This window comes from Pectobacterium hainanensis (assembly GCF_046237015.1).
Classification (GTDB): domain Bacteria; phylum Pseudomonadota; class Gammaproteobacteria; order Enterobacterales; family Enterobacteriaceae; genus JBJYIN01.
In genome coordinates this window covers 1-53,837 of record NZ_JBJYIN010000001.1, presented here as the reverse complement: position 1 = coordinate 53,837, position 53,837 = coordinate 1, and the positions used below count along the sequence as shown (strand labels likewise).

Annotated in this window: 69 protein-coding genes and 1 pseudogene (1 of these 70 running past the window's edge); 31 read left to right on the top strand and 39 right to left on the bottom strand. The window is 48.7% G+C overall.

What is annotated here, in order from left to right; genetic code table 11:
• On the bottom strand, positions 1-381 hold the 5' portion of the coding sequence (locus tag ACKPVM_RS00350; RefSeq protein ID WP_409306171.1) for a phage major tail tube protein. Its footprint begins 141 nt before the window's first position; 381 of the gene's 522 nt are visible here — the first part of the coding sequence; its start codon is at positions 379-381; its stop codon lies beyond the left edge, outside the window.
• Positions 382-395: 14 nt separating this feature from the next.
• Entirely contained in the window at positions 396-1,565 is a 1,170-nt protein-coding gene (locus ACKPVM_RS00345) for a phage tail sheath protein (RefSeq protein WP_409306170.1), read from the bottom strand.
• 151 nt (positions 1,566-1,716) lie between these two features.
• Between ACKPVM_RS00345 and ACKPVM_RS00340 the strand changes: the two genes are divergently transcribed.
• The 3 genes from ACKPVM_RS00340 (at position 1,717) to ACKPVM_RS00330 (ending at position 3,279) form a co-directional block, all read left to right on the top strand.
• Complete coding sequence (locus ACKPVM_RS00340; protein WP_239784014.1) at positions 1,717-1,899, top strand: type II toxin-antitoxin system HicA family toxin; 183 nt, start codon at positions 1,717-1,719, stop codon at positions 1,897-1,899.
• 24 nt (positions 1,900-1,923) lie between these two features.
• Positions 1,924-2,355, top strand: a complete 432-nt coding sequence (locus tag ACKPVM_RS00335) for a type II toxin-antitoxin system HicB family antitoxin (protein WP_409306169.1) — start codon at positions 1,924-1,926, stop codon at positions 2,353-2,355.
• 396 nt (positions 2,356-2,751) lie between these two features.
• Complete coding sequence (locus ACKPVM_RS00330) at positions 2,752-3,279, top strand: DapH/DapD/GlmU-related protein (RefSeq protein WP_409306168.1); 528 nt, start codon at positions 2,752-2,754, stop codon at positions 3,277-3,279.
• Positions 3,280-3,449: 170 nt separating this feature from the next.
• Here the strand turns inward: ACKPVM_RS00330 and ACKPVM_RS00325 are convergent, their stop codons facing one another.
• The 6 genes from ACKPVM_RS00325 to ACKPVM_RS00300 form a co-directional block, all read right to left on the bottom strand.
• On the bottom strand, positions 3,450-5,156 hold the full coding sequence (locus ACKPVM_RS00325) for a phage tail protein (RefSeq protein ID WP_409306167.1): 1,707 nt from the start codon (positions 5,154-5,156) through the stop codon (positions 3,450-3,452).
• Entirely contained in the window at positions 5,153-5,764 is a 612-nt protein-coding gene (locus ACKPVM_RS00320; protein ID WP_409306166.1) for a phage tail protein I, read from the bottom strand. Before ACKPVM_RS00320 ends, ACKPVM_RS00325 begins: the two co-directional genes overlap by 4 nt.
• Positions 5,757-6,665, bottom strand: coding sequence for a baseplate assembly protein (locus ACKPVM_RS00315; RefSeq protein ID WP_409306165.1), 909 nt, complete (start codon positions 6,663-6,665; stop codon positions 5,757-5,759). The genes ACKPVM_RS00320 and ACKPVM_RS00315 overlap by 8 nt, the downstream gene beginning before the upstream one ends.
• Before the next feature lie 4 nt (positions 6,666-6,669).
• Positions 6,670-7,014 (bottom strand): GPW/gp25 family protein, encoded by a 345-nt coding sequence (locus ACKPVM_RS00310; RefSeq protein WP_409306164.1) that lies wholly within the window; start codon positions 7,012-7,014, stop codon positions 6,670-6,672.
• A complete protein-coding gene (locus ACKPVM_RS00305; RefSeq protein ID WP_409306163.1) occupies positions 7,011-7,646 on the bottom strand; it encodes a phage baseplate assembly protein V in 636 nt (211 codons plus the stop codon). The genes ACKPVM_RS00310 and ACKPVM_RS00305 overlap by 4 nt, the downstream gene beginning before the upstream one ends.
• 71 nt (positions 7,647-7,717) lie before the next feature.
• Positions 7,718-8,383, bottom strand: a complete 666-nt coding sequence (locus ACKPVM_RS00300; protein WP_409306162.1) for an ORF6N domain-containing protein — start codon at positions 8,381-8,383, stop codon at positions 7,718-7,720.
• 341 nt (positions 8,384-8,724) lie between these two features.
• Between ACKPVM_RS00300 and ACKPVM_RS00295 the strand changes: the two genes are divergently transcribed.
• Complete coding sequence (locus ACKPVM_RS00295) at positions 8,725-9,039, top strand: type II toxin-antitoxin system RelE/ParE family toxin (RefSeq protein WP_103161045.1); 315 nt, start codon at positions 8,725-8,727, stop codon at positions 9,037-9,039.
• A 46-nt stretch (positions 9,040-9,085) separates the two neighbouring features.
• Positions 9,086-9,427, top strand: coding sequence for a HigA family addiction module antitoxin (locus ACKPVM_RS00290; RefSeq protein ID WP_103161044.1), 342 nt, complete (start codon positions 9,086-9,088; stop codon positions 9,425-9,427).
• Between the two features lie 28 nt (positions 9,428-9,455).
• Here ACKPVM_RS00290 and ACKPVM_RS00285 read toward each other — a convergent pair whose 3' ends face one another.
• The 11 genes from ACKPVM_RS00285 to ACKPVM_RS00235 form a co-directional block, all read right to left on the bottom strand.
• Complete coding sequence (locus tag ACKPVM_RS00285; RefSeq protein ID WP_409306161.1) at positions 9,456-10,085, bottom strand: phage virion morphogenesis protein; 630 nt, start codon at positions 10,083-10,085, stop codon at positions 9,456-9,458.
• Positions 10,078-10,533: a phage tail protein gene (locus ACKPVM_RS00280; RefSeq protein WP_409306160.1), complete on the bottom strand. Its 456-nt coding sequence runs from the start codon at positions 10,531-10,533 to the stop codon at positions 10,078-10,080. The genes ACKPVM_RS00285 and ACKPVM_RS00280 overlap by 8 nt, the downstream gene beginning before the upstream one ends.
• Positions 10,496-10,738, bottom strand: coding sequence for an Rz1-like lysis system protein LysC (lysC, locus tag ACKPVM_RS00275; RefSeq protein ID WP_409306486.1), 243 nt, complete (start codon positions 10,736-10,738; stop codon positions 10,496-10,498). Before lysC ends, ACKPVM_RS00280 begins: the two co-directional genes overlap by 38 nt.
• The gene (gene lysB / locus ACKPVM_RS00270) at positions 10,623-11,069 is read right to left on the bottom strand and encodes an Rz-like lysis system protein LysB (RefSeq protein WP_409306159.1); all 447 of its coding nucleotides are present in this window, start codon (positions 11,067-11,069) and stop codon (positions 10,623-10,625) included. Before lysB ends, lysC begins: the two co-directional genes overlap by 116 nt.
• On the bottom strand, positions 11,066-11,575 hold the full coding sequence (locus ACKPVM_RS00265; RefSeq protein ID WP_409306158.1) for a lysozyme: 510 nt from the start codon (positions 11,573-11,575) through the stop codon (positions 11,066-11,068). Before ACKPVM_RS00265 ends, lysB begins: the two co-directional genes overlap by 4 nt.
• Positions 11,559-11,780 carry an HP1 family phage holin gene (locus tag ACKPVM_RS00260; RefSeq protein ID WP_409306157.1) on the bottom strand — a complete coding sequence of 74 codons (222 nt, stop codon included), beginning with the start codon at positions 11,778-11,780 and terminating at the stop codon, positions 11,559-11,561. Before ACKPVM_RS00260 ends, ACKPVM_RS00265 begins: the two co-directional genes overlap by 17 nt.
• Entirely contained in the window at positions 11,771-11,974 is a 204-nt protein-coding gene (locus tag ACKPVM_RS00255; protein WP_409306156.1) for a tail protein X, read from the bottom strand. Before ACKPVM_RS00255 ends, ACKPVM_RS00260 begins: the two co-directional genes overlap by 10 nt.
• Positions 11,974-12,477 carry a head completion/stabilization protein gene (locus tag ACKPVM_RS00250; protein WP_409306155.1) on the bottom strand — a complete coding sequence of 168 codons (504 nt, stop codon included), beginning with the start codon at positions 12,475-12,477 and terminating at the stop codon, positions 11,974-11,976. The genes ACKPVM_RS00255 and ACKPVM_RS00250 overlap by 1 nt, the downstream gene beginning before the upstream one ends.
• Positions 12,478-12,568: 91 nt before the next feature.
• Positions 12,569-13,228 (bottom strand): phage terminase small subunit, encoded by a 660-nt coding sequence (locus tag ACKPVM_RS00245; protein ID WP_409306154.1) that lies wholly within the window; start codon positions 13,226-13,228, stop codon positions 12,569-12,571.
• A 3-nt stretch (positions 13,229-13,231) separates the two neighbouring features.
• Positions 13,232-14,329: a phage major capsid protein, P2 family gene (locus ACKPVM_RS00240; RefSeq protein ID WP_409306153.1), complete on the bottom strand. Its 1,098-nt coding sequence runs from the start codon at positions 14,327-14,329 to the stop codon at positions 13,232-13,234.
• A 48-nt stretch (positions 14,330-14,377) separates the two neighbouring features.
• Positions 14,378-15,232, bottom strand: a complete 855-nt coding sequence (locus ACKPVM_RS00235; protein WP_409306485.1) for a GPO family capsid scaffolding protein — start codon at positions 15,230-15,232, stop codon at positions 14,378-14,380.
• A 139-nt stretch (positions 15,233-15,371) separates the two neighbouring features.
• Between ACKPVM_RS00235 and ACKPVM_RS00230 the strand changes: the two genes are divergently transcribed.
• Both ACKPVM_RS00230 and ACKPVM_RS00225 read left to right on the top strand, forming a co-directional pair.
• Entirely contained in the window at positions 15,372-17,141 is a 1,770-nt protein-coding gene (locus ACKPVM_RS00230) for a terminase ATPase subunit family protein (RefSeq protein WP_409306152.1), read from the top strand.
• Positions 17,138-18,166 carry a phage portal protein gene (locus ACKPVM_RS00225; protein WP_409306151.1) on the top strand — a complete coding sequence of 343 codons (1,029 nt, stop codon included), beginning with the start codon at positions 17,138-17,140 and terminating at the stop codon, positions 18,164-18,166. Before ACKPVM_RS00230 ends, ACKPVM_RS00225 begins: the two co-directional genes overlap by 4 nt.
• 32 nt (positions 18,167-18,198) lie before the next feature.
• Here the strand turns inward: ACKPVM_RS00225 and ACKPVM_RS00220 are convergent, their stop codons facing one another.
• The 10 genes from ACKPVM_RS00220 to ACKPVM_RS00175 form a co-directional block, all read right to left on the bottom strand.
• On the bottom strand, positions 18,199-18,939 hold the full coding sequence (locus ACKPVM_RS00220; RefSeq protein ID WP_409306150.1) for an HIRAN domain-containing protein: 741 nt from the start codon (positions 18,937-18,939) through the stop codon (positions 18,199-18,201).
• Complete coding sequence (locus ACKPVM_RS00215; protein ID WP_409306149.1) at positions 18,936-19,850, bottom strand: HipA domain-containing protein; 915 nt, start codon at positions 19,848-19,850, stop codon at positions 18,936-18,938. Before ACKPVM_RS00215 ends, ACKPVM_RS00220 begins: the two co-directional genes overlap by 4 nt.
• A 483-nt stretch (positions 19,851-20,333) precedes the next feature.
• Complete coding sequence (locus ACKPVM_RS00210; protein WP_039512501.1) at positions 20,334-20,522, bottom strand: hypothetical protein; 189 nt, start codon at positions 20,520-20,522, stop codon at positions 20,334-20,336.
• Positions 20,523-20,670: 148 nt separating this feature from the next.
• A complete protein-coding gene (locus ACKPVM_RS00205) occupies positions 20,671-22,971 on the bottom strand; it encodes a replication endonuclease (RefSeq protein ID WP_409306148.1) in 2,301 nt (766 codons plus the stop codon).
• Between the two features lie 187 nt (positions 22,972-23,158).
• Positions 23,159-23,383, bottom strand: a complete 225-nt coding sequence (locus ACKPVM_RS00200) for a TraR/DksA family transcriptional regulator (protein ID WP_409306147.1) — start codon at positions 23,381-23,383, stop codon at positions 23,159-23,161.
• A 3-nt stretch (positions 23,384-23,386) separates the two neighbouring features.
• Entirely contained in the window at positions 23,387-23,689 is a 303-nt protein-coding gene (locus ACKPVM_RS00195; RefSeq protein ID WP_409306146.1) for a DUF5405 family protein, read from the bottom strand.
• Positions 23,689-23,931, bottom strand: coding sequence for a DUF2732 family protein (locus tag ACKPVM_RS00190; RefSeq protein WP_409306145.1), 243 nt, complete (start codon positions 23,929-23,931; stop codon positions 23,689-23,691). The genes ACKPVM_RS00195 and ACKPVM_RS00190 overlap by 1 nt, the downstream gene beginning before the upstream one ends.
• Before the next feature lie 68 nt (positions 23,932-23,999).
• Entirely contained in the window at positions 24,000-24,500 is a 501-nt protein-coding gene (gene repB, locus ACKPVM_RS00185) for a phage replication protein B (RefSeq protein ID WP_409306144.1), read from the bottom strand.
• Complete coding sequence (locus tag ACKPVM_RS00180; RefSeq protein ID WP_409306143.1) at positions 24,497-24,673, bottom strand: hypothetical protein; 177 nt, start codon at positions 24,671-24,673, stop codon at positions 24,497-24,499. The genes repB and ACKPVM_RS00180 overlap by 4 nt, the downstream gene beginning before the upstream one ends.
• Positions 24,674-24,709: 36 nt before the next feature.
• Positions 24,710-24,928, bottom strand: coding sequence for a hypothetical protein (locus tag ACKPVM_RS00175; protein WP_409306142.1), 219 nt, complete (start codon positions 24,926-24,928; stop codon positions 24,710-24,712).
• Between ACKPVM_RS00175 and ACKPVM_RS00170 the strand changes: the two genes are divergently transcribed.
• Positions 24,927-25,370 (top strand): hypothetical protein, encoded by a 444-nt coding sequence (locus ACKPVM_RS00170; protein ID WP_409306141.1) that lies wholly within the window; start codon positions 24,927-24,929, stop codon positions 25,368-25,370. The two genes, ACKPVM_RS00175 and ACKPVM_RS00170, sit on opposite strands and share 2 nt — an antisense overlap.
• Before the next feature lie 12 nt (positions 25,371-25,382).
• On the opposite strand, the gene ACKPVM_RS00165 is transcribed toward ACKPVM_RS00170, so the two are convergent.
• The gene (locus tag ACKPVM_RS00165; protein WP_409306140.1) at positions 25,383-25,511 is read right to left on the bottom strand and encodes a hypothetical protein; all 129 of its coding nucleotides are present in this window, start codon (positions 25,509-25,511) and stop codon (positions 25,383-25,385) included.
• 427 nt (positions 25,512-25,938) lie between these two features.
• On the opposite strand from ACKPVM_RS00165, the gene ACKPVM_RS00160 reads away from it, so the two are divergent.
• Complete coding sequence (locus tag ACKPVM_RS00160) at positions 25,939-26,121, top strand: hypothetical protein (RefSeq protein ID WP_409306139.1); 183 nt, start codon at positions 25,939-25,941, stop codon at positions 26,119-26,121.
• Positions 26,122-26,170: 49 nt separating this feature from the next.
• Here ACKPVM_RS00160 and ACKPVM_RS00155 read toward each other — a convergent pair whose 3' ends face one another.
• Together ACKPVM_RS00155 and ACKPVM_RS00150 are read right to left on the bottom strand one after the other, a co-directional pair.
• Positions 26,171-26,680 (bottom strand): phage regulatory CII family protein, encoded by a 510-nt coding sequence (locus ACKPVM_RS00155; RefSeq protein ID WP_256711946.1) that lies wholly within the window; start codon positions 26,678-26,680, stop codon positions 26,171-26,173.
• Between the two features lie 45 nt (positions 26,681-26,725).
• Positions 26,726-26,938 carry a DNA-binding protein gene (locus ACKPVM_RS00150; protein WP_409306138.1) on the bottom strand — a complete coding sequence of 71 codons (213 nt, stop codon included), beginning with the start codon at positions 26,936-26,938 and terminating at the stop codon, positions 26,726-26,728.
• A 116-nt stretch (positions 26,939-27,054) separates the two neighbouring features.
• On the opposite strand from ACKPVM_RS00150, the gene ACKPVM_RS00145 reads away from it, so the two are divergent.
• The 8 genes and pseudogenes from ACKPVM_RS00145 to ACKPVM_RS00110 form a co-directional block, all read left to right on the top strand.
• The gene (locus ACKPVM_RS00145; RefSeq protein ID WP_409306137.1) at positions 27,055-27,642 is read left to right on the top strand and encodes a phage repressor protein CI; all 588 of its coding nucleotides are present in this window, start codon (positions 27,055-27,057) and stop codon (positions 27,640-27,642) included.
• 34 nt (positions 27,643-27,676) lie between these two features.
• Positions 27,677-29,164 (top strand): hypothetical protein, encoded by a 1,488-nt coding sequence (locus ACKPVM_RS00140; RefSeq protein WP_409306136.1) that lies wholly within the window; start codon positions 27,677-27,679, stop codon positions 29,162-29,164.
• Positions 29,165-29,209: 45 nt separating this feature from the next.
• Entirely contained in the window at positions 29,210-30,097 is an 888-nt protein-coding gene (locus ACKPVM_RS00135; protein ID WP_409306135.1) for a DNA adenine methylase, read from the top strand.
• A 94-nt stretch (positions 30,098-30,191) separates the two neighbouring features.
• A complete protein-coding gene (locus ACKPVM_RS00130) occupies positions 30,192-31,202 on the top strand; it encodes a phage integrase (protein WP_409306134.1) in 1,011 nt (336 codons plus the stop codon).
• A gap of 1 nt (position 31,203) precedes the next feature.
• Entirely contained in the window at positions 31,204-31,893 is a 690-nt protein-coding gene (locus ACKPVM_RS00125) for an HNH endonuclease (protein WP_409306133.1), read from the top strand.
• A 377-nt stretch (positions 31,894-32,270) separates the two neighbouring features.
• On the top strand, positions 32,271-33,530 hold the full coding sequence (locus ACKPVM_RS00120) for a tyrosine-type recombinase/integrase (RefSeq protein WP_409306132.1): 1,260 nt from the start codon (positions 32,271-32,273) through the stop codon (positions 33,528-33,530).
• A 357-nt stretch (positions 33,531-33,887) separates the two neighbouring features.
• A complete protein-coding gene (locus tag ACKPVM_RS00115; protein ID WP_409306131.1) occupies positions 33,888-35,396 on the top strand; it encodes a type I restriction-modification system subunit M in 1,509 nt (502 codons plus the stop codon).
• Positions 35,341-35,817, top strand: a pseudogene (locus ACKPVM_RS00110) (restriction endonuclease subunit S domain-containing protein); the annotation flags it as partial. The gene ACKPVM_RS00115 and the pseudogene ACKPVM_RS00110, both read left to right, overlap by 56 nt.
• A gap of 56 nt (positions 35,818-35,873) precedes the next feature.
• Here ACKPVM_RS00110 and ACKPVM_RS00105 read toward each other — a convergent pair.
• On the bottom strand, positions 35,874-36,563 hold the full coding sequence (locus ACKPVM_RS00105) for a restriction endonuclease subunit S (RefSeq protein ID WP_409306503.1): 690 nt from the start codon (positions 36,561-36,563) through the stop codon (positions 35,874-35,876).
• Positions 36,564-36,586: 23 nt separating this feature from the next.
• On the opposite strand from ACKPVM_RS00105, the gene xerA reads away from it, so the two are divergent.
• The 3 genes from xerA to ACKPVM_RS00090 all read left to right on the top strand — a co-directional run bounded on the left by xerA (position 36,587) and on the right by ACKPVM_RS00090 (position 41,947).
• Positions 36,587-37,582 (top strand): site-specific tyrosine recombinase/integron integrase, encoded by a 996-nt coding sequence (gene xerA, locus ACKPVM_RS00100; RefSeq protein ID WP_498044264.1) that lies wholly within the window; start codon positions 36,587-36,589, stop codon positions 37,580-37,582.
• Positions 37,575-38,744 (top strand): restriction endonuclease subunit S, encoded by a 1,170-nt coding sequence (locus ACKPVM_RS00095; protein WP_409306130.1) that lies wholly within the window; start codon positions 37,575-37,577, stop codon positions 38,742-38,744. Before xerA ends, ACKPVM_RS00095 begins: the two co-directional genes overlap by 8 nt.
• A 110-nt stretch (positions 38,745-38,854) precedes the next feature.
• Positions 38,855-41,947, top strand: a complete 3,093-nt coding sequence (locus ACKPVM_RS00090; protein WP_409306129.1) for a type I restriction endonuclease subunit R — start codon at positions 38,855-38,857, stop codon at positions 41,945-41,947.
• A 167-nt stretch (positions 41,948-42,114) separates the two neighbouring features.
• Here ACKPVM_RS00090 and ACKPVM_RS00085 read toward each other — a convergent pair whose 3' ends face one another.
• From ACKPVM_RS00085 to ACKPVM_RS00060, 6 genes are all read right to left on the bottom strand, one after another.
• Positions 42,115-42,660 carry a helix-turn-helix transcriptional regulator gene (locus tag ACKPVM_RS00085; RefSeq protein ID WP_227526952.1) on the bottom strand — a complete coding sequence of 182 codons (546 nt, stop codon included), beginning with the start codon at positions 42,658-42,660 and terminating at the stop codon, positions 42,115-42,117.
• 49 nt (positions 42,661-42,709) lie between these two features.
• Complete coding sequence (locus tag ACKPVM_RS00080; RefSeq protein ID WP_409306128.1) at positions 42,710-44,164, bottom strand: flagellin N-terminal helical domain-containing protein; 1,455 nt, start codon at positions 44,162-44,164, stop codon at positions 42,710-42,712.
• A gap of 262 nt (positions 44,165-44,426) precedes the next feature.
• On the bottom strand, positions 44,427-45,008 hold the full coding sequence (locus ACKPVM_RS00075; RefSeq protein WP_409306127.1) for a hypothetical protein: 582 nt from the start codon (positions 45,006-45,008) through the stop codon (positions 44,427-44,429).
• Between the two features lie 153 nt (positions 45,009-45,161).
• On the bottom strand, positions 45,162-45,587 hold the full coding sequence (locus ACKPVM_RS00070; protein ID WP_341613317.1) for a putative zinc ribbon protein: 426 nt from the start codon (positions 45,585-45,587) through the stop codon (positions 45,162-45,164).
• Between the two features lie 92 nt (positions 45,588-45,679).
• Complete coding sequence (locus ACKPVM_RS00065) at positions 45,680-45,892, bottom strand: helix-turn-helix transcriptional regulator (RefSeq protein WP_044205785.1); 213 nt, start codon at positions 45,890-45,892, stop codon at positions 45,680-45,682.
• A 100-nt stretch (positions 45,893-45,992) separates the two neighbouring features.
• Positions 45,993-46,580 carry a YagK/YfjJ domain-containing protein gene (locus ACKPVM_RS00060; protein WP_110162276.1) on the bottom strand — a complete coding sequence of 196 codons (588 nt, stop codon included), beginning with the start codon at positions 46,578-46,580 and terminating at the stop codon, positions 45,993-45,995.
• Positions 46,581-46,918: 338 nt separating this feature from the next.
• On the opposite strand from ACKPVM_RS00060, the gene ACKPVM_RS00055 reads away from it, so the two are divergent.
• The 11 genes from ACKPVM_RS00055 (at position 46,919) to vapC (ending at position 53,399) form a co-directional block, all read left to right on the top strand.
• Complete coding sequence (locus tag ACKPVM_RS00055) at positions 46,919-47,623, top strand: hypothetical protein (protein ID WP_409306126.1); 705 nt, start codon at positions 46,919-46,921, stop codon at positions 47,621-47,623.
• A gap of 94 nt (positions 47,624-47,717) precedes the next feature.
• Complete coding sequence (locus tag ACKPVM_RS00050; RefSeq protein ID WP_409306125.1) at positions 47,718-48,605, top strand: GTPase family protein; 888 nt, start codon at positions 47,718-47,720, stop codon at positions 48,603-48,605.
• A gap of 183 nt (positions 48,606-48,788) precedes the next feature.
• A complete protein-coding gene (locus ACKPVM_RS00045; protein WP_155242703.1) occupies positions 48,789-48,947 on the top strand; it encodes a hypothetical protein in 159 nt (52 codons plus the stop codon).
• Between the two features lie 146 nt (positions 48,948-49,093).
• Positions 49,094-49,927, top strand: coding sequence for a hypothetical protein (locus ACKPVM_RS00040; protein ID WP_103808667.1), 834 nt, complete (start codon positions 49,094-49,096; stop codon positions 49,925-49,927).
• A gap of 57 nt (positions 49,928-49,984) precedes the next feature.
• Entirely contained in the window at positions 49,985-50,335 is a 351-nt protein-coding gene (locus tag ACKPVM_RS00035) for a hypothetical protein (protein WP_005974477.1), read from the top strand.
• Positions 50,336-50,457: 122 nt separating this feature from the next.
• Positions 50,458-50,931: a RadC family protein gene (gene radC / locus ACKPVM_RS00030; protein WP_110162280.1), complete on the top strand. Its 474-nt coding sequence runs from the start codon at positions 50,458-50,460 to the stop codon at positions 50,929-50,931.
• A 39-nt stretch (positions 50,932-50,970) separates the two neighbouring features.
• Positions 50,971-51,306 (top strand): type IV toxin-antitoxin system YeeU family antitoxin, encoded by a 336-nt coding sequence (locus tag ACKPVM_RS00025; protein WP_110162281.1) that lies wholly within the window; start codon positions 50,971-50,973, stop codon positions 51,304-51,306.
• 69 nt (positions 51,307-51,375) lie between these two features.
• Positions 51,376-51,696 (top strand): TA system toxin CbtA family protein, encoded by a 321-nt coding sequence (locus tag ACKPVM_RS00020; protein WP_181838212.1) that lies wholly within the window; start codon positions 51,376-51,378, stop codon positions 51,694-51,696.
• Positions 51,697-51,813: 117 nt separating this feature from the next.
• Positions 51,814-52,647: a DUF4942 domain-containing protein gene (locus ACKPVM_RS00015; protein ID WP_409306483.1), complete on the top strand. Its 834-nt coding sequence runs from the start codon at positions 51,814-51,816 to the stop codon at positions 52,645-52,647.
• 93 nt (positions 52,648-52,740) lie between these two features.
• A complete protein-coding gene (vapB, locus tag ACKPVM_RS00010; protein WP_012765080.1) occupies positions 52,741-52,971 on the top strand; it encodes a type II toxin-antitoxin system VapB family antitoxin in 231 nt (76 codons plus the stop codon).
• Complete coding sequence (vapC, locus tag ACKPVM_RS00005; protein WP_409306124.1) at positions 52,971-53,399, top strand: type II toxin-antitoxin system tRNA(fMet)-specific endonuclease VapC; 429 nt, start codon at positions 52,971-52,973, stop codon at positions 53,397-53,399. Before vapB ends, vapC begins: the two co-directional genes overlap by 1 nt.
• Positions 53,400-53,837: the final 438 nt, after the last annotated feature.

Sequence of the window (53,837 nt, the reverse complement as noted above, 5' to 3'; positions counted from 1 at the left end):
GGTTTCAGTGTCTTCGCCCTGTTTGCTTTCGCCGCCGTCCATTTCTTTGTGACGACCACGCATCACCACTTCAACGGCTGAAATTTCCCCGGTGTCATCACGCTGGTATGACCCGGTAAAGCGCAGCAATACCGCATCGGCACCCGGTGCCGCATACTGCGCCAGCAGGGTTTCGTCAGCGAACCCGCCCATTGTCCATTCCATTGATAGCGCGTCATCATCAAGCCCAAAATCAATCGGTGCGGTGCCGTTCATGCCGCCGCCGCGATAGTTCTCCAGCTTGCGGGTGAGCTTCGGCAATGTTACGGCGGTGGCAACCCCCATGTAGCTCATGCCGTCATTGAACAGGTTCATAAATTTCAGTTTGCGAGGCAGTGCCATAGCGCGTTAGCTCCTTAGCTGTTGACCGACGCGGCCAGATTCACCAGATATTTATCGGTGATGCGCTGGCGCAGGGTGAGATTTTCCAGTGGGGGAACGGGGGTATAGTCATAATCGATATACAGTTTCCCGGCCTTGAGCGTTTCCTTATCGTTGGCGGTGTCGTCATACCAGCAATCGGCATCAATGATGTAGCCGTTCGATTTCAGCTCGCGGAATTTGGCCTTAATGCCTTCGATAATGTCTTTGATTAGCGTGGCGGTTACAGGCTTATCGACCGCCCACATGTGCGCCTCGGCCATCGTGTCGGCCAGCACTTGCGCGGTGCGGGTGTAGTTCTCAAACAGGAACAGCGGATCGTCAGAACAGGTGCGGTTACCCCAGAATCGGAAGCCGTCTTTACGAACCAGCGTGGTTACACCCGCTTCATTCAGCAAATCGGCATCAGTGCCGGGTGCCTGTAAATCCCAAAATACCGATGCGCTGATGCCCGTCACACCGTTCACACCGACGTTAGACAGGGTTTTATGCCATCCGGTTTCTTGGTCAATTTTGGCGCGCAGTCCTAATGCACGCGCAGTGGCGTAAGCCGTGGCGCTGGCGTTGGCCGTCGTGTCCCACGCGATAAAATCCGGCCAGATCACCATCAGTTCTCGCTGGCTGAAATTTTCCCGGTAGTTGATGGCGTCCGACAGGGTTTTACAGCCCCATGCGCTGACGTAACCGAATGCGCGCAACGACTGACAAATGGACGCTAACGCCGTGGCAACGGGTAGCGAGTCCAACCCCGGCGCACCGAGAATACGAGGTTTAACACCTGTTACCGACAGGGCATCTAACAGGGCTTTCATCCCGGTGTATTTGCCGTTTTCGTCACTGCCGCCGATTACGTTACTGACGGTTTCGTCATCGTCTCCGCCCTCTGCGACACGTACCACAACGGTGACGGGCTTAGACTGGTCGGCAATGGCTGACAGGGCAGCGGCCAACGTGCCTTTTTTCCCGGCCTTGCCGACGGCAGACAGCACATTAGTAATCAGTACCGGGGTATTGAGTGGAAAGGTAGCCGCGTCGGCGTCGGGTGCGGTGCACACCATGCCGATAATCGCGGTTGATACAGTGGAAATAACGCGCGTGCCGTCGTTGACCTCAACAACCTGCACGCCGTGATGATAATCACTCATCTGGCTGACTCCATAAAAATAGGCAAGGCTATTTTGTTGTGGCAGCACGGCATGATCACGTCATGCTTGTTCGTTAACACATCACACAACAAGCGATAAACTTGCTTTGTGTGTATTGGTGTGTATAATAATTTGCAGGTTAGGAGGATACATGAAATCAACTGACCTGATTAAGGAACTGACAGCGGCGGGGTGTGAACTTCGACGGCATAACGGGGGAAGTCACCAAATTTGGTGGTCACCGATAACAGGAAAAACATTTCCTGTACCGCATCCGAAAAAAGATTTACCGCTCGGCACTGTCAAATCCATCAAAAAAATGGCGGGGATCTAATCCCCGCCTTTCTGGAGGCGACTTATGTTTTTCTCAGTGGGTGTAGAAACACCAAAAGATGAAAGCACCGCATACGGTCTGATTGTTCCGGCATTGTGCACCGACGATTACGGGTGTTTCTCTGCCGCTGACAACCAGAAAGATATCGCTCGTATGGCGAGAGAAGCGATTTTATCTATCGTGGATGAGATGGTGATGTCCGGTAACGTTGATATTGAACAGATTAACGATGCTGGGCATCTGGTCTATGCGGGTCAACCTGACTATGCCGATTATGATAGCTGGTTTGTGCTGGATGTAGACCTGTCGGCATTTGATGGAAAGCCGCAACGGCTGAATATTTCACTGCCTGACACGCTGATTAAGCGTATTGACAACCGGGTGAAAGAACAACCGGATACGTACCGTGACCGTAGTCATTTTCTGGCAGAAGCTGCCCGGCATGAATTAAGCTAATGACCCGTATTGTCCAGCCATCTTACGTAAAGAAGCCCACCAAACGGTGGGCTTCGCTTTCCCTGATGTCATCGTTGTTGTTTTAAATTCATAACAATAATGACATTGAGTGCGATTATTTTATAAACGTTTTTACAGATCGATTTATCGTTATCGATCGGTTGTAGCGATCAATTTACTCGCGGGAGAATATTTATAGATAGTCGAGAATTCGGCGCTATAAATGATAGCTATCGCTTGATTATCCCTCTACATGCATCTTGTTTGGAAATGAACTAAATCATTTTTACGCGACAGATTTGTAACAACTAAAGGTATTTATATTTTTGCCGATAACAGCAGCTAATGGAAATCAGTATAAGCATATTATATTATATGCTATAAAGGGTGAAGATAGTGAAAATTGCTTTTTTAAAAGAATGCTTTCACGCCGAAATCATCGGCGTAAATAATAAATTTTCTTGGTTTTCTATTTTTAAGAAATGCCGAAATAATAGGAAGAAGAAATTTTTATTCTTTTGGAGGTTAGCATCATTTCTTTATTTTAAAGAAAGTCGATTTAGCCAAAGGATAGCCAAAAGGATTAATTACAAATTAATGGATAGATACAACACTGAGATAGAGCTTGGAGCCATCATATCACCTGGTTTGTACATAGGTCATCATGGCGGAATTGTTGTCACGCATTTGGTTGATATTGGCAGGAATTTTTCAATTAGGCAGAACACCACAATAGGACTATTTAGAGCAACAACCCAAAGAATAATAATTGGTGACAATGTTTGTATTGGTGCTAACTCTTGTATTATTGGCGATGGCATTAAAATTGGTGATAATGTTAGAGTTGGAGCAATGACGTTTATTAATAAGGATGTTCGTTCAAACTGCACATGTTACACAAAAAAAGAATTAATCGTCAAATAAATAAAGATATTCTAAAGACATCGTTTTTAATAATGATGTTATACCCATTAAGCCTCAAGGCTCTTAGTATGTTAGTGGGGAATCATTAATATTCAATGTGATGGCTATGAGTCTTGAAGTGTTTTGAATATGTGTGTTTAATTGAAATCAGCCCGTTAGGGCTGATATGTTTAAACTACACGCAGACGAAATGAGGCCTCTGCTATTTGTGAGCTAGGTAATAATTGCGCTGCAATCCCTGACGATATTTGAGCATTATTCATTATTAGATGATAACCGATATAAATTCCTATTTTCTGATCTGATGTTACAACGACACTGATGCCGCGCCCATAATTATTTTCAAATGTCCACGTCACATCGATCCAGCGCTCTACACCGTCTGATTTCGATGTTATTTTTATTTGCGGAATAAACATAACTGATTTTCCAGTATACGGATTATCAAATATTAACGATTGTCCCGTCTTGATTGTCAGCGGTGCGGATTCTGTGCCTCCAACATATAAAAACTCCTCTTTTTTAAAACCGAGGTTTTCAGGAGTAAGGGCGATGTCTTGCGTACCATCAAATAGCACACCATTAATTTTGCGTGGTGTGGCGAGTTTAGTTGCAGCGGCGGCAGTTGCGGCTTTCCCCAAATATCGCCCATCGGCCTCCGTTTTATTCCATGCGTTAATGTCACCAGCCAACAAGTTGACATCAGCAGATAACGGTTTTCCGTTAATCTTAATTGAACGTAGCGCATATTTTTGCGCCGCTTGCGCGTCAGTCAATGCGCCCACATCCCCAGCGTTCAGCGTAATATCGGCAGACAGCGCCTTGCCGTTGACTTTACGTGCCGACGGCACACGGCTGTTGGCGTTGGTATTAGCCGCTGCCGCTGATTCAGTAGCCACAGACACTTTATTATCTGTCTCTATTTTGGTGTAAGCGTCAACATCCCCAGCTTTCATCGTAATATCAGCGGAACCATCAAATAACACACCATTAATTTTGCGTTGTGTGGCGAGTTTAGTTGCAGTGGCGGCAGTTGCGGCTTTCCCCAAATATCGCCCATCGGCCTCCGTTTTATTCCATGCGTTAATGTCACCAGCCAACAAGTTGACATCAGCAGATAACGGTTTTCCGTTAATCTTAATTGAACGTAGCGCATATTTTTGCGCCGCTTGCGCGTCAGTCAATGCGCCCACATCCCCGGCGTTCAGCGTAATATCGGCAGACAGCGCCTTGCCGTTGACTTTACGCGCAGACGGCACACGACTGTTGGCGTTATCATTCACTATCTTCACTGCTTTCGGGGTTGCGGCGTGCGTTTCGCTATCGCTGTTCGTCGCGTTGCTCAGTTGCACAAGTCCCTTTACCGTCAGCGTCCCATCAGGGTGTTTACGGCTCTTTTCGTGTGCTTCGATAACATCATCTACATAACCCCGCGTTGCTAACACCACGGCAGGGTCAATTTTCAGTGTGACCGCCTCGGTGCTGCTGACAATCAAAATCATACGCACGGTTTGAATGCGGCCGCTGCCTTCCTGTAATTGGGGTTTGTACGTTTCCGGGCAGTTTGCGATAGCGATCAGATTATCGTCATCGTCGAACAGGCCGATCTCACGAATCCAAAAACCTCCGTCGCTTTCGGGAATAACTTGCTCGGCGATAATCTGACTAGCGTTTTTGGGGTCAATGGTCAGAGTATTGAGCGCAGCCCGGCGCTTTTCACTTATCAGCGCGGTTTGTGCTGGGTCTGGCGTTGGTAATACGCCGCCGCCATCCCCGACGGCCATATAACTGATACTCAGGCGGTTACCCAGCGCGGTAGCGTTAGCCAGTTTGGCCGCGCCGATATTGGTTAACAGGGCAAAATATTTTGCGCTCATGCGGTTACGCTCACGTTGTCGATTAAATGAAGTGTTGCCCCGGTCACATCCAGACCGGACACAGTGATAGTTTCAGGGAAATAGGGGTAAACGGTCAGGTTATCACCGTCGTAAATCGTGGCGGCAACATATGCCGCGCCCTGTGTGTCTAGGTTGATATTCAGCCCCAGCAGGTGACGTGACGCGGGTTTGGCGTCGGCAATCAGCCGCTCCAGCTCGTAAAAGGTTTCTTCGGTGATGCCGCTATCCTGTACGCCAATATCTAACCGGAACGTGCCGGGCTCGCCGCCGTTCTGCCACCACTCAATGATGCGGATCAGATAACCGAACGGCTCCACCACGCGGCGCAATGCACCGATGGTGCCTTTGTGACGATGGATAAAGAACGCATCACGGATCACCTGACGTTTCACGCTCTCCGACCACGCCTCATCCCAGCGGTCAACGGAAAACGCCCACGCCAGATAGGGCAGCAGGTGTGCCGGGCAGGTATCCGGGTTCCACAACTGGCGCAGCGGAACCGGTACGCGGGTAATCTCAGCGCAGGCAGTGGCGGCGGCGACTTCCAGCGCAGACGATCCGACAGGCAGCAGGCGGGTATCACTCATCGGCACCGCCTACACCCAGCCGATAGCCGGAACAGTAGGACGCCTGCGCGGCGGTCAGCACGATATCGTCGGCGGGTGTCGTCAGCTCGACCCGTTGCACGCCTTCAACGTGCAGCGCAGCGTAAATCGCCGAGCGACGAATATCCCGCCCTAATCGGTGCTGCGCACTGATATAGGCTTTCAGCTTCTGCTCGGCAGCGGCGCGCACGGGCTCCGCTTCGGGACTCCGATACAGATACAGCGTGGCGTCAATCTCATACGGCACAATGGCGGCGGATTGCACCGTTACCCGGTCAGCCACCGGGCGCACGTCTTCGCCGTTCAGGGCGGCGGTAACAATGGCGACCAGCTCCGGGCTGGCGCTGCCGTCGTCCTCGCGTGACAGTATCGACACGGTGACGCTGGCCGGGCTGGGGCTGATAACCGACACATCCGCCACGCGCCCGTCGGCGCTGCGTCCGTGGTACTGATAGGCACCGACTGACCCGGCAACGCTCAGTCCCTCAAACGCCTGTTGAATGCGCAGGCGAAAATCGCTGTCGGATTCCATCAGGGCAGGCGTTGGCGGCAGGGTTGAATCGTCAGCCGGGGTGATCACCAGACGGGCAACGTTAAAGTTAGCACCGAGCTGTTCGAGGTCGCTTCCTAGCGCATACGCTACCATTCCGGCACGTGCAGCCTCATTGACGCGCTGATACCACAACAGCTCACGATAAGCACTTTCCTGTAGCAGTTTGACGAGCGGCTCCGACTCCAGCGTTAACGTGCGGGCGACGGCGGCGCGCAGGTCTTCCGGGTAGAGCGACAACAGCACCGCCTTGCGCTCGTTGTAAATGGTTTCGTAGTCCAGCTCTTCCACCACGGCAGGCGCGGGAAGCAGGCTTAAATCAATCATCGCCATCGTGTCAGCTCACAGGAACAGAAAGAGAAACGGCGCTGCTGTCAGTCAGCACGCCCGTAATATCAACGGCCAGCTTGCCGTCAAAGGAACTTGTCAGGTTGATGGCCGTCAGCGTGATGCGTGGCTCCCAGCGCAGCAGCGCCATGTAGCACGCCGCCATCACCTGTAATTTCACAGCAGGATTTTGCGGCTGGTCGATCAGCGCTGACAACAGCGACCCGTAATCCCGGCGCATCACCCGCGACCCAACGGGAGTGATGAGAATATCGCGCACGCTCTGGCGAATGTGTTCGATATCACCGAGGGTCTGGCCGCTGTCACGGCTCATGCCGAGGTAACGTGCTGTCATAGTGGCGCGCCTGTTGTGCCGCCGCTGTCGCCGGGGTGTCGGTGGGTGTGCAACACTTTGCCATTGGACGACAGCGACCCGCCGGAATGCTGAATATTGCCGCGCATTTCGCCGCCTTTTTTCACTTCCAGCGTTCCTGTGATCAACTTGTTGGTGCAGACCACTTCCGGTGTATCCAGCGTGATGCGTGTGGATGCTCTCACCGTGACCAATGGCACCGTAGCGGTGAGGGATTCAGATGCAGTGACAGTGGCGGTTTTAACCCCGCTGACGGTCAGCGCTCCGGTGGCGGGTTCGTACTCGACAACCGCACCGTCAGGAAAGCTGACGTGATACGCATCGGCAGAGGCTGACGGCGCGGGGTTATCATCGGAATAGATGCCGGGTAGCACAAAGGCGGTGTCCAGTTCGCCGCCGATGGACAGAATCAACACTTGTTCACCGATGGACGGTGCCCACCAGTCGCGAGAACGTCCGGCACGGCGGGTTAACCAGTTCAACCAGCCTGTCGTCATGCCTCCGGTTTGTACCCGGCACACGGCGTCCGCTGTATTGACGTGGGTCACGACGCCGACACGGATCATATTGCGCAATAAGCGCTGAATTTCGGTAAGGGTGGCTTGTGTTTTCATGAGGAAAAGAATGCCGCCGGGGGAGAATGGCGGCAATGTGATGCGGTTTGCTGGTCAGTCAGACAACGGGATTATTGAAGTTTTGCCAGTTCCTCGCATTCTGCCCGTTTATCCTTCAATAACCGCATCAACAAATTCACGGTATTAACCGCTGAACCGTGTTTGCAATCCAGTGTCGGGAAGAGTGCTTGCATATGCGGCCAAAAATCCATGGTCAGATATTCCACGGATTTGAATAATGCATTGAGCTGCGAGGTTTGGATATGGTTGAAGATAAGCGGTGTCTCAGGAATATAAAATTCCAGTTCGCAAGGGTGAACAGGCTTTTTCGGTTCAGGCTGAACGGCTTTTGCTTGCGGATTGAAGTAGCATTCTTCCAGTTTCTCGAACACATCCCATGCCTGATCGGTTTCCAGCATCTTGGCGTGACGTGCCGCGCCGCGTTCTGTCCAAAGGATGAGGCTGCGAGCTTGTCTTGCGACAGACTGACTATTTGTCAGTCTGTCATTTTTAACAGAGTCACTATTAGTGACTCTGTGCTTAAAGAGACGTAACTCGTCCCCCTCTATCTTAAAGAAATGCTTCCCCGCCACGAATCGCGTAACGTTGCTACGATGGTTCTTTGTTATGGAATGAGAACTTGTACCGTAAAGCTGAGCTAGCGACTCTGTAGTGATTACAGGTGCTGCGTTATAGGTAAGAACTGACAGGCTTTCTACAGATAGTTGGGTAGTCATAATGACCTCGTTGATTTTTTCGAAGTACCACAAACGGAGTGGTGCCGGGAGGTTCGAAACGGCTCAACGAAACCGCGGACTAATTTCCCTTTCGGGTGTTGTATTCGTCGCCCTCCCGACATTGATCGGGGCATGACCGCGCAGTGCGTTCACTGAATGACAGGCATAAAAAATCCAACACTAACGGGGTTGGTTCTGGCCGCGTTGAGAAGAGGTTTCGACGCCTCGTGGAGCGAACCATAGCGGAAACTGTCAGGTAAAATCAACCGTTTTGTTTATGCACTTGCGCACAGTGCGTGAGTGCATTACAATTGCACGCACAACAAATGAGGGAGCGACGGATGCAAAAAATGCGCAGCATTCATAGCTTTCGGGATCAGTGGCTGGAAGATTTTTTTATGTATGGCAAGTCGCATAAAAAGATACCTGTCGATGTGGTTACATCCTTGTCCCGCAAGCTGGATATCATCAACGCGGCGGTTTCAGCAAAAGACCTACGATCGCCGCCGGGGAACCGATACGAGAACCTTAACCCACCATTGGGGGAATATTCATCCATCAGAGTAAATATCCAATATCGCCTGATTTTTAAATGGGTTGATGGTAAAGCAGAGGATATCTACCTTGACGATCATGGTTATAAAAAGCACAAATAACCCGTAGACCCGTAGACCCGTAGACCCGTAGACCGAAGGAAAATATATGGCACAGGCACAACGCAAGCCGACATCCGTAGGCGATGTCCTGTTATATGAATATCTAGAACCTACTGGTTTGAAGATTAATGACTTGGCGGAAATGCTGAATGTCCACCGCAACACGATCAGCGCACTGGTCAATAACAACCGTAAGTTAACGGTTGATATGGCGTTCCGGTTGGCGAAAGCATTTGATACGTCAGTTGATTTTTGGCTGAACCTGCAAAATAGCGTTGACGTATGGGAAGTGGAAAATGACGCTCGCACTCAGGAAGAAATTAGCCGGATCACTACACTGGAAGATTTTCTGGCGCAGCGTGATGAAAATGTGAAAGATGTAGCGTGATGTTTGCCCCGCACTCGCGGGGCTGATTTCATTTACTCAGGTGTCGAATCACCAAATCGTTTATCCGTTCTTTATCCGCTTGCGTAATGCCTAAAAGCTGACGTTCTGGGTACTGAATCTCTTTGTTGTGACCGCGTTGTTTCTCTGTCTGTCCGTAATGATGGATCTCCGCCACCCGACGCGCTTTATTAGCAAACGCCACCGTTGCATCGTTAGGTGATGCTGTTGCCAGCATGTATTTATTCTTCACAAGCTGCTGAAACATGCGGGCTTTGGCTTTGCCTGACCGGGTATTGACCCGTTCTTTTTTTACTTCAACAAAGCGCTGGATATCACTCAGGTAAAACGAACGGATGGCTTTTCTTTCCGTATCATACCCGGTAAATAACGTGCCGAATCGGGCTTTACGCTTACGCCAGTTTTTCAGGCTCCGCACTTCGCCGTTCCACAGGATTTTCATTCCCCGCTGCACGGTGATGACCTGTGCCTTACGCTGGGTAAATGCCGTACCGTCCGGGCTTTTCTGTTTACGGATACGGGCTTGATTGGTTTTCCGTAAATCGTTAGCAATGTCCCTTGCTAACGCCTTGCGACTGGCGGGAGACATTTTAGCCAGCAATCCCGCCAGTTCATCGTCAAACGGCTTTAGCTCATTCATGCCACTGACTCACTAACTCGCCGCTGATATACAACGACACTGGGCGCTCGACGGGAACAGGTAGTGGCGGCTCTGGCGCGTGGGTGACGTGTAGCGCCTTATCAACCTCTTTGACGATCACCCGCTCGGTCAGTTTCAGGCTGATGCTGATATCACAGCTACCATCATCGTTAATGTCAGCCAGATAGGTAAACCCTTTAGGGTCATTGGCGATATCCGGCTGATTCTCACGTAGCCATGCCTGAATCGGCACCAGTAGCCAGTCGATATCGTCGGTAAAATCGGTGATGACCAGATTCAGCGTGTACTGGTTCTCAAACGACAGCGACCGCGCCAGCGTTGACGCTATCGCGCCGCTGTCGATAAAGATATGCAGCATGTCCGGGTTATTTTTCAGTACCGGCACTGCGTCACTTAAGGCGCTGCGCAGGCTGTTGGGTTTCAGCATGGTGTTGTTCCTGACAGTGTTTGATGGTTTCGACCTGTAGCGCACAGCTCACCAGTGCGCTTTCCAGTTGGCGGTTATCCGCGCTTAAATCACCGTTCGTTTCCGGGCGGCTGCCCGGTATCGGGCAACTCGTTACTTTCGGACAGCCAACGTAAATAAGCGTCGGGGCTGTCAAAGGCGGGGCGGGTGTGCAGCCGCTTAAAATCGTCAGGCAAAGCAGCGCCATACCAGCGGCGTAGATCGGCATTTTCATTGAGTAGCCTCATGATTTTATTATCGCGGGACGCGGCCAGTTGCCCGGCCTGTGACAATTTCGTGCGGAGTTCCGCCTGTTCCTGTTCATTGCGCCGGGCGTTGTCCTGCAACCGACCGAGGGCGGCAGATTGTGCCAGTAATGTGTCTTTCTGCTGACTCAGGGTAATGCCCTGTAGAGTTAACGTGTTTTCGGCACGGGACAGTTGCCACTTAGTGATAACCAGTACGGCCAATAGCCAGACGGCCATAACAGCAAGGAACTGTGTCAGGGGTTTACTCATGCTGCCCCCTTAAGGCAGACGGCGCGCTCACGCTGGCGACGGATTTCAATGCCACGTGATATCTGGCCGTTGACATAGACCCAGCGCAGCAACTGGTCGCAGGCGCTGCGCCACTGGCCTTTGTTGATGAAAAATGCCAGCGTAGAGCGGCACGCCGCACCGACGCCGACATTAAACGCAAAACTCACGATGGCGTCATAGACGGCCTGCGGCATATCAACGGCCATACAACGTGCCAGTGCCTTTTCGACCCGTAGCACATCGGCAACCAGATTGACCGCCGCGTCACGCTCGGTGATGTTTTTGCCCGGCACCACGCCTGCGGTGTGTCCGATCCCGTTCGTCCACACGTTCGCGCTGCATTGGTACGGGCTTAAGCGACAGCCCTCAAGGTCGGCAATCAGCGCCAGCCCCTCTTGTGACGTTTTCAGCAAGGAAAAATCCGGCACTAACGCGGCCAGCGCTAACACCGTGGCGATAACGCAGCGTTTAACGAGTGATTTCATTGATAACCTCGCGGGGGCTGTCGATAGTCTTCAATAGTTGATAGCTCTTGCGGCGGTAGTACCAGTTAACGCCGACGGTGAACACCACCCCCAGCGCCCCGAAATAGGCCGCGAAATCTTGCGGTGTCATAGCGCCGAAAAAGGCCAACGCCACGCTTATCCAGTACGCGATAAATGACGTGATTTTTTCCATATTCAATCCCATAAACTCACCGTTTCTGCGACAGGCGCGGCGGCAATATCCGGCAGGGTTACTGTGGTGCCGTGGGGCAATATCGCCCCGAATTCGGCCAGCCCCGGATTAGCGGCTAACACCGCCTCGACAGCACCCTGTGTACGCCCGTAATGGCGATAACAAAGGGCGTCCAGCGTGTCGCCCTGTTGTGCGATAACGTTCATCAGATATGCCCAATGATGCAGCGGGGCTTATCCTGCAACTGACTGATTGACCAGCGCGCATCACGCCACAACTCATCAATCGTGCCGTCGAGCGCATCGGCCTTACGGTCGCCTTTGGCGCTGGCGTCATAGCCCCGGTAACGCTCGTACAGTGTCGCCGTAGTAATGGCACTGACCGCACGCAGATAGTGATGATGCTTTTCGCTCTGGCCGTCGAGTCGCTCGGCGGGAACGGCATCCAGCGCGGTAAAGCCTGCCGCCATCTGCGTCTTGCGGTACTCGAACAGCTCTGCATTCACTTCGGAAATTGCCGTTAAGGCTGCATGGCGCAGGCGCTCCGGCGTGACGGTGTTCTCAAGGCGCATCAGTGTGCGCAACGTTCCCGGATCCACGTCCGGCCAGAAAAACGTGTTTTCGATTACGGCATCCTGTTTTACAGAGACAGGGATCACCACCGCATCCGGGCGTGGCTCCGCTTTCGCGGGGAAAATCATTGTCGTCATGACAACCTCTGAATAGGTGGGCGGTGGACACAGGCACAGAAAACGGTAAACCGTTCCGGCCTGTGTGCCGCCCGGCGCGGGGCGCGTTGGGTTAACGGCTGGCCGCTGCTTTGCGCAGCGCGGTTTCCAGCCGCTCTATGTCTTTTTTCACACCGCTTCGGCTATCAAGCTGAAAGGCGCGTTTCAGATGAAACAGGGCTTGCTCTGGCTTGCCGCTACGCAATATCAGGCCGATGATTTTGTGCAGTTTGGCGCGTACTTGGTCTGGCATGTCTTCCGCATCGGTCAGCGTCAATGTGTCGATCAGCAGGTCAATATTGACTGTCTGCCCGGCGGTATGGGCGCGGATCCCCGCTTCGGCGACTTCCTCGGCCAACAGGTATGGCGTTGGGCGGGTGTATCCCTCCGGCATCACCAGCTTGTGCGCCAGCGCATAACGGGCAATCTCCAGCGCGCCGGGGACGTCTCCGGCGTCGAGTTTCCACACCATGACCGTCATCAGCACCGCATCCTGCGCACCGCGACCGTTAGCGAGGACACCCGCGACCCACGGCGCATAAGCCTCTAACATGCCTCGTTTCATTTCGGCCTTGCGCTCCATTGAGCGCACCTGTTTTAACGTGCGTTTATCAGCCGCAAGCCGGAACAGCATTTGCTCGTACCCGGTGGCCTGTCGCAGCGGATCATTCTCCCGCCGCGACGCTTCAGCAGCTAACACCCGCATCATGTGACGGCGTGCTGGGCTTAACATGAATTAGGCTTCAGCCTCCGCTTTTGCTTGTGCGTCTTTTTTCCGTTCCTCGTCAGTTCGGAAATCACCCATTTCAATGTTTTCGATCACACAGCCACAGCCGTAATCCTCAACAACGTAATCCTGTTTAATGGATTCGTAGTTTTCGATGCGGTCACGCTTGGCGACTTCTTCAATGTGACGGCGGTGACTGTCGTCCATGTAGTAGATAGACAGGTTATCCAGACGGGTGATCATCAAGGCGTTAGCCGGGAAATAGGGCACGCGAACAGCGGGTAAATTACCGATGCGTTTCTGGCTGATAATTACATCAGCGGCCAGCGTTTCGCTGTTGGGCTGCTGTTGGTTGACCAGAGGAAAATATTTGTCGGCCAGTAACTGACGACCACAAATCACCACCAAGTCGGGGTCTTCCTGATGCCATTCATCGATCAGGGTGTTGGTTGCATCCATGACCAGTGCGTCGAGGTTTACATAAGCTGATGCCTTCCCTAAACCAACGCGAACCGTACCATCAAGCGCCGTGCCGTCGAGCGCGGTAGATTTATCCATCACACGCTTAGGTGATTCGTTACGGTATTTCTGTAACCAGCCTACGGCCACATCCTGCAACAGTGGATTTTTAGCACGATCAGAGGTTGCCGCTCGTTTCACGCCATGCCAGCCCGCCATGATGTAATCCAGTGCCTGACGTTTGGCGATAGCGTTGCGTAAACGCAACTGGAAATCCTGAAAACGCGCCCACAGGTCGAGGGTGTTGTAACGGATATGGAAATCAAAGTTCATCTGTTCGCACTTGTACTGGCGCGCTTCCAGACTCAGTAAATCAGCGGTTTCGCGCTCATCACCGTTTGAGGTGTCCGTGGTGCTGGCAACTGACCCGGACACGCCGAGGCCGATTTTCTCCCCGGTCAACTCGGCAACGGGCACGATGTTGATACGGGTCAGGAAGTCGGACGACTCTTGCACCACTTCCATCAGCGACTGCGTGACGGACGGCTCAACGCTGAATTTCTTACTCAGGGTTTCCACATCAACGCCGTTGATGCTGGCAAGCTGCTTCAGGTAGGCATTAAATTTAAAACGGGTTTCTTTACGCATTGTTTTTCCTGTTCTTTCTGAAAAAGTGGATCGAGGGACAGCGCCCTGTTAGCAGTTGGTCAGCAGCGAGGTTTCACCGTCGCCACCCGTTGCCGGGGGGCGGCGTGTCTGTGACAGGCTTTCTGTGCCGTCCAGCGTGGATTTGAGGTCGGTGAACTGCTGTTCATTGGCACTCAGCTTTTGCGTCAGCGCGGCAATGTCCTGCTGATGACGTTGTTCAAGCTGGGTAAAGCGCTGCTCAACGCTGTCGGCGTTGGTCTGCACCTGCCCGGCCACTTCGGCCACGGCCTCATGCACGTCACTAAAACGGGCGTCATCGCTCGACTGTTTGCGACCAAACAGGGCTTTCACGCGGGTTAACAGCGTCGGCTCAACGTCCGGCAGGTCTTCAAATTCCAATGTCACTTCTGTAGCGACAGAAAAGAGGTTTTCCGGGGACGATTTACGGGTAGCAAGCGGGTTGTGTTTGGCTTTGGCGCTAAATTCCAGCATTTCCGTGCCGAGGCTGGCCGGGTCATCAGTGACCGCCAGACCAACCAGATACGCTTTGCCTGTGTTGGCAAAATTGGGCTGGATCTCCATGGAGGTATAGATTTTCTGGCTGGCTTTATTCATTGCCACCAGTTCATCCGTCGGGGTGATTTTGGCGAACAGCGCTAGCTTGCCGCTGATAGCCGAATCATCATCAATCTTTTCCTTTTTCAGCTCGACGACATCGCCATAGCGACGAAACGGGCTGTCGGGCAGTAAGCCTTTCAGATGCTCGAGGTTGATGCGGCAACCGTAGACACGTGGATCAAACGTATCCGCCATGTTTTGAATATCGTTCGCGTCAATCACGCGACCATCGCAAGTGTCGCCCTCGACACCGACGCGGAACCATTTAGAAACTTTCTTTGCCATTTTCTCATCCGTTGTTTGCGGGAAATCGGGGCGAGTATCCGGCGTGACACCCTGCCGTGCCATCAATCACGGTTCGCTAACCGCTGGCACAACAAGGGGTTAAGGCGGGAAGGGGCGGCGCTGACGTAGCCTTGCCGTCATGAATACCGCCATCGATACCACCATCATCAGCGACCCACGACGACAGGCGGCTTTGCTTTACTGGCAGGGCTTTTCAGTACGTCAGATTGGGGAAATGCTGAACCAGAAAACGCCGACCGTTCAGAGCTGGAAGCAGCGCGACGGCTGGGACGCTATCGCCCCGGTATCGCGTGTTGAAGCCAGTCTGGAAGCGCGGCTTATTCAGCTCATCATGAAGACGAAAAAGGAGGGGCATGACTACAAAGAAATCGACCTGTTAGGCCGTCAGATTGAGCGGCTGGCGCGAGTGAACCGCTACAGCCAGACGGGCAACGAGGCCGATCTCAATCCCAATGTGCGCAATCGCAATAAGGGCGAACGCAAGGCACCGGAAAAGAACGCGTTCAGTGATGCAGCCATTGAGAAGCTGAACGACATTTTCCTGAGTGAGATTTTCGAGTACCAGCGCGGCTGGCATCAGGCCGGGCTACAGCACCGTATCCGCAATATCCTGAAATCGCGCCAGATTGGGGCAACGTTCTATTTTGCGCGGGAGGCGCTGATTGATGCGCTGACCACCGGGCGTAATCAGATTTTCCTGTCCGCGAGTAAGGCTCAGGCACACGTCTTTAAAAACTACATCATCGACTTTGCGCGACTGGTTGACGTTGACCTGAAAGGCGACCCAATGGTGCTCCCCAACGGGGCGCGCCTGTTCTTCCTCGGCACCAACATCCGTACCGCGCAGAGCTACACCGGAAACCTGTATCTGGATGAATATTTCTGGATACCTAAATTTCAGGAGCTGCGCAAGGTTGCCAGCGGCATGTCATTGCACAAGAAATGGCGCAGCACGTATTTCTCCACGCCGTCGAGTCTGGCGCACAGCGCCTATCCGTTCTGGTCGGGTGAGCTGTTCAACAAGGGGCGCGGCAACAAGGATGATCACATCCATCTGGATTTAAGCCACGCGAACCTGTCCGGCGGTGCGCTGTGCGGCGATGGTCAGTGGCGGCAGATTGTGACGGTAGAAGATGCGCTGGCCGGGGGCTGTAACCTGTTCGACCTTGACCAACTCACGCTGGAATACAGCCCGGCAGAATATCAGAACCTACTGATGTGCGAGTTTGTCGATGATAAGGCGTCGGTGTTCCCGTTTGAGGAATTACAGCGCTGTATGGTCGATGCGTTGGAGGAGTGGGAGGATTTTAACCCCTACGCGCTGCGCCCGTTTGCCTATAAACCCGTCTGGATTGGTTACGACCCGTCACACACGGGAGACAGCGCGGGCTGTGTGGTGCTGGCACCGCCGCAGGCTCCGGGCGGTAAGTTCCGCATTCTGGAGCGCTTCCAGTGGAAGGGCATGGACTTTGCCGCGCAGGCCGACGCTATCAAGCTGCTGACGGAAAAATACATCGTCGAATACATCGGCATTGATGCAACGGGTATCGGTCAGGGTGTTTACCAGCTTGTGCGCGGCTTCTTCCCAGCCGCACGCGAAATCAAATATTCCCCGGAAATCAAAACCGCGATGGTGCTCAAGGCAAAAGACACGATCACCAGCGGGCGACTGGAGTACGACACCAGCCACACCGACATCACTCAATCGTTCATGGCCATACGCAAAACCATGACGGCCAGCGGTAACCGTACCACCTATGAAGCCAGCCGCAGCGAGGAAATCAGCCACGCCGATGTGGCATGGGCAACCATGCACGCGCTGTTAAACGAACCCCTGACCGCGATTAACGGTCATGTCCCTGTCAGCATTTTGGATTTTAACGAATGAAAAAGCGTAAATATCGTAAATCACAAGCGGCACCCGTCAGCCAGGCACAGCCGATAGAGGCATTCACTTTTGGTGAACCGTCCGCCGTTCTGGATCGCCGCGACATTCTGGATTACGCCGAGTGTATTCATAATGGCAAATGGATTGAGCCGCCGATCAGCTTTAGCGGGCTGGCTAAAAGCCTACGGGCAGCGGTACATCACAGCTCACCGATCTACGTGAAGCGTAACATTCTGGTGAGCACGTTTATCCCGCACCCGCTATTGAGCCAGCAGGATTTTAGCCGCTTTGCGCTGGATTATTTGGTGTTTGGTAATGCGTTTCTGGAGAAGCGGCTGAACCGAGTAGGGGGCTTATTACGGCTGGAGTCCAGCCCGGCCAAATATACCCGGCGCGGCGTAGAGGAGGATGTTTACTGGTTCGTACAGTCATTCAAAGAGCCGCACCGCTTTGAGCCGGGTAGCGTGTTCCATCTGCTGGAACCGGATATCAATCAGGAAATGTACGGCCTGCCGGAATATATCAGCTCATTAAACTCGGCATGGCTGAATGAGTCGGCGACGCTGTTCCGGCGCAAGTATTATCAGAACGGTGCGCACGCGGGTTACATCATGTATGTGACTGATGCTGCGCAGAGCGGTACCGACGTAGACAAACTGCGCGCCGCAATGAGTAATACAAAGGGGCTGGGGAACTTTAAGAACCTGTTTTTCTATGCCCCCAACGGCAAGCCAGATGGCATTAAGATCGTGCCGCTTAGCGAGGTGGCGACAAAAGACGACTTCTTTAACATCAAAAACGCCAGCCGTGACGATCTGCTCAGCGCCCACAGAGTACCGCCGCAGATGATGGGGATTATCCCGAATAATACGGGCGGCTTCGGGGATGTGGAAAAGGCAAGTCAGGTGTTTGTCAGGAACGAGTTGACGCCACTACAGGAACGAATCAAAGAGGTGAATGAGTGGGTCGGCATTGAGGTAATCACCTTTAAGCCTTATACATTGGGGACTAAACCTGATTATTGATGAAAAGCCACCACCTTGGTGGCTTTTCATGTTCATTCAATAGCTTCAAACTCATCTTGAGGAATCAAAGATGACTTACAGGCTGAATCAAGCGTACCAGATAATTTGCATAATAACCGGTAGTTATGCGGTGCATCATCGCTAATTTTTTCTACTGTTAGTGTCACTGACTTGGGGTCATTTAGCAGCATTTTTTTGACGTCATTACTCAAATATCGTGGACAATAGCCAATAATCTCTGCTGGCTTATCAGCCCGGACAACGACAGCATCACCATCATATGCATTTTGAATGTCTAAACAGAGGCGTAAAACTTGCCCCGATTGAAGCTCTGACACTCGATCATTAGCCATTGAGTTCAAGTAACTTAGCCCATGTAAAAAGAAGAAATGTTCAAATTTTCCATTTGAATCAATTTCAATCTTTTTAAAAACTTGCAGTTGATCTGTGCTCCGTAATCCACCAGAACGAGCCAAAATATCGATTGGATTTACACATTCATCTTCAAATCCTAACCATTTGATAAAACGAGGATATTCTGGACGCTTTGGTGACAAAAGGCGGTTTTTGAATAAAGGGAAAAGCTCTTCTGATACATAAGTTTCACGAACATCAGTCATGCCGCTAAACTTCGTGAATTTAGAAGATTTGAGAGCTCCCTTGGTGTACTTGAAAACATACCCCGAATTGCGCTCTTGCAAATTGCCGACGACATGCCAATCTCGGGTATCCGGTGCCTGCCATGCAACGTAAACGGAGTTTAAGTTATTCATTTTAATAGCCTTTTTCTATTTTCCAATACCATAAGCGCTGCAAACCTTCGTGCGCTGTCGGAAATACACGATGCAGGCACTTGGTTAAACACGTCTGTAATGGAATCTTCTGTTAAAGCGCTCAGCTTACCCAGCCAATGGTTGCGAGCTGCGCTTCTACCCTCGACTGCATATTGGAATGCTTCAACAGTGGGCAAGGGTTTTTTATCTGTTTTTGCTTTAAACAATTCTGAACGAGCTTTATTTACAAAGCACGGGATTTGACGATTTGTATCTTTAGTCGTAAGTCGTTCATTACGCTCATCATCTAACATCTCCCTTCCTAAACTGGCGGCATGATCATATGTTGGACATAAAAACTGCTCGCCAGTTTCATTATTAAGCATGATAGCCCAGTTTTCATGATGGCGATCTTGATTGCTAATCAGTGCATCAAGCATCAAATATCCGCAGAACACATCAGCGGCATTCAATCCGCTCATTTCATAATCACTTGGCGGTGGTTGGATTGATTCTTTATCCAAGCACCCTAAAACCCTTGTTACCGTGTGCTCCCTAACCCTTACAGATTTTTCTCCTGGCTGTAATGGTTGCGGATAATCTGCCGTTGAGCTATGTAATACTTCGTTACCCATAACCATCCTAAACCCCGCAGGGATCAGGTTCTGAGTAACTACGCCAAATTTACCATTATACTTAGCTAACTCATAGCTAGCATGCGGGATATTGAGTAAATGGCATAGCTCTGCAGCACATTTTTCAGACCAGTGTTCACCGGTACCCAGCCTAGAGTACTTGAACAACTGTAAAGTTGTGGTGTCATGTGAATAATAAAACCAAAACTTTTCTTTAGTTCCTAGCTGCTCCAGATCGTTAGCAACGGGGCTAAGCACCACCAGTTGAAAAGGCATGTGATGCTCCTTGTTTGGCTAATTATTTGTATTGATGGTGCCATTTTATCCAAACATAGCCAAAAACTCTAAGGGTTATTAGATATTAGAATGATACTGTATTTTTGTCCAGTTAAAGCGCATGGCATAGCACTCATGACGATCAGTCCAATGCTACATGACTGTCACCGCTGAAGCTAACTTCCTCTAGACAATCGACTGCATCAACAAGTTATAGAAGCTCTTATTAATCAAATTTTATGGACATAAGAGCGAAATATAATATCAGCCTGAAACTGACTACTAGGTATAGAATCACGTCCACATTCCCTCGCGCGCAATGCTATCCCCGCCACGCCTGCCCGCTTTGTGTGTCGCTTTTCATGCACCTGCACGATCCAGCGCGATCCATGTAGGGCAGGGCGTCATAAGGTTTTTGGGTTAAGGGATCCAGCATGCAAATTCATGCACATCCATGCGATGAGCACGACATACTTTATAGCGTTAATTTTTAGTGTCGTAAACAGTAGTTGGACTCACCAGGCCATGTGTTTTTAGTTCGACCTCAACCAGGTGGGATATGGTAGCTAACGCTGTCTGTAGGTCTTTCTTATCGCAATCAGCTACTAACGCTATCTCAGCGATAAATTGCACACGAGAAAGTGCAAGCTGTGCGTTTTCTAAGGTTTCCATACTATTCCTTTTCACTGTTCTTATATACAGTATTTTTCAAAATGAAACGGCAGTCAATAAATTATTCAACGTGTTGTAAATTAAAGATTAAACTGTTTTATTGGTGATTCTGATACATCAGCGTAGTGCTAATAGCCTGGTATCCAAGCTATTCCAGGAAACTCTCACTAAATCCCGACCACTCGTCAGCCTCCGGGTATGAGATAAGTTCACCGTCAATCTTCATCTTTGCGCCACGCGCCAGCGCTTCCAGTTCCCAGCGTTGAGCGGTGATACCGCGTTGGAGTAAATCACGCTGAATACGAGGTATCCGCTTCCGTTCTTCGCCCGTTAATCTGGCCGACGGTGACGGATCTCGGAGGCTATTGGGGTTAAAGTCGCGTTGCTTATGGTTTTTCCTGACGGATTGCTCACGTAGACGCATTCCTAGCGCCCTCACAGCCGCGTCGTCACTCCAGTCAATCGCTGGGTTATCGGTTTCTAATGTCGTTGCTATGCCGCTGTTTTCGGCCTGCTTTTTGACATTAGCGCCCGACCGTTGAGAACCCAACCCACAGTTATTGACAGGACTCCGAGGCGCGCCGGAGGCGCTTTTTAAAGTCAAAGGCTCAAGGTCAACGGCTTTAGAAACGATGCGCCATTCGGTTGTACGGGTTTCAAAAACATGACCTTCGCCCAAGTGTGGGGCGAAAATCCCGACCACCTTTTGCACTTCTTCGTCATACTCGTTGAGCTTGTCCGATACCCGGCGTGCAACACGCACCGTTTGCAGTTCGCGGGAAACATTCGCGCCACCCTGTGCGGCCATGTAGGCGTCAAATTTGCCCGCGTCAGCAGCACAGCGAACCGCCTCGACCTGTTCGTCGAATTGGTCAGTAAGATTGACGCTACGTAACGTGCCGCTTCGGCACTCGCGGTAAGCGCCCATGGTGGGGATACCGATAGCTTTAAATTGAGGGATGCGCCACGTTGACGCCCACGCGGTGACGGCGGAGGCCATATCACGTAGCGGTTTTCCGGTGTCTTTGTCGATCTCACCATCGAGCGCGTAGCCATCGATATTTTTGGCGATGTACTTAGCGATATAGCCAGCAGCACCGCCTTTATTGAGGTGTTTACATTCAAAGCGGTATGTTGCTGCGCCGCGTTCGTTGCCGTCTTCTTTCAGGGCATAACGGCGCATAATATCGATGACTGACTGACGATGCGCGCGCTTGCAAAACAACATCATGTGCCAGTGAGGTGTTCCGTCGTGATGTGGTTCGACAACGCGCATCCCGTACACCTTCAGGTTGTTGTCCTTAAAAGCTGTGCGCATCTTGCCCCATATCTTCACTAGATAGCGCTGGCCGTCTTTCGGCGTAAAGGCTTCATTGTCCCAGCTTCGGTTAAACTGGACTTTCTCATTAGCGCTGCCCTTGCCGATCACACGGGTAGGGTGATACTTCGACGGCGTGGTTATAGTGATAAACATCCCGACTTCTCGCTGTTCGCTGGCGTAACGCTCAATCCCGGCGATAGTGCTCATCAGCTCCATACGGCGAATTTCTGGGTTGGAAATACTTGCCATCACTTTGTCGATCAGGTCGATACGTTCACCTGTTGCGACGTTCTCCAGCTCACAGTTTTTCAGGTAATCCATATTGGCGAGGCGACGCGCCTGTACATCGCGGATCGCCATCTTGCTGGCATAGGGGGACGCCTTTTTACTTACCTGACCGACGGCAATATTCAGCGCCTCACGCCAGCGGGTACGCTGGGCTTTAAGCTGGCGAGTCCACCATTCTTCATTAATCAGACGGGAAACGCTGGCTATTGCCTTACGTATATCCAGCGTGCCTTTGCGGTAGTTCTTCCAGAAAAGCGGGGTGATATTGAACGCACGCGCCATGCTGGCAACATGGCCGAAAAGCTCGGCCTGTGCCTCGTCGGTAAAGAGTGCATCAGGCTGGCCGCCGCGCTCCGCTTTCATGGCATCGCTCATTTCCTCATACGCAGAAAATATCTGGCCGGAAATACGCGCAGCCAGACGCCCCAGCGCTTTGTCATTCATGCCGGGTAGCGTTTGATAGGCGTCAGATTCAGACAGGAAACGCTCGGAGGCGTGGCGATTCATGGCATGGCGGGTATTGATTGCCTCAATACGCGGCCACATGCGCTGCATAAAGCTGTTAATCAGAAAACGATGGGCGCTGAGCTGGCCTTTATTCTTTTGCAGGTAAACGTAGCGACTCAGGCAGATTTCGCGCAGGAAGTGCGGTTGCTGGTTAATTTTCGCTAAAACGGCTTGCCCCTGAGTCCATTCCTCACGGGTAAGCTGCCTTTCTTCTGGTACGATGGCCGGGCGCGGGGCGTTCCACGGATACGCACCCACGAACGCCTCGCGGGTGCTGCCGGGGAAAGGTGGCGGTGGGGTGGGAGCGGAGCGCCCCCGGTGGGTTCGATTCATAGCGTAGCGCCGGAGCAAGCTCCCCGGAGGTCAGTTGTATTTTCTCTTAAACTGGTTGCTCGGTACTGCTTGCCACTTTTCAACGTGACAAAAAAACATCCATCCTCAACGACAGAAGGGAAGTAAAAAGCAACGTCATCACAGGGGACAGTGATGTGCCTTTTTCCAGAAACGAAAGAAAGCGAGGTCATAACCCACCTCGATAATGCTTACTTTTCAGTTCGTGGATACCCTGGCAGGACGCACAACGTGTCACGCCATCAATTGCAGCGCGGCGCGCTTCAGGGATGGGGTGAGCGCAGTCTTCGCACTCAAAGGCAGAAACGCCGCGTTGGACGTTCCGGGCGTTGGCGATCTGGTGCTCTAACATGTCCTGTTGGCGTTGCTGCACCAAGTCCATTGAATCAGGCATGATTTACTCCGCTGAGTTATTCAGTTGGTCAAAGGCTTTCTGGCACAAATCGGCCAGTCGTTTGGATTCAGTCAGCAGGCTTTTGGCGTCAGTAACTTTTTCCATCCAAATAGCCGAGCTAACACCGCGATGAATGAAATCATTGATTAATTTGATTGGTGTTTGATAAACAGCCAGCGTAGATAAATACGGCTGGTCGCCGTCTTCTTTCCCACATTTAATTTCGCCCAGCGCAAAGTCATAGCCGACTTTCACGATTGCATAATTACCGTTGATATCGATGCGGTTATAAGCGGGGTTTTCCATTACATCACCGCCTTAATATATGCACCGGAATGATTAAGGGCTTCGGATTCCTGCCGCAATAATTCGATGATTTCCACGCTACTTAATTCATTGATAGCGGCATGGGTTGCCAGCTTATCCAGACGAGAAGAAAATGACGTGTGCGCATCGGCTTTCGCTTCTTTGCGTGCCTGAGAAAGCATTAATTGAATGCCCTCGTTTTCTGCTTTGCGGTGCATCGCCTGACCGACTGTTTTATACATGTGCATATAATCCTCAGATAATGGGAGTCCCGACGCGGTTAAGCGCCTAATTAATTTCAGGTGGTTATTTAATTCAGATATTCTTCGGGTTTAATTGCCGTGAGAATATCGGGGGCAGCATCAAATAAACTCACCAGTTCATTTAATGCGCGTAATAGTGGTTTACGCCATTGGCATGATTCATCTTCAATACGCCAATAAGGTTGATTAAATTCTTTTTCAGTTAACCCCGCGTGCAAAAATAGGGTTTTTCTCTCGCCAACATTTAACCAGCTCAGAAACGTTGACGTATTCACGCCCCGATTACGTCCTCTTGAGAAAGCCCGGCGCAGTTCATCAATGGCGCAGACAACCCGTTCCCGTTCTGCGGTTGGCATTTCCTCCAGACGGTAAACAGTCTGACCCTTTTTCATCTGTGCATGAAAGCAGATGGTCAAACGGTCGCGCTCATGCAGGCTGTTGTAATACGCACAGGTTTCACGCCAGCGGCTATCAGCAAAGTGCTTGCCGATCACGTTGCGCAGCCCGGCGGGTAAGTTCTGCATACTGCTAACGGTGAATGCTGTCATGCTTTCCCCCGTATAACTAATTTGATAGAACGGATAACCCGCTGGGTGCGACTCACCGGACGAGTACGAATGATGATCCCCTTACGGCCTTTGCCATGGGTGATGGTGAAATCAGGCCGTTGTTCCTCCTGCTGATACCAGAGGAACGACGCGATTGAGATCGGTTGTTCCATATAGTCCTCACAAATAAGATAGGAATAGAGTTGGTTTTACGCTCTGTTTGCAACTTCTGATGCTGCTATGCTAAGCGCGTCGGTTAGCGCTTCGGCTAAAATCACCGGGTCAACTCCTGGTAGCTTAGAATCCCAGTAAGCCCGGCTTCTAACCCAGTCCATCGAGCCATGTATTTGCATCTTGATAACCTTGGTTAGTTCATCTATTAGCTCGGCTTTGGCCTTGCTTGTTTCATAGGGAGTTTGAATTGTCATGTCAGCCTCAAATATTGAAAAATTTAATGAAATCACAGCAGTAGCTTTTTCTATCCTTTACCGTGAGTTTCCTCTGCCTACGGTAATAAAAATCAAAGACCTCATTGGTGATGCTGAGGTTTTTGTTGAAGATCCACGCTTCGGGATGCGCCCGACACCGGAAAATGAATTTGCCTATGCCTGTATGGATTGGCTTGTCGGCGCTGGCTACATCACTGGAAAAACAAAACCGGCGAATTTCCAAACGATTCCTGATTGCGTTCTAACAGCCAAAGGCTTAGAGGTACTAAAAGCTATCCCCGATGCATTACAAGAACCCTTGGGTGATCGTCTCCTTGATGCGACTAAAAGTGGTGGAAAAGAAATGGCTAAGACGGTCGTTAACCAAATATTAAGCACTGGCGTTAGCCTGGCACTTAAATCCGTTGGTTTGTCCGACTGAGTCTTTAAGCCATCACCCAACATTCAGAAACGTCCCGATCCCGCTTAGCGCCTCTACGGCGGAGGCCATCGCGGGATTGGCTTGTATTATCAGTCCCGGTGAAGGCGACTGACTTGTGAGTAAACGAGCAATAGAAATCATTGATTTCCTCCTTCCTATTGGTAACCGCCCACGGATAGACGGTTGCGAATAGGTGCCGGGTTTTAGCCATGCCCGGCGCATGGTGTTGTGGTAGGATCGAATCGCCAAAAACAATCAACCACGTTTTATGCTGATGACTTTCAAAGGAAATGAAGGACTAGAGGCGTTAACGCAGTTCGCATCTTTAGTCGCAACAACGGAAGAGTTCGCAATCACTGCGTCTTTCATCCAATCTAAAATTTCAAGGGCGATTCTCGTATCTCCCCCTTTGAACGCATCTAATAAATTGTTTGCGGCACAATGTATTAATTCGGAATATTTCTGACTTTCAGAAGGATCGTTAAATATGTGCATAAATATTGTTATCTCTTATAAAAGCCGCTCAGAATGGAATTGACGGATTGTTGATAAAAGTGGCAACACTGTTGTGAATAGCCCCCGTATTTTTGAAAACCGCCCGCTTTGTATCGAAGATGCTGAGAGGTTTTTGTCTTTAATTGATGACGCCAAGTTCTATGATGATGCAGGGGTTCCAATCGACCAGATGCATTTAAGTGACAGTGGTCGCACTCAACGCGGCACGCTTATAAAAACTCACCCAGCTCATTAATTTTTAAATGCTATCGGGCTATTACATATAGTTCGGTAGCTATTCCACATCACCCAACATTCAAAGATGCACCGATCCCGCTCAGTGCATCTACGGTGGAAGCCATTGCGGGATTGGCTTGTATTCTGGTTTGCAGCGTCAACCCGACTAACGACAGATAGCGAATGCCGGAATTAATGCTTTCCATAAAAGAATTTCGCCGTGTTTGACTCATTCGCTCGGTAGAGAGGCTTTCTGCAGCGACAGTGCCCACGGCGGCGGTGGCCTGCAATACATACGTGGTTAGCCGTTCTGCTTTCGCTTCGTTGACGGGAACGGCAGGCAAGCAATTAAGCTGTGCCAGTAGGCCGTCGATCAGCGTTGAATCCTCAGAGGCATCCGTGATGGTCAACAGGTCATCGCACGTTAAGCGATGAGGCTGTTCTGGGTTCAGCTTGTTGCGCAGCATCTGCGGGTTCATACCTACCATTTCTGCCAGTTCAACCAGGTTGTGCCTGGTGGCAAATGCGCGACACGCATTGGCATAGTGCGGGTGTTTTGCGATTTGGTAATCAAACATGGTCAAATCCCTATTGAAATCGATAATAAATTCACAAATTTGAATTTACGCACTAAGCCGTGCTTCCCATTCGGCTTCTTTTGTTAGCGCCAGGAGGTTAATCATGGTTCGCTCGTTTTTCGCGGTTTTAGCCCGGATAGGCAGCTTTCCCAGGTGTACCCATTGGTAGCAGGTCGCTATTGGTAATCCGCTGATGCGAGAAAACTCTTTTAATGTGACATATGGTGTAGCCAGAGTGATTGAAAGTGGCGTTTTCATAAGGCATTCTGTTCTGTTAGTTAAGTAATGTTGTAGATAGCTTGTTTTTTCATAATTGCCACTTAGGCTAATCTCAGCATTTCATATTGTCAACTTTATCCTAAGGTTTTTGTGAAATGAAACTCCAGGGCGGTGAAGCCGCTGTACAGCGCTTGATGCAGGCATATGGGTTCAAAATGAAGAAGGAATTGAGCGACCACTTCGGTGCTGGGACAGGAACTATCAGCACCTGGGTTAAGCGCGACTATTTTCCTGGTGAAGCTGTTGTGCGCTGTGCTTTAGAGACTGGAGCTTCGCTAACATGGTTAGCAACGGGTGAAGGCGAAATGTTTCAAGATCTTGCAAAGCCCGCCGAAAGTGCTATTAATAGTGCCTGCATCTCTTTGAAAAAGATCAGGATTGTCGGCGGGAGATTGCAAGACGCCGGAACATGGAGCGTTGATAGCACATTGCTTGATGATTCTGTATCCGAACCCGCTTTCATAGAGAAGGGCAACAATGCCTGGATCGCCGATATGTCTGTGACTCAAGTCAGCAATGGCCGCTGGTTGTTAGATATTGATGGCGATGTGGATGTGTACGACGTAGCCCGCATCCCAGGTAACCGTATTCAGGTATCCGGTAACGCAACTAAATTCGAGTGCTCTATTGATGATGTTAAGGGCGTTGGGATGGTTGTTATTACAATCGGGCATAATTGTTAGCTTTACACAGCATATATAATATTAAGAGGAATTCATGGAAACGAAAATAATTAATGCCCTTGATTTATATTTAGACTCTGAAAACCCACGGCATGATTATCTTGATGAGCAAAATGATATTATTAAAAGACTTATCAAATTTGAGAAAGTTAAAGATCTTGCCAAAGATATATGTGATATGAATAGCACTAGCCCATTTGATAGAATGGGCGTTGTTTTAGATGAGAGAGGAAATTTTATTGTTGTTGAAGGTAATCGTAGAGCTTGTGCTCTTAAATTACTTAAAGACCCCACTCTTGCACCATCTGAAGATAGAGATTTTTTTATTAAAAAATCGAAACTATGTGATGAATCAATATTTGATATTGAATGTGTACTCTTTAGTGATAGAGAAAGCGCTAATCCATGGCTTGCGCGCAGACACAATGGTGAACAAAATGGTGTCGGTTTGAAATCATGGGATGCACCACAAAAAGCACGATTTTTTGACTATAATAATAATGCATTAGCTCTAAGTATTTTAGATTATGCGAATAAATATGGATTTATTACTGAGGAAGAGAAGCAGGATAAAGTATTAACAACGGCTTCTCGATTTTTGGGTAATCCATATTTCAGGACAACGATTGGAGTAGTAACTGGTCGATCTGAGTCAGATGTAAAAATTGATGTTACATTTGAAGATTTTGACAGGGTAATCTCAAGATTTTGTAGAGATCTTTTATCTACTAATGAAAATAAAGTCGTTCACTCTAGAACAAGGAAAATTGACTGGGAGAACTACGCTAAGAGATTAGTTAGTGAAGGAGTCGCGCCTGTACACCATTCGCGTGAGATTATATCTATAAAAGATAAGGAAGAATATTTTAAAAGAAAAAACGCTACGGGCTCTGAAGAAGAGGTAGCTACAGGTGGTAATACCGAAGGATATAAACCAACAGAAAACCTTGGAAGCTATCAGCCGACAGATGGTAACGGGGCACCTGAAGAGCTTGATTTAAATACATCAGATACAGGCTCAAAGGGTGGTTCGACTACCGGGGGTAGAGATAATCAGAGTCCAGATAAAAGAGAGTGTATTATTCCATCGTCTTTTAAAGTAAAAATAAAAAATAATATTTTTAAGAGAATTTATGATGAAGTGAAAAGAGTCAATTGTAATATGTATACACTTTCAGCGACTCTTACATGTCGGGTTTTTCTCGAAAATGCCTATCATGAGTATTATGAACATGTTTATGGGAATTATCCATCTGGAATGGAAACACATAGAATTCTTGGTAAAATTGTAGATTTTCTCGAAAAAGGTGAGAAAATATCTAGGCAATTAACAAAGAAAGAAAAATCTAGCCTATCAGCTCTTAAAAAAGTTCAGTCTAATGAAAATAGTTATCTTTCACCAAAAAGTTTAGGTGCTAATGCACATGGTGCTATTTATCCATCAGATATAGCTATTAAAAGAGAATGGGATAATATTAACGATATTATCTTGTTTATAATGAAAGAGTTGGAACAAAGATAAATTAGTGTATAATGTGATTTTTTAGTATGATTTTAGGAAGAAGATATGTCACAGACTCCATCTCCGTTAAGATATCCAGGTGGAAAAACAGCCATAATTAAAATGATTCATAAAATCATTTATGATAATGGTTTACAGCGCTGTGGTTACTCGGAACCTTATGCTGGAGGGTGCGGATTAGCACTCTCTTTATTATTTAAGGGGTATGTTCATAAGCTCAACTTAAACGACTATGACCGTTCTATCTGGGCATTTTGGCATTCAATTCTTCATGATACAGAGCGATTTGTAAAAAAAATAATAGATACAGAAGTAACATTAGATGAATGGTATAAGCAAAGGGAAATACAAAAGAATAAAAACCAAGCTGAATCGTTTGAACTAGGGTTCTCTACATTTTTTATGAATAGAACAAACCGTTCTGGAATAATACTGAAAGCTGGTGTCATTGGCGGATTTCATCAGTCTGGTAAATATAAAATAGACTGTAGATTTACTAAAAAAAATCTAATAGATAAAATTAATAGAATATCATTATATAAAAATAAAATATCTATTCATAATTTAGATGCAGTTGATTTTTTGAAAAAAATAGATGAAGAAGAAAGTAAAAATAACTTATTTTTTATTGATCCTCCTTATTTTGTTAAAGGTTCTACGTTATATACAAATTTTTACGAGAAAGAAGATCACCGTATCTTATACAATGAAATAATCAAGTTAAAGTCGCCATGGTTATTAACATATGATAATGCGCCAGAGATAAAAGAGTTATATGAGTCATTGATTCAGTATACATTCTCATTGAAATATAGTGCGGCTGATAAAAAAATAGGCACGGAGTTATTAATTCCTTCAGCAGATTTACATATAGATCACTCTGAATTAGGAATACATAAAATTAATTCAATTGATTTGTTGTGCACTGCCTAAGAATTCTTGGAATATATATCTTTCAAATACAAACATTGATAACTGTATTTATATACAGTAAAACTATCCCATTTTTGATAACGAGATAGGATCAATGGCCGTAAGGAAGTTACCCACCGGAAAGTGGTTGAGTGAAACATACCCAGAAGGGCGCGCCGGAAAACGTGTGCGTAAGCAGTTCGTCAGTAAAGGCGAGGCGCTGTCTTACGAGCGCCAGCTCAAGTTTGCGGGGATATCGATTGATACATCTGCGGCAGAAGATGCCGGGCAAAGCCTATCCGAGCTGGTTCAACGCTGGTTCGATATGCACGGCCGTTCTCTGGCTGATGGGGAAGGGCGGTTACGCAAATTAGAGCTGCTTTGTACCAACTTGGGTAATCCGATCGCTAGCCTGTTTACGAAAGCGGATTTTGCTGAATACCGTAAGCAGCGGTTAAGCGGTAAGTTTGGGCGTTTCGATAAGCCAGTGAAGGAATCGACCATCAACCGTGAGCATTCATACTTAAGCGCGGTTTTTAATGAGTTAAAACGCCTGGGCGAGTGGCAAGGGGATAACCCGCTGGATGGGATCCGCCAGTATAAGGAAAGTGACAGCGAGTTAGCCTTTTTGTATCACGATGATATTCGCCTCATCCTTAACGAGTGTGATGCTTCCAGTAATCCCGATCTCGGCAGTGTTGTGCGGATTTGTTTAGCAACGGGTGCCAGGTGGAGTGAAGCCCAGGAGCTAAAGCAATCACAGCTTGTGCCGTACCGTGTGACCTACATTAATACCAAAGGGAAACGTAACCGCACAGTGCCGATCTCTCCGGAACTGTATCAGCGATTACCGCGCCGCCGTGGCCAATTGTTCAGCCCTTGCTATGATGCTTTCCGCCAGGCGCTAAAACGCGCCAAAATTGATTTACCGGAAGGGCAACTAACGCACGTTCTACGGCATACCTTCGCCAGCCATTTTATGATGAATGGTGGTAATATCCTGGTGCTAAAAGATATTCTCGGCCACACCTCGATCCAGATGACGATGCGTTATGCACACTTTGCCCCCGATTACCTGGATGCGGCCGTAACGTTGAATCCGTATGACAGATTGGAAATGGTGTGAAATGGAAAAGCAGCAGAATACAGGTTGGAGTGATGAAGAGTTAAGGGCGTCAGTTGAAGCCTATGTCGAAATGAAGCGGTTTCACCTGGCCGGGCAGACGTTCACTAAGAAAAACTTTTACGACTCACTGGCCGCACGTTTTCCTCGTACCGCTAAATCCTTTGAATTTAGGATGCAAAACATTTCATTTGTTTATCAAGAAATGGGGCGTGACTGGTTGCCAGGTTTAACGCCAGCAACTAACGTCGGCGCTAAAATATTCCCTCGTCTTAAACAGTTTATTGATGAGCTTGATCCGATTGGGGAACTGACTGAAAAACAGTTTGAAGCCCAGGTTAGCGCACTACGCAAAACAGGAGTTAAGGATAAGCCTTCAGGCAACAGCCACCCACCTAAGAAGACAACACAAGCAACTTCAGTGGTACGCGATCCGGAAGTGAAAGCCTACGTCCTCCAGGAAGCGAAAGGCGTGTGCGAATGTTGCCGTAACCCAGCCCCTTTTATGCAAGCTGATGGATTACCCTTCCTTGAGGTACATCACCTTAAGTACCTGGCAAACGGCGGTTCGGATACTGTTGAAAATGCCGCTGCACTTTGCCCGAACTGCCACAGAGCAATGCACTACGCAGTGAATAAAAATGCGCTACTTGAAAAACTATACCTAACCATTCCTCGACTCGTTAAGGAATGAAAAACGCCACTGTCAAAGTGGCGGCAGAATGGTAACTAAGGAAAATAAACAGCACTAACCAGAAACGGGAATCACATGAGTAACAGTAACTTATTGTTTTCATTACTCCCTTACAGGTTTTTAAAATCCCTCGGCGTACGCGCTGTGCGGGTTCAAGTCCCGCCCCGGGCACCATTGATAAATCAATAGACGTCAACCGACGTCTATTTTTTTGCCTAAAACCCACGGTTTTACTAGCTTTTCCTTCATTCCATACTCTCCCAACGTCAACACAATTCAACTGACATCAACTTGCTTGTGCGGGTACAATTGCGGGTATACTTCAGTATGGTAAATCCTTGTACCCTCAATAACGCATTTATTGAAGGAAAAGCATTATGGCACTGACGGATATCAAGGTACGTTCAGCAAAACCGGAAGAGAAGCCTTATAAACTTACCGATGGAAACGGTATGTTTCTTTTGGTCCATACCAATGGGTCTAAATATTGGCGCTTACGCTATCGTTCGGATGGCAAAGAAAAGACGTTGGCGCTAGGTGTCTACCCCGAAGTTTCCCTTTCTGAAGCGCGTCAGAAACGCGATGAGGCGCGAAAACTTATTGCTGCTGGCGTTGATCCTAACGAGCATAAAAAAGCAGTCAAAACTCAACAACAGGATGATGCGCAAACTTTCGAAGTTGTAGCCCGCGCCTGGCACGCCGACAACAAGAAATGGTCTGAATCCCATGGCGAGCGTATCCTGAAAAGCCTGAGCGACAATATTTTCCCCGCTATTGGTAGCAAACACATCTCAGATCTGAAAACACGCGATTTGCTGACACCGATTAAAAGTGTCGAACGCTCTGGGCGCTTAGAAGTGGCTAAACGCCTAAAACAACGCGTGACTGCCATTATGACCTATGCCGTACAAAACGGCTTGATTGACTATAATCCGGCGCAGGATATGGCAGGGGCGATAATGCCTGGTAAAGTTGAACACCGCCCGGCATTAGCACTTGAACGCTTGCCTGAACTTCTTGGCCGGATTGACAGTTACAAAGGTCGTGAATTCACCAAATGGGTTATTAATCTCTCCCTGCTAATTTTTATCCGATCCAGTGAACTCCGTTTTGCCCGCTGGCCGGAAATCGACTTTGAACGCGCTTTGTGGACGATCCCTCCAGAACGTGAACCGATTCCTGGAGTGAAATTCTCCGAACGCGGTTCAAAAATGCACACACCACATCTTGTTCCGCTGAGCCGTCAGGCACTTGAGATCCTTAAAAAGATCAGAGAGGTGAGTGGGCATTGTGAACTGGTTTTCATTGGCGACCATTCGTCACGAAAACCCGTTAGTGAAGGCACAGTAAATAAAGCACTGCAAACCATGGGCTATGACACTAAAACGGAAGTGTGTGGTCATGGTTTTCGCACCATGGCTTGTAGTTCGTTAATTGAATCGGGGTTATGGTCGAGGGATGCGGTAGAGCGACAGATGAGCCACCAGGAACGTAACGGTGTTCGTGCTGCGTACATTCATAAGGCGGAACATTTGGATGAGCGTCGGTTGATGTTGCAGTGGTGGGCGAATTTTCTCGATGCGAACCGGGAGAAGGGGGTTAGTCCGTTTGATTTTGGGAAGTTGACTGTGGATTAATATATGTAGTAAGTGGGCAGGCTGTAGTTCTGTCAGGAAAGAGTTACAGTTTGCTTATTTTCCTATCATGACAGTGGCGATCGTTTTTCATGGAGGACATTTTTAATGAAATCAATAACAACATGTTGTTTATGTTGTTGTAAAATTAATCCCCGATGGGATCCAATTGATATTGGAGTGACGGCTTTCCATTTCACCGAATCGAATTACCCCATTGATTAACACTGTAACGTCAGTAGTTGCTGAAACTCAGCGATTATTAACCATATCATTCAATTTAAAATTTTCAGATAATTTCTTACGGTTTTCAACATTGTGCAAGCCTGAAGATTTTCAGAACAATAATGAGGCAAATACATGGCCATAACGAACGGAAACAACACCGCGTCAATCGGGTTCGAACAGCAAATTTGGGCGGCGGCGGACATCCTGCGCGGCAATATGGACGCGGCGGAATATAAACATGTCGTATTAGGACTTATCTTCCTCAAATACATTTCGGACAAGTTTGATGAGCGATATCAGGCGCTTCTGGCTGATGACGACGATGTGGAGGATAAAGATGCCTACGCCGAAGCAAATGTATTTTTCGTACCGCAGCAGGCCAGGTGGAGTGCTATCGCTGAAGCATCGCGCAAAGAGACTATCGGTATTGTTATTGATAACGCGATGCGGGAAATCGAAAAAGAAAACAAACGGCTGAAAGATATTCTGCCTAAAAATTACGCTCGCGCCGAGCTAGACAAACGCCGACTTGGCAACGTTGTCGATCTGTTTACCAATATTCAGATGATTGAACATGGAACAGACAAAGATATTTTGGGACGTACCTACGAATATTGTCTCGCCAAATTTGCTGAGCAAGAGGGTAAGCGTGCTGGAGAATTCTTCACGCCCTCCTGTGTCGTGCGAACGCTCGTTGAAGTTTTACAACCGTTTAAAGGTCGCGTGTACGACCCCTGTTGCGGTTCAGGCGGTATGTTTGTCCAGTCTGCCGACTTCGTAAAAAACCACAGTGGCAACATCGGTAACCTTTCGGTTTACGGGCAGGATGCTAACCCGACTACACGTAAAATGGCGTTGATGAACCTGGCTATTCGCGGTATCGAAGCTAACATCGGTACTCACAATGACGATACGTTTCGCAATGATTTGCACAAAACACTGAAGGCCGACTTTATTCTTGCTAATCCGCCATTCAACCTGTCGGATTGGAACGATGGCAGCTTAAACGACGATCCACGCTGGCAATACGGTTTACCACCGAATGGGAACGCCAACTTCGCTTGGTTACAACACATGATTCATCACCTCGCCCCAAATGGCAAAATTGGTATGGTGCTTGCCAACGGTTCACTATCTTCCCAGAGCAGCGGCGAGGGTAATATCCGACGAAAAATCGTAGAGAACGACCTGGTGGAAGGCATTATCGCGATGCCCACGCAATTGTTCTACACCACCCAGATCCCCGTATCTTTATGGTTTATCAGCCGGAACAAAAAGCAAAAAGGCAAAACGCTGTTTATCGATGCTCGCAATATGGGAACGATGGTCAACCGTCGTTTGCGTGAGATGACCGCCGAGGATATCGCCAAAATTGCCGCTACCTTTGAGGCGTTCGACAACAATACGTTGAAAGATGTGAAAGGTTTCTGCGCGGCGGTCACGACAGAGGACATCGCCAAACAGGACTTTATTCTCACGCCGGGCCGCTATGTCGGCATTGAGGCTAAGGAAGATGACGGCGAACCTTTTGAGGATAAAATGTCGCGATTGACGGGAGAACTTAGCGTGCTGTTCAAGCGTTCCCATGAACTGGAAGATGAGATTCGCAAGAGACTCGGGGGACTTGGGTATGAGATCTAAGCTATCTGATCTTTGCGTTTTTGCTGACGGAAGGGTTGCCGTTGCCGATTTGAATTTAGACACCTATATATCCACCGAGAATATGCTCCCTAACAAGGAAGGAATAACTTGCTCGACAGGGTTGCCGCGTATTTCACAAACTCAAGCCTATCGAACTAAGGATGTATTGGTATCAAATATCCGTCCATATTTCCGCAAGATATGGTTTGCCGATCACGAAGGTGGCTGCTCAAACGATGTGCTGGTGTTACGGGCAAAAGAAAATGTTTATCCGGGCTTTCTTTATTACGTGTTATCGGACGATAGCTTCTTTGACTACTCTATGAGCACAGCCAAAGGTACGAAAATGCCTCGAGGTGATAAAAGGGCAATAATGGAGTACGAAGTCCCCGATTTGCCACTTGATATTCAGATTGGGATTGCTGATACACTGTCGGCTCTTGATGGCCGGATTGCCATAAATAGAGCGATAAATCATCATTTAGCGTTGCTGAGGTTGGCAACGGGGAGTTCTCCGGACATCAGTCGGGGAAGTAAGGAATCTCGCAAAATAGCGAGACTCCGGCTTTCAAGCGCATTTTGCCGTATGTTCTCCATAATCGGGGCAGCTATCTCGGAGAATTTTCGGACACTCTCAGCGTTTGGAATGTGTAATACGTATCGTCCGATGGTATTGCCCGATACGCGCTGTCTGCCGCTACTTCCGTTCATGTTACGAATAGCATAATTGACGAAGTCTGGGTGACGAGCCAGATAGTAGAACATTTCGTTGCAGTATCCGGGTTTGGAGGTGATGACGATGTACTCGGTTGAACCAAAAGCCACAGTGCCTTTCTCAAGAAAATTTATATACGCGGTTTTTCCGTTTTCAAGGCATGGTGTTATGCGAGCCATGATAGTGTCGCCGTTTGCAAACTTCATCCCCCCTGAAAACGGACGCATAGTCCAGTCAGTCGGGAAAGAACTTCGAATAGGTAAGTTTGCCATTTCTATATATACGGCATCTTGCCCTCGTTTCAAGGAACGGAGCGGGTTTATTTCAGCAATATCTGAAAGGATCCCTGTTGGTTCATCGGCACATTCTTCTATCAGAAATCGCTCGAAAGCAATCTGCGCCATCTGCTCTAAATGATGATTTATCGATCCTACTGTCTCGCATAGACTCATGTTTTGATCCAGCGGTAGGTGAGATGATGAAGGACAAGCTAATAACGGAAATTCAGGCAAATATGGCGGCGATACTGACACAGCGACAATTAGACGGACTACGCCGGGTGCTGACATACCACATGCATAATGTTGACATCACGGCAAGTCGGATCCCCGACGATCAGGAAACCGTTGGAAATGATAGGCTGCTTAATGTGTTTATCTCTGCAAAACGTATCGAAGGTTGTTCGGAAAAATCGCTGAAATATTATGATGCTACCGTTAGCACTATGCTCAAAGCAGTAAAAAAACCAGTCCGTGAGATCGTCACAGACGATCTTCGCAACTATCTGGCGAACTACCAGAAAGCACGAAACTCCAGCAAAGTGACGGTTGACAATATGCGCCGCATTTTTAGTAGTTTTTTCGGCTGGTTAGAGGATGAAGACTATATCCTTAAAAGCCCCGTGCGGCGCATCCACAAGATCAGAACGGAGAAAATCATTAAAGAAACCTTTTCTGACGAGAGCCTGGAGCTGCTCCGTGATGCCTGCGAGGAAATCCGCGATCTGGCTATGATCGATCTACTTGCCTCAACGGGTATGCGTGTTGGCGAACTGGTACAGTTAAACCGCGAGGATATTGGTTTCCATGAGCGGGAATGTGTGGTTTTCGGCAAGGGCGGCAACGAGCGAGTGGTCTACTTTGACGCCCGTACCAAAATCCACCTGTTGAACTACCTTGATGCGCGTAAAGATAACAATCCTGCACTATTCGTGTCGTTAACCCTGCCCCGCGAGCGGCTCCTTATCGGCGGTGTGGAGACTCGGCTGCGGGAAATCGGCAAACGGGCGGATATGCACAAGGTTCACCCGCACAAGTTCCGGCGCACCCTTGCTACCCGCGCCATTGACAAAGGCATGCCCATTGAGCAAGTACAGCGGTTGCTTGGTCATGTAAAGATTGATACGACGATGCATTACGCAATGGTTAATCAGACAAACGTCAAAAATTCGCATAGGAAATTTATTGGATAAGAAAATTATGTCTATAAACGGTTGGAAAGCTTGTTTACTCGGAGATGTCCTGACATTTCAAAGGGGGCACGATCTACCAAAAACCAAAATGATATGCGGTGAATATCCTGTTGTTGGCTCTAACGGGATAATTGGGTATCACAACGAATACACGACAGAAGCTCCTTCAGTCACGGTAGGACGAAGTGGCAATACTGGTAACCCTTTTATCGTATATGACCAAAGTTGGTCACATAATACGACTCTCTATGTTAAAGAATTTAAAAACTCTGATCCTGTGTTTGTATATTACTTGCTGAAAACGCTAGATTTAGGCAATTTTTCCGGAGGGAGTGCTGTCCCTACGCTTAATCGAAATCATATACATTCACTTGAAATATCTGTGCCACCGTTTTCTGAGCAAATCGAAATAGGACGCACACTAAAATTATTGGACGACAAAATCGCCAACAACACAGCGATAAATCATCATTTAGAGCAGATGGCGCAAGCCATGTTTAAGTCGTGGTTTGTGGACTTCGAACCGTTCGGCGGGAAAATACCCACCGACTGGCGAGAAGGTACATTGGGCGAGTATTGCTCGATAAAATCCGGTTTTGCCTTCAAGAGTTCTTGGTGGCAAGAAAAAGGCATTCGTGTTATCAAAATTAAGAACATTACAGATGGCACTTTTGACTTCTCTGATTGCTCCTTCGTTTCTGATGACAAAATATTTTACGCAAAAAACTTCATCGCCACTCCAGGTGATCTGCTGATAGCAATGACGGGGGCGACTATCGGAAAATTTGCCATTATCCCTCAACATGATGAAACACTCCTTGTAAACCAGCGTGTTGGAAAGTTTTTCTTAGGCGTAAATCCTCTAGAAAAATTACCGTTTCTGTGGGGTTTTTTAAAACAAGACGGGGTGTTCAACGAAATAGTGAATCGTGGACAAGGGAGCGCACAGCCAAATATCAGCCCAACAGACATAATGACAATCCCTGCGATCATCCCATTAGATGATACGTTGGCCGATTTCAACAGCAACCTTCGAGCTTGCTTTGAAATAATGACAACCAACACAGCAGAAAACCAAAAACTCGCTACTTTGCGCGACACACTTTTACCCCGACTAATGTCCGGAGAACTATCCGTTGCCGATCTCGGCGACGCTAAATGATGATTTACCGCCCAGCGGCGTTGTGGAATTAACCAATTTTGTCGTTCAAAAACGAACAACGAGAATTAAACGCAAAAATTGCGTTATAAATTTGTAAAAAGGTAATCAAAATGGCCTATACCGAAGCCCATTACGAAAACGCTTGTCTTGAGTTGTTCCGCGATACGTTGGGCTATAACCATGTTTATGCGCCGGATCTGACTCGGGAGTATGCCAATCCGCTTAATATGGACGAACTTCTCCCTGCTCTCAGACGGGTGAACCCCAGACTGCCGGAAGAGGCGCTTGCCGAGGCGGTTTACAAGCTGCGAAACATTGATGGTGGCACATTCCAGCAGAAGAATGTGCAATTTATGGGCTACCTGCAAAATGGTATATCGGTCAACTATTACGATAAAGACGAGCTGCGGGCGGTGTTGGTTCATCTTGTGGATTATGGGGATGTGGAGCGGAATTCATTCACCGTCTCCAACCAGTGGACAATCTGCGAAAATAGCGAGAAACGCCCTGATGTGATCGTATTCTTAAATGGTTTGCCTGTTGTCGTTTTTGAGTTGAAATCACCTTCCCGTGAGGAAACGGACGCTTCTGAGGCATTTCTGCAACTGCGCAACTATATGCATGAGATACCGTCTCTGTTCATATACAACGCTTTTCTCGCTATGAGCGACTTGGCCGTCTCGAAAGCCGGAACCATTACGGCAGGCGAAGATCGCTTTATGGAGTGGAAAACCAAGGATGGCAGCTACGAAAATACGCAGTACGCCCAGTTCGATACGTTCATTGAGGGAATGTTCGACAAAACGCGGCTGCTCGACATCATCAAGCATTTTATCTGCTTTTCCGGCGACGAAAAAATCCTCGGAGCGTACCACCAATATTTTGCTGTGAGAAAAGCGGTCGCCTCCACCAGCAGGGCTACTGCAACAGATGGCAAAGGCGGCGTGTTCTGGCACACCCAGGGCAGCGGAAAATCGCTGTCGATGGTATTTTACGCCCATCTACTACAAAGCACGCTAAATTCTCCGACCCTGGTAGTGCTGACAGATCGCAACGACCTTGACGATCAGTTATTCGGACAGTTTGCCAAGTGCGCATTGTTCCTACGCCAAACGCCCCAGCAAGCCGAAAGCCGTTCTCATTTAAAGGAACTGCTTGCAGGAAGACTGGCAAACGGCATCATTTTCACGACCATGCAGAAATTTGAGGAGGCCTCTGAAGCGCTTTCCGAGCGTCGCAATATCATTGTGATGGCAGACGAAGCCCATCGTGGGCAGTATGGTTTAGAAGAAAAAGTGGACGCGAAAACAGGTCGTGTGATCCTCGGTACGGCACGCATTATTCGCGATAGCTTACCCAACGCCACCTACATCGGTTTCACTGGAACGCCGATATCCAATAAAGATCGCTCCACCATCGAGGTGTTCGGCAACTATATCGATATCTACGATATGACACAGGCAGTGGAAGACGGTGCGACCCGACCCGTCTACTATGAGAGTCGTGTTATTCACCTGAAGTTGGACGAAGACATTCTGCGGCTTATTGACGCGGAATACGACATTATGGCGCAAAATGCAGAAGACTATGCTATCGAAAAGAGTAAAAAGGAACTCGGCAGAATGGAGTCTATCCTCGGGGCGGAACAGACTATCACTGCGTTGTGTGAAGACATCATCCAACACTATGAGGAAAACCGTCAGCACGAGCTGACCGGCAAAGCGATGATAGTTGGTTATTCGCGCTCCATCGCAATGAGCATCTACCGCAAGCTGCTTGAGCTACGCCCTGAATGGGTCGAAAAAGTTGGCGTGGTGATGACCGAAAGCAATAAAGATCCGGAAGAGTGGCGCGGCGTTATCGGCAATAAACGCCACCGCGACGCGATGGCCAGCCGATTCAAGAATAACGATGACCCGCTGAAAATCGCCATCGTGGTGGATATGTGGCTTACAGGATTTGATGTACCATCGCTCGCTACCATGTATGTTTACAAACCGATGTCGGGGCACAATCTCATGCAGGCCATCGCCCGCGTCAATCGGGTTTACAAAGATAAAGAAGGCGGGCTGGTTGTTGATTATGTCGGCATTGCTTCGGCGTTAAAACAGGCGATGAACGCCTACACCAACCGCGATAAGAACAACTACGGTGATACCGATGTCGCCAAGACCGCGCTGCCGAAATTTATCGAAAAATTGGAAGTCTGCCGCAGCCTGTTCCACGGTTTTGACTATTCGGCGTTTCTGTCTACTGATAGCGATCTCGTTCGCGCCAAAACTATCACTGGCGGCGTGAATTTTATTTCAGCTATTGATAAGCCGAAAGTTACCCCAAATCACGAAGACATGGACTTTCGGTATTCAATGGCCGCAGAACCGAAACCCGCCTATGGCGAAGCGCCGAGCAAAAAGGATCTGTTCATCAAAGAATCCATGCTGCTTCGTCAGGCGTTATCTCTTTGTCGTTCGCTAATAAGTGCCGAGCAGCGATTCGAAGCCGCCTACTTTGAGGCGGTACGTACGCTGCTTACTCGCCTCACCGGCGAGGGTAAACCGCTGTCCCTGAAAGAAATTAATGCCCGCGTTAACGAACTACTAAAAGCAAGTATCCAAAGTGATGGGGTTATCAATCTGTTTTCCGATGTAGATACTGGGTTTTCGTTGTTCGATCCAAAATTTCTCGATGAGATCGCCAGGATGAAGGAGCGCAATCTTGCCGTTGAGATGCTGAAAAAACTGCTCGCTGAGCAGGTAACGCTCTATCGCCGCACTAATCTCGTTCAGAGTGAAAAGTTCTCGGAAATGCTTTCTCGCGCCATGAAAGCGTACCTCAACGGTATGCTCTCCAACGAAGAAGTCATCGCTGAACTGATGAAAATGGCGAAGGATATGGCGTCCGCTCAGGCGGAAGGCGATGCGCTGGGATTGACTGGTGAAGAATTTGCATTCTATCTTGCGCTGACCCGTCCCCAAGCTGTGAAAGACTTCTACCAAAACAAAGAATTAGTAGCGATGACGCACGAACTCACGGAGATGCTGCGTAAAAATCGTACTATCGACTGGCAGAAGAAAGAATCCGCACGTGCTGGTATGCGTCGTATGGTCAAAAAGCTGCTGAAAAAATACAAATATCCGCCGGAAGGTGTAGAGGATGCCGTAGCTACCGTTATTGGCCAGTGTGAGACGTGGGCGGATAATTGAGCAACTTTTCATGTCTTTGGCTCTTTGGCTGATTCATTCGTGATAGTAAAATGAGCTTAATTTAAGTCGAGCCAAAGAACTTCTGTTAGGTGGATAAGATAACAACCAATGAGTAACATTATGTTCGACTTGCAAAATTAGTGAGAGCAAAGCACCTTGCTGATCTCTCACGCTACCTTATCAACGTAGATAACCCTGTGATGTTCGGCGTCAGCGATACTTTGCATATGTGAGATTCTGGCGATGAGTAAAAAGGTGAGCAGATCCTTTATGCCATATTTTCTGTAGATATTATTTTTCATGTTGTTGGCGGTTTTATGGGTTATCGTCATTTTTTTTGCGATATCTTTGATTGATATTCCATCCAGCCAATAGCCGAAAAATACTTTCTCATTCGGTGATAACGATATCGTTTTGCCTTTTATTTCCCTGAACGATGACAGGGCAGAGATCACTTTTTCGAACGTGCTAATTGGTGCATGTTTTGATAACAGCAATACCTTTTTAGCCACCATCAAGGGTGTATGTTTACGGTTATTTAGAATAATAATGAATGCCCGTTGATGGTCGGTAATGATGTGCGTCAGTAGCGTCATGTCGATACCGTGTTCAATATCAACAACAGTGATGGGTACATTACCGCCATCCTTATTTCCCAGACAGGTAAACGCCGCCGTGGTGAAAGGGCAGCGGCTGAATATTTCAATGCTCATGGCGATAGTGGTTCAGTGGAAAAATAGCAAAGTGATATCTGACGACGCATCATCCCTGTAACAGCTTTAATACGTTTCCCAACTGCTGATTGGCTTGCGACAAGACGGCCATCAATGCCTGCTGTAGGATCTGGGCTTTTGTCATCGCGGAAACCTCAAGGGCATAATCCGCATCCAATATGCGAGAGCGGGCGGCAGCGGTGGCAATTTTCTCCTGTGACAGCACGGTAGTGACGGATTCGAAGCGGTTCATCTGGCTGCCGTATTCATTGCGGTAACCGTCCAGTTTTTTCAGCGCATTATCGAACGTGGCTAATGCCGCTCTGGCCTGTTCAGGTGTACCCAGCGTCACAGAGGAAAGCCCCAGCGATTGGCTATCTGCTGGCGTTGGGTTGAGGGTGACCGTTTGCAATGCATCACCGAAACTCGCTCCGACGACAAACGTCGTTTCTTTGCTGATCGGCACTGAGGGCGGCAGTGGCGGTGCAGGCTCTGTCGGTGTGGGAAGTTCATCCCAGCTTGCACTGCTATTAAATACGCCGCTGCCAACCACTATGATAATCAGATCTTCCGTCACCTCATCTATGTGAATTTTTTCCAGTCGGTTTGCTGCCCCCACATTCCCATCGTTAAATCCCCCGGTGTTGGCATCTTCAAAGCGGTCACCATCACCACTGTAGGTGATGGTCATGCCCTGATAAGTGGTCTGCGCCCCTGTGTTGATATTGTATTCCCAGGCTTGCAGCAGCGAATCTGCCGAGTAGGTGGCATTGGGTAAAAAGCCGTTATCTTGCGTAATCACGGTGGTATTCATGGTGCTTTCATCCGTTACGCCGTTTGCTGACCAGACAATATCGGCGTCTGCGCCTTCTGCGGGCGTACCGGCCAGATGCCTGCCATCTCGCGCAAAGAGCTGGATATCGTCATCGGCGCTTAATGAGTCGATGGTGATGGTAATATTTTTTGCGCCAGCAGGAATGTAAGCCAGCGAAATCATCCCAGAAGGAAATTGATGATTGATATTGGGGACAGGAAACTTTTCAGCCAGTGGCAACGTGTCGCCCAGTTTGGCAGGCAGGGGGCCTGGTTCAGTGGGGGCCAGCGGATAACGACCAAAAATTTGAGTCGATGAGGCGATACTGTCGATCTCTTCCCTAATCTGCTGATATTCACCGTTCAGGCTGGTCTGGTCGCTATCTGACAGCGTACCGTTTGCCGCCTGCACCGCGAGTTGCCTGCCACGTTGTAGCAGATTATTGATGGCATTAAGCCCGCTCTCGGCAGTTTGCATCAGGCTGAGGCCATCTTTCATTCCGTTAGTGATGACGCTGTTGGCATTCAGATTAGCGGTCATCCGGTTGGCAATCGCCTGACCAGCGGCATCATCCTTCGCACCATTGATGCGCAGACCCGAAGAAAGCCGTTCAATCGCCTGGCTCAATCGGGTAGCCGATTTATCCTGTTGATTCCGTATCGTTAAATAAAGAGAGGTAATCGGAGTCATTGCGCACCAGTCCTGATTTGGCAAAAACAATGGAATGATTTTTATCTGCTGATTATTGATTTACTGGATAACAGGCAATAGTCAGCCCTTCCCGATAATGGAAATAAAAACAGATAAAACATTACGTTATGGTTATTCTCGGCAATAGCTTATCGACGGTGGCGATCAAAAGATAATCGTTTTGATAGATCGATGCGATCGTATCGATCGGCGTTACCGATCAAAAGCGCTCTGAATCAGTGTTCACGTAACGGTATGAAAATTAAGCAGGTCGGTAGTCTGCCCAGTAACCAAAGCAGGCAAAGAAAACGTATTCGTCAATCATTGCCCGACACGCTGGCTGAGTGCGCAGACGGGTGTTAATCCACACCTGAATCTGTCTGTCGGTTTTATCAGCCAGTGATGTCCATTCACGATAAGACAGGCCGTTAAGTAGCTCAGACCAGCACAGGAGTGTTAACGTTTCCTGAATGCCGGGTTCATTTTCCCGATCAAATAGCCTCTGAAGGCTGTCACCCAATTCATCCAGATGTAGTCGGTCACATTCGCTGATCAGAATACCGCCCAGCATCGGATACCGTCGAAGGTAGCGGCTGGTTTCCACCGGCAGAATGGCTCTGCTGGCAGCCTCAATACGCGACACCCTTGATTTCTGCATTAGTTTCGCGGGGACAATCAGATGCGCCTTATGCTGGTCTGGCAGGGAAACTGCCGTCAGGCTCAACCGGTGAAAAGTATGAGTTTTTCGCGTACTGATACCCTGATGGATGGCGTGCGCAGCACTGTCGTCAAGATGGCTTTGGTACTTATCCAGCAACGTGGATAGCGTCGTATTACGCGTCATTTAGAAAAGTCTCCAACATGCTGAATAACAGACAACCGATGTCCTCCGTGGAATCGGATAGCGGTCTGTTATTCAGGGAATAATTAATTAAGAAGAGTGAACTGAAAGGTGTTGTTTCTGGCTGGAATGATGGGATACGAGCAGTGGCCTGGATTAACTATTCAGATGACCTTCTTCTTCAGGTACACAGCCGTTCTCCTCAACGACTACACTGTAGATACCGTCTTTACACGCCGGGCAGAGTTTCTTTCCTGTATAGCGGTTTTGGCACAACACGCAATACCAGGTGTTCGGTTCAGGAGGAACGTAGCTGGCACTGACCTTCTCCCGCAGTTTTTTAATCCTCTCTTCTTCTTTCTCTTCGGGGTCCCGGTAGGCACATGCCTTCAGTTTTCTTGAATCTATACTGAACCGATCATGCTCAAACCAGGCTTCTTGATATTGAGAGCCGTTATGCAGAGTTAACGTACAACCACAGGATGTACACGTCCAGTGACCCTGGGGCAGGCGGCTAGCCTCAGTTGCATTAACAAAACGATTTTTGGCGTTGTTAGCCAGATAGCATTTTAGAAAGCGCATAAATTGATTCCATTCCTGACGATAATGAGCTTAGTGGAAGCGATTGTCCCAACGCTGTTGGCAGGAAAATGAGTTGTGTTTGGAACGTGTGGCTACTGGCGAGACTGATCGATACGTTGCTGTAACCAGGTTTCGACTTCACTTTGCAGCCAGCGAGAACTGCGGCCCAGCTTAATCGGCTTCGGGAATTCACCCAGTTGAATCAGCTTGTAAAACCATTTGTCGGTTAATCCAGTCAATTGGGTGATGAAGGTCATATCGACGAACTGGTCGTTAAGAAGGCGGTAATCGGTAGTGGTGCTCATCGTTTTTTCTCCTCTGATGAATGGAGAAGGAACCGGAAAATAGAAATTGGCGAATTCCTTCAAACGATAAGAACTTGGCGTAATTTTTTAACCGAGAGCTTTAACTGGTCTTTCGCCGCCTGCCAGATACGTGTGCAGCAGGAATACTACTCAACTGGCAAATAACGCCCTGACTTTTCTGATCCTGCTTGCTGAGATAGCTCAGGATGTACTGCATGCCCTTACGCCCTTTAATATCGTCATGTGCCGTCACCCATTCTCCGCGTACTTTGTAATGCTCCTTAGACTCGCAACGATATGAATAACCTTCCTCCCAGGTCACGTACCTCCAGGTATCTCTCAGCGCTTCAAAGACTCCCCAAGCTCGGCGATGTTTCTGACCATTCAAGTAGAATGCAGCGTGAATGTGGTAGCCATGCTGCTCGGTATGCTCCAGTACCCATGCGTAGCCCACCAGCCCGTTGATGTCCTGGCACCTTTGCAGCAATAGCGTTATATCCGCCACTGTGGAATGAATATCGCCTTCAATCCTTGAATCACTATCCCGTTTGTAGGAGAAGTCCACCCGCAGCATCAGCAACTTGGAATAACGCTCAAATAATTGGTTCTGGTGATGTTGCAGCTTACGTTTCAGAGTACGGTGCTGAACGTAGTTAAGATTGATATCGGTAATGTCGTGGTAAGCCATGTCTGAATCTCCATGTGAGTGTAATCGTCATGGGAATGGACATGGGCATCAATTTTGAAATGAAGGCGAGTTCGTGGAACTGTAATGATCACTCAGCCTGAGGTATCGATCTGGAGGGCGGTGGATAATTACGAAATCTCTTCTCTATAAAATATCATTAAATACCTTAATTAAATGTTCGCCGTTCTGAGAAACACACCGTTCAGAACACTAAAGTGCTCCTTGTTTAAGGTCTCAATACAAGCAGTGCTACGCCTGTAGGTAGTGGGTTTTTGTATGAATTTCGTACAATCAGGGGTTTTTAGTAACTGATTGACCTATAATATTTTTGTTATAAAATGTATGTTTATTTACATAACTTGTATGTTTTAAAAATGAACAGCTATTACTCTGCTCGTCAGGCGAAAAACATAGACAAATCGTTTAAGGAATTATTCCGGAATCTCACTGCCAGTGAGGCAGTGAGAGCGCTGAAATTCTCGTTTGTGATAACACCTCTCGATGGGAAAAGTGCTTATCCTGACGACAGAGGACCTGAGCATGCCAGAAAGGTTCACTTTGCACTGAAGCTGTTTCTGAATCACATGCGGGTGCTTAAATACGGGAAGTGCGTTGCCGGGTATTCATGGCTGATGTGCAACGAAAAGCGCACAAATCTGCCCTATATTTACATGTTGTTTTACATAGCTGAGAGCGCCAGTGCCGATAAAATTGCGGAGTGTCTGGGGGAGTTATGGAGCCGCTCGGTGGAAAAAGCGAGCCTGAAAGAAGGATGGCCCGGTTATCCGGTTGTCTTCAATTACAACCTTGAATTGGGTAATCAGCAATTCTGTAAAGGCAATCACGCTCTTCTCGATGGTTATACCGGGAGCCAGAGTGCTGCATTCATATTCAATGACCTGTGCGGTGGTACAGCTAACTTCAAAATTAATTCAGACAATCCGACGTTGTTCCTGAGCTATCTGGGGTCACTCAGATTGAGTATGCATTCAATCCCTGGCGTAAGGGCATGGGGCCATTCACAGTTAAAGGATAAAAAATAAAAAAATCTCAGTTATATATCACCTCATTGAATTACCTCTATTTCAATTCATCAGGCCATCCATCCCGGATGGCCTTTTTCATTCTGAGGCTGATATGAAAAAATCATCAGGCTATGCGCTGATACGCCGCCATCTGCGGCGTTATCCCCGTTCGTTACGTCATGCCCTTATGCAGGAACTGACCCGGCTGGTTGCCTATGAACCGGTGATTGGCATTATGGGTAAAACCGGCGTCGGAAAATCGAGCTTATGCAATGCGCTGTTTCGCAGCGAAGTCTGCGCAGTGAATGCTGTCGCAGCCTGTACCCGTGAGCCACAACGCATTCGTCTGCGTTTTGGGCGTCATTATCTTACGCTGGTTGATTTACCCGGAGTGGGTGAAAGTCAGCAGCGGGATGAGGAATATCGGGCACTGTATCAATCCCTGTTACCGGAGCTGGATATGGTGCTGTGGGTATTGAAGGCGGATGACCGCGCCTATTCTGCCGAGGAGCAGTTTTATCGGGATGTGTTCGGCTCCGTGAACGGTGAGCACACGCCGATACTCTGGCTGCTCAATCAGGTTGACAAGATTGAACCGAGCGAGGAATGGCGCTGGGCCTCTGCGCAGCCGTCATTCAGGCAACGGGAGCATATGGCACAAAAGCGGGCGGCTATCGGGCAACAACTCGGTATCGTGGCAGAGAACATTTTACCGCTTTCCGTTAAAGGCCGTTATCAACTGGGAAAGATGGTGGAGGCGATGATAACCCTTCTCCCAAAGCAGGCTCGCAGTCCGGTCATTCCTCATTTACGTGCTGAGCACCAAACCGAAAGCGCGATAGAGCAGGCCCGGGCTGGATTTTCGGACACGGTAGTCAGTGCGGTGGATTGGATTATTGACCACGCGCCGTTGCCTCAGGTGGCAAAACAGGTGCTGCATGGTGTCACCCATTCCGTTGCCAGAGTGGCAAATGCCGTGTGGTCTTTCTTCTTCGACTAACGTTTTTGCTGCTTCCCATCAGCTTTCTTTATCGTCACCGATCGATTTTGTCGATCGAACCGATCGAATTGATTTGTTATACCGCCATTTCTCCCCGCTATAAAATCGATATTCCATGCTGAGACTTTTTTACTTTTACGAATCAATAACATGTTCATGTAACGCTTATGCGTCTGGAGGGCAATGATGCCGTTGTTGCTGCTTTGGGTGGGGTTGGCAATCGTGTTGGGATGTGTGGCATCCAGCAGCGGTCGCTCATTCTGGGGCTGGTTTATTCTGGGTATGGTCATCGACCCGTTACTGGCCGGATTGCTGTATTACCTGATTTGCAGAGAAAAATAATATGCGAACGCTGTTGAAGCTGTTTGGCCGCTTTATGCGCTGGTATATCACGCTGGTGATTTTTATGGCCTGCCTGCTTTTTATCATCAATACCGTTGGCGGATGGGCCGGTTTTTAACCGAGAGCCCTTCCGAAGGAAAACCACAATGAAAACACAATCTGCACTGTCATGCAGCGGAATGCTGCTGGCCTCCCTGATGGTTCTTCCCATTCTGTCTGTACAGGCAAAGCCTGCTGACAATGAACCGCAAATTATCACCGACAGCGAAGGGCATATGGTTTGCCATCTCTGTGGACCCGACAGGAAAGACAGTTTCTTTATTTCTGACTATCCACAGGGCTATAAAAATAAAACGGATCAGTACAGCAAGTTATGGGACATGACGCGCTATACCATCCTGCTGAATGATGCCATTCCTGCTTACACCGCTAACCGGACACCCGATTTTTATTACATCGATAAATATGCCTCGTCGCCCACCGTTCACTTTATTGAGTTTGACGATGACCGCTCTGATTTATCGGCTGTAGCTAAGGTATCGGTGACGGAAAACAAAAACAACATGCTGCTCACTGTCACCTGGAAGAATGGAGAGAAAAACCGTTTCCAGATGAATAACCAGGTTCTGGCGTATCAGGCACAAGTACTGAGAAACACGCAGGACCAGCTTTTCTGCCGGAATTGCGGTGACAGCGGAAAGGATGTGCTGGTTCAAGGCGCGGATACCGCCACCCTTTATACCCGTCTGACCGATACGCCGTATTACGCCTTTCTGGTGCAAAGTGCCGGAATGGCCTGCCCGGCAGGGAACTGGTATGCCGTCGATAAAACGAAACCCGCACCTGAAATCAAGGCGATTGACCTCAAGGATTGCAGTGAAATCGTGAAGGTTGACAGTACCCATGATGCCAACAACACCACGCTTAACCTCACTCACTACAACGGCAAAAAGGACACGCTGACATTCAGCCATCGTTGAGTGTTACCGCCTCTGGTCATCGGAAGGCTTCGAGCCTGTCGAGTAAAGGAAAATATCATGAAAAAAGCATTTGTCGCACTCTGTCTGGGATTGTGTTCGCTAAGCGTTTTTGCAGAAAAAGCGCCTGTCAGAGTGCAAACCCGTATTGCCTCAGGAAACTGGTATGCCGGTCCCTATTATCCAAGGATATCCGTGACAGCGTTGACAGATTCTGTCGTCGTCAAAGACATTGCGGTTAATCGGGGAAATTGCCAGCACCTTTCCGAAGAATCCTGGAAGCCCGTTCGACTCCGCTTCGGCAGCACTTTTGAAACGACGTTTAAGTCAAAAAACTGGGGAGCCGCCTGTAATGTCCTTGAAATCATTGTCGAGACCGATCAGGGCATATGGGAATTCCAGATGGAATAACGGCTGACCTTATTTACGGTTCCGATGCCTCGTGCGCCTGCGCGAGGCATTGTATTTATTGTGCTCTTGTCATCCATTTCATCCTTCTTTTTCATCATCCATCGTTTAGATAAGGAACTATCATGTCATGCAATTCATTGGCAGGCCACGTTGCGTCCAGAGAGCAACGCATCATCCAGATGGCGCTGTGCCTGCTGGAAAAACGCGTGCGTAAAAATGCGCGACAGTTCAAAACCTCTGAGGACACTAAAAGCTGGCTGATGCTGGAGCTCAGCAACCTGGAGCGTGAAGCCTTTATGGTGCTGTACCTGGATAACCAACACCGTCTGATAGAAAAGGAAATTATAGCGCTGGGCGGCATCAACAGCACCGAAGTGCATCCGCGTGAAATCCTCAAAGCCTCACTTCGTCATAACGCCGCCGCCGTGATACTGGCACACAATCATCCTTCCGGCTGTGCCGAGCCGAGTCAGGCTGACCGCCATATCACCGACAAGCTGAAGGACTCACTGTCACAACTCGACGTCAGAGTCCTCGATCATCTGGTTGTTGGCGGCGCTGACGTGGTGTCATTCGCTGAACGTGGCTGGCTGTGATGAGCACACTTACCACCGCACTTTTATAAGGAAAACATCATGTCATCAATAGAGGCCCCGGAATGGGGATTAAAGTGTACTGTCACGCCGCGATTCGGAGCCAGACTGGTGCAGGAAGGTAACCGTCTGCACTATCTGGCAGACCGGGCCAGCATTGTCGGTACGTTTAGCAAAACAGAAGCCCGTCATCTGGAACGCTGTTTCCCGCAGTTGATTAAGCAGTTGGAACAGAAACTATGCACAGGTGAACTGAATCCTCGCCAGCAGGGCTGTGTCACGCTGCATTGCGACGAATTTACCTGTGAAGCTGATACGCTGGGTAGTTTTGGTTACGTGTATATTGCTATTTATCCCTCTGCTGCGGCAGCAGAATAACCCGTTGTTTCTCTCGCCATCCTGAACGCCTCCCTGATTTTATCGACTTAATCTGAAGAGAATATTCCCATGCAAACCATACCGGAAATCCCGTCACGGGAGGAGCAATCCTGCCCGTCACCTATAGCCGTCTGGCAGCAACTGCTTACCTACCTGTTAGAAAAGCACTACGGCCTGACGCTGAACGACACACCGTTCTGTGAGGAAAACGTCATTCAGGCGCATATCGATGCTGGCGTCACGCTGGTCAATGCCGTCAATTTTCTGGTGGAGAAATACGAACTGGTGCGTATCGATCGCGACGGTTTTAACTGGCAGGAGCAATCACCGTTTCTCACCGCCGTTGATATTCTCCGTGCCAGACGCGCTACCGGCTTGCTTAAAGCATAAAGACTGCGAGTCACTTTCCAGTCACACCACGCCAAACCTATTTATTCCTCTCCCCGATGCATAATGCGCCAGTCCTTAGCGGCTGGCGCATTTGCTTTTATGTATGGACCACAAATGATGCAAATTGAACCCGAGGTTTTGACCGAACATACCGAGCTGATTTGCTCGACCAATATCGAACGTATCGTTACCGGACGTGATACCGCGCTGCAACAGATAGAGCAACTCCTCAATCAGCTACAATCTATTTCAACGTTAACGGCGACTATCGGCGGCGGCACTGCTGAAGACTGGGCATTGAAACAAGGGCATCGTTACGATTGCTGGCTGACAGAAACGCCTGATAAAGCGATGCCAGCCATCACCCGCACGTTGGATCGCAATATCTGGCGCGACCTGATGTTGAAATCCGGCATGTTGTCGCTGATGGATGCCGAAGCGCGTAGCCAGTGGCACAAGAATCTGGATGAGGGGGAGCTACCGGCCATCAGCGAAGCCAATATCCTCAGCACCTTTGAGCAACTTCATCAAAGCAAGCAAGAGGTATTCGAGCGAGGCGTGATTAACGTATTCAAAGGGTTATCGTGGGATTACAAAACCAATCACCCTTGCTACTTTGGTAAGAAAATCATCATCAATAGTCTGGTGACATATAACCGTTGGGGCTTTGGCCTGAACTGGGGCTGGCGACGTGACCAACTGGCCGATCTGGAACGTATGCTCTATCTGTTGGACGGCAAACCTATTCCTGATAATCGGGGTGATCTTACCATCCGGCTGATGGACCATATCCGCGATAATCCCCATCAGCAGGAATACGAAGATGAGTATTTTAGTGTGCGTTACTTTCAGAAAGGTACTGGGCATCTCACCTTTAAACGTTCTGACTTGATCGATCAGATGAACGATATTATTGCCAAACATTATCCGGGGATGTTGGCGGCAAGGTGATTAACCAATCATGTCACATAGGTATATCCCATTGACATATCCCATCAATATTCTATGCTATCGATAGCACAAAATTTCTCCAAGGAGACTGCCATGGAAAAAACTACAGTATTTAAAAGCAATCGCAGTCAGGCGGTACGACTCCCTAAAGCCGTTGCACTGCCGGATGATGTGAAGCAGGTTGATATCGTTGCGATTGGCCGTACACGAATAATTACTCCGGCAGGGGAAAGCTGGGACAGTTGGTTCGAAGAGGATGGGGTAACACCTGACTTTATGATCACCAGAGAGCAGCCCGATGATCAGATCAGGGAAGATTTCTGATGCTGAAATATCTGCTCGATACCAATATTTGTATTTACACCATCAAGAATAAACCGCAGGAAGTCAGGGACGCTTTTTACCGTCATTACGGGCAGTTTGCTATCAGTGCTATCACACTGATGGAACTGATTTATGGTGCGGAGAAATCGGTAAACCCAGAAAAGAATCTTGCCGTGATTGAAGGGTTTTCTGCGCGTCTGGAAGTTCAAAACTACGGTTTTGACGCCGCAGTGCATACCGGCCAAATTCGTGCGGAACTGGCAAAACAAGGAACACCCATCGGCCCGTATGATGCCATGTTAGCCGGTCACGCGCGGTCCGCAGGTTTGATTCTGGTAACGAACAATGTGCGCGAGTTTGAGCGTGTGCCAGGATTGCGCGTAGAAAACTGGGTCGGTAGACAGGCTGACAATAGCCAGTCTTTGTAATATGCTGTCGCAGTTCAACAACTGGCGTCACTGCTAGGTACCGTAGTGAACGGCAGGGCAGGGAATGAAGCAATGTAGGTTGTGGGTACAAATGCGGGTACATGTGCGTTATATTTTAAAGTAAATCCTTTAAATACAATGCTTATAGCATTTTTTTCAAGTCCCGCCCCGGCACCATCACCACATCAATGGACGTCAACAGACGTCTATTTTTTTGCCTAAAATCCACGGTATTACTGGCTTTCCTTCATTCTTTACTCTCCCGACGTCAACACAATTCAACCTACATCAATTTGCTTGTGAGTATACATCTGAGTATATATGTTGGTTCTATCTTGCTCTGTATACTCACAGTAAGTGTAGTGGTCAACTAAAACTGGCCGCCGTGTTAGAGTTATTCCAGTATCTGTTTTCTGATTCGTTTGGTGGCAACCCACC

Coding starts and splice junctions, on each gene's coding strand:
- ACKPVM_RS00345 (WP_409306170.1), bottom strand. CDS start 1,565: ATGAGTGATTATCATCACGGCGTGCAGGTTGTTGAGGTCAACGACGGC.
- ACKPVM_RS00340 (WP_239784014.1), top strand. CDS start 1,717: ATGAAATCAACTGACCTGATTAAGGAACTGACAGCGGCGGGGTGTGAA.
- ACKPVM_RS00335 (WP_409306169.1), top strand. CDS start 1,924: ATGTTTTTCTCAGTGGGTGTAGAAACACCAAAAGATGAAAGCACCGCA.
- ACKPVM_RS00325 (WP_409306167.1), bottom strand. CDS start 5,156: ATGAGCGCAAAATATTTTGCCCTGTTAACCAATATCGGCGCGGCCAAA.
- ACKPVM_RS00320 (WP_409306166.1), bottom strand. CDS start 5,764: ATGAGTGATACCCGCCTGCTGCCTGTCGGATCGTCTGCGCTGGAAGTC.
- ACKPVM_RS00315 (WP_409306165.1), bottom strand. CDS start 6,665: ATGGCGATGATTGATTTAAGCCTGCTTCCCGCGCCTGCCGTGGTGGAA.
- ACKPVM_RS00310 (WP_409306164.1), bottom strand. CDS start 7,014: ATGACAGCACGTTACCTCGGCATGAGCCGTGACAGCGGCCAGACCCTC.
- ACKPVM_RS00305 (WP_409306163.1), bottom strand. CDS start 7,646: ATGAAAACACAAGCCACCCTTACCGAAATTCAGCGCTTATTGCGCAAT.
- ACKPVM_RS00300 (WP_409306162.1), bottom strand. CDS start 8,383: ATGACTACCCAACTATCTGTAGAAAGCCTGTCAGTTCTTACCTATAAC.
- ACKPVM_RS00295 (WP_103161045.1), top strand. CDS start 8,725: ATGCAAAAAATGCGCAGCATTCATAGCTTTCGGGATCAGTGGCTGGAA.
- ACKPVM_RS00290 (WP_103161044.1), top strand. CDS start 9,086: ATGGCACAGGCACAACGCAAGCCGACATCCGTAGGCGATGTCCTGTTA.
- ACKPVM_RS00285 (WP_409306161.1), bottom strand. CDS start 10,085: ATGAATGAGCTAAAGCCGTTTGACGATGAACTGGCGGGATTGCTGGCT.
- ACKPVM_RS00280 (WP_409306160.1), bottom strand. CDS start 10,533: ATGCTGAAACCCAACAGCCTGCGCAGCGCCTTAAGTGACGCAGTGCCG.
- lysB (WP_409306159.1), bottom strand. CDS start 11,069: ATGAGTAAACCCCTGACACAGTTCCTTGCTGTTATGGCCGTCTGGCTA.
- ACKPVM_RS00265 (WP_409306158.1), bottom strand. CDS start 11,575: ATGAAATCACTCGTTAAACGCTGCGTTATCGCCACGGTGTTAGCGCTG.
- ACKPVM_RS00260 (WP_409306157.1), bottom strand. CDS start 11,780: ATGGGATTGAATATGGAAAAAATCACGTCATTTATCGCGTACTGGATA.
- ACKPVM_RS00255 (WP_409306156.1), bottom strand. CDS start 11,974: ATGAACGTTATCGCACAACAGGGCGACACGCTGGACGCCCTTTGTTAT.
- ACKPVM_RS00250 (WP_409306155.1), bottom strand. CDS start 12,477: ATGACGACAATGATTTTCCCCGCGAAAGCGGAGCCACGCCCGGATGCG.
- ACKPVM_RS00245 (WP_409306154.1), bottom strand. CDS start 13,228: ATGTTAAGCCCAGCACGCCGTCACATGATGCGGGTGTTAGCTGCTGAA.
- ACKPVM_RS00240 (WP_409306153.1), bottom strand. CDS start 14,329: ATGCGTAAAGAAACCCGTTTTAAATTTAATGCCTACCTGAAGCAGCTT.
- ACKPVM_RS00235 (WP_409306485.1), bottom strand. CDS start 15,232: ATGGCAAAGAAAGTTTCTAAATGGTTCCGCGTCGGTGTCGAGGGCGAC.
- ACKPVM_RS00230 (WP_409306152.1), top strand. CDS start 15,372: ATGAATACCGCCATCGATACCACCATCATCAGCGACCCACGACGACAG.
- ACKPVM_RS00225 (WP_409306151.1), top strand. CDS start 17,138: ATGAAAAAGCGTAAATATCGTAAATCACAAGCGGCACCCGTCAGCCAG.
- ACKPVM_RS00220 (WP_409306150.1), bottom strand. CDS start 18,939: ATGAATAACTTAAACTCCGTTTACGTTGCATGGCAGGCACCGGATACC.
- ACKPVM_RS00215 (WP_409306149.1), bottom strand. CDS start 19,850: ATGCCTTTTCAACTGGTGGTGCTTAGCCCCGTTGCTAACGATCTGGAG.
- ACKPVM_RS00210 (WP_039512501.1), bottom strand. CDS start 20,522: ATGGAAACCTTAGAAAACGCACAGCTTGCACTTTCTCGTGTGCAATTT.
- ACKPVM_RS00205 (WP_409306148.1), bottom strand. CDS start 22,971: ATGAATCGAACCCACCGGGGGCGCTCCGCTCCCACCCCACCGCCACCT.
- ACKPVM_RS00200 (WP_409306147.1), bottom strand. CDS start 23,383: ATGCCTGATTCAATGGACTTGGTGCAGCAACGCCAACAGGACATGTTA.
- ACKPVM_RS00195 (WP_409306146.1), bottom strand. CDS start 23,689: ATGGAAAACCCCGCTTATAACCGCATCGATATCAACGGTAATTATGCA.
- ACKPVM_RS00190 (WP_409306145.1), bottom strand. CDS start 23,931: ATGTATAAAACAGTCGGTCAGGCGATGCACCGCAAAGCAGAAAACGAG.
- repB (WP_409306144.1), bottom strand. CDS start 24,500: ATGACAGCATTCACCGTTAGCAGTATGCAGAACTTACCCGCCGGGCTG.
- ACKPVM_RS00180 (WP_409306143.1), bottom strand. CDS start 24,673: ATGGAACAACCGATCTCAATCGCGTCGTTCCTCTGGTATCAGCAGGAG.
- ACKPVM_RS00170 (WP_409306141.1), top strand. CDS start 24,927: ATGTCAGCCTCAAATATTGAAAAATTTAATGAAATCACAGCAGTAGCT.
- ACKPVM_RS00175 (WP_409306142.1), bottom strand. CDS start 24,928: ATGACAATTCAAACTCCCTATGAAACAAGCAAGGCCAAAGCCGAGCTA.
- ACKPVM_RS00165 (WP_409306140.1), bottom strand. CDS start 25,511: ATGATTTCTATTGCTCGTTTACTCACAAGTCAGTCGCCTTCACCGGGA.
- ACKPVM_RS00155 (WP_256711946.1), bottom strand. CDS start 26,680: ATGTTTGATTACCAAATCGCAAAACACCCGCACTATGCCAATGCGTGT.
- ACKPVM_RS00150 (WP_409306138.1), bottom strand. CDS start 26,938: ATGAAAACGCCACTTTCAATCACTCTGGCTACACCATATGTCACATTA.
- ACKPVM_RS00145 (WP_409306137.1), top strand. CDS start 27,055: ATGAAACTCCAGGGCGGTGAAGCCGCTGTACAGCGCTTGATGCAGGCA.
- ACKPVM_RS00140 (WP_409306136.1), top strand. CDS start 27,677: ATGGAAACGAAAATAATTAATGCCCTTGATTTATATTTAGACTCTGAA.
- ACKPVM_RS00135 (WP_409306135.1), top strand. CDS start 29,210: ATGTCACAGACTCCATCTCCGTTAAGATATCCAGGTGGAAAAACAGCC.
- ACKPVM_RS00130 (WP_409306134.1), top strand. CDS start 30,192: ATGGCCGTAAGGAAGTTACCCACCGGAAAGTGGTTGAGTGAAACATAC.
- ACKPVM_RS00125 (WP_409306133.1), top strand. CDS start 31,204: ATGGAAAAGCAGCAGAATACAGGTTGGAGTGATGAAGAGTTAAGGGCG.
- ACKPVM_RS00120 (WP_409306132.1), top strand. CDS start 32,271: ATGGCACTGACGGATATCAAGGTACGTTCAGCAAAACCGGAAGAGAAG.
- ACKPVM_RS00115 (WP_409306131.1), top strand. CDS start 33,888: ATGGCCATAACGAACGGAAACAACACCGCGTCAATCGGGTTCGAACAG.
- ACKPVM_RS00105 (WP_409306503.1), bottom strand. CDS start 36,563: ATGAGTCTATGCGAGACAGTAGGATCGATAAATCATCATTTAGAGCAG.
- xerA (WP_498044264.1), top strand. CDS start 36,587: ATGATGAAGGACAAGCTAATAACGGAAATTCAGGCAAATATGGCGGCG.
- ACKPVM_RS00090 (WP_409306129.1), top strand. CDS start 38,855: ATGGCCTATACCGAAGCCCATTACGAAAACGCTTGTCTTGAGTTGTTC.
- ACKPVM_RS00085 (WP_227526952.1), bottom strand. CDS start 42,660: ATGAGCATTGAAATATTCAGCCGCTGCCCTTTCACCACGGCGGCGTTT.
- ACKPVM_RS00080 (WP_409306128.1), bottom strand. CDS start 44,164: ATGACTCCGATTACCTCTCTTTATTTAACGATACGGAATCAACAGGAT.
- ACKPVM_RS00075 (WP_409306127.1), bottom strand. CDS start 45,008: ATGACGCGTAATACGACGCTATCCACGTTGCTGGATAAGTACCAAAGC.
- ACKPVM_RS00070 (WP_341613317.1), bottom strand. CDS start 45,587: ATGCGCTTTCTAAAATGCTATCTGGCTAACAACGCCAAAAATCGTTTT.
- ACKPVM_RS00065 (WP_044205785.1), bottom strand. CDS start 45,892: ATGAGCACCACTACCGATTACCGCCTTCTTAACGACCAGTTCGTCGAT.
- ACKPVM_RS00060 (WP_110162276.1), bottom strand. CDS start 46,580: ATGGCTTACCACGACATTACCGATATCAATCTTAACTACGTTCAGCAC.
- ACKPVM_RS00055 (WP_409306126.1), top strand. CDS start 46,919: ATGTATGTTTATTTACATAACTTGTATGTTTTAAAAATGAACAGCTAT.
- ACKPVM_RS00050 (WP_409306125.1), top strand. CDS start 47,718: ATGAAAAAATCATCAGGCTATGCGCTGATACGCCGCCATCTGCGGCGT.
- ACKPVM_RS00045 (WP_155242703.1), top strand. CDS start 48,789: ATGATGCCGTTGTTGCTGCTTTGGGTGGGGTTGGCAATCGTGTTGGGA.
- ACKPVM_RS00040 (WP_103808667.1), top strand. CDS start 49,094: ATGAAAACACAATCTGCACTGTCATGCAGCGGAATGCTGCTGGCCTCC.
- ACKPVM_RS00035 (WP_005974477.1), top strand. CDS start 49,985: ATGAAAAAAGCATTTGTCGCACTCTGTCTGGGATTGTGTTCGCTAAGC.
- radC (WP_110162280.1), top strand. CDS start 50,458: ATGTCATGCAATTCATTGGCAGGCCACGTTGCGTCCAGAGAGCAACGC.
- ACKPVM_RS00025 (WP_110162281.1), top strand. CDS start 50,971: ATGTCATCAATAGAGGCCCCGGAATGGGGATTAAAGTGTACTGTCACG.
- ACKPVM_RS00020 (WP_181838212.1), top strand. CDS start 51,376: ATGCAAACCATACCGGAAATCCCGTCACGGGAGGAGCAATCCTGCCCG.
- ACKPVM_RS00015 (WP_409306483.1), top strand. CDS start 51,814: ATGCAAATTGAACCCGAGGTTTTGACCGAACATACCGAGCTGATTTGC.
- vapB (WP_012765080.1), top strand. CDS start 52,741: ATGGAAAAAACTACAGTATTTAAAAGCAATCGCAGTCAGGCGGTACGA.
- vapC (WP_409306124.1), top strand. CDS start 52,971: ATGCTGAAATATCTGCTCGATACCAATATTTGTATTTACACCATCAAG.